At 50.7% G+C, this 55,333-nt stretch carries 35 protein-coding genes and 2 tRNA genes; 25 read left to right on the top strand and 12 right to left on the bottom strand.

From position 1 onward, the window contains the following. Nucleotides 1-122 precede the first annotated feature (122 nt). From H7U12_RS02760 to H7U12_RS02750, 3 genes are all read right to left on the bottom strand, one after another. Nucleotides 123-911 (bottom strand): mechanosensitive ion channel family protein, encoded by a 789-nt coding sequence (locus H7U12_RS02760; protein ID WP_186632534.1) that lies wholly within the window; start codon nucleotides 909-911, stop codon nucleotides 123-125. A gap of 38 nt (nucleotides 912-949) precedes the next feature. Continuing rightward, complete coding sequence (locus tag H7U12_RS02755; protein WP_186632531.1) at nucleotides 950-2,137, bottom strand: hypothetical protein; 1,188 nt, start codon at nucleotides 2,135-2,137, stop codon at nucleotides 950-952. Between the two features lie 87 nt (nucleotides 2,138-2,224). Continuing rightward, complete coding sequence (locus H7U12_RS02750; protein WP_186632528.1) at nucleotides 2,225-2,923, bottom strand: peptidoglycan DD-metalloendopeptidase family protein; 699 nt, start codon at nucleotides 2,921-2,923, stop codon at nucleotides 2,225-2,227. A 175-nt stretch (nucleotides 2,924-3,098) separates the two neighbouring features. Between H7U12_RS02750 and H7U12_RS02745 the strand changes: the two genes are divergently transcribed. Both H7U12_RS02745 and H7U12_RS02740 read left to right on the top strand, forming a co-directional pair. Continuing rightward, nucleotides 3,099-4,181, top strand: coding sequence for a ferredoxin--NADP reductase (locus H7U12_RS02745; protein WP_186632525.1), 1,083 nt, complete (start codon nucleotides 3,099-3,101; stop codon nucleotides 4,179-4,181). Between the two features lie 18 nt (nucleotides 4,182-4,199). Further along, entirely contained in the window at nucleotides 4,200-5,933 is a 1,734-nt protein-coding gene (locus tag H7U12_RS02740; protein WP_186632522.1) for a M3 family oligoendopeptidase, read from the top strand. 193 nt (nucleotides 5,934-6,126) lie between these two features. Here the strand turns inward: H7U12_RS02740 and H7U12_RS02735 are convergent, their stop codons facing one another. Next, the gene (locus tag H7U12_RS02735) at nucleotides 6,127-6,762 is read right to left on the bottom strand and encodes a hypothetical protein (RefSeq protein ID WP_186632519.1); all 636 of its coding nucleotides are present in this window, start codon (nucleotides 6,760-6,762) and stop codon (nucleotides 6,127-6,129) included. 229 nt (nucleotides 6,763-6,991) lie between these two features. Then, on the bottom strand, nucleotides 6,992-7,573 hold the full coding sequence (locus H7U12_RS02730; RefSeq protein ID WP_186632516.1) for a TetR/AcrR family transcriptional regulator: 582 nt from the start codon (nucleotides 7,571-7,573) through the stop codon (nucleotides 6,992-6,994). Nucleotides 7,574-7,776: 203 nt separating this feature from the next. Between H7U12_RS02730 and thiL the strand changes: the two genes are divergently transcribed. After that, on the top strand, nucleotides 7,777-8,805 hold the full coding sequence (gene thiL, locus H7U12_RS02725) for a thiamine-phosphate kinase (protein ID WP_186632513.1): 1,029 nt from the start codon (nucleotides 7,777-7,779) through the stop codon (nucleotides 8,803-8,805). A gap of 123 nt (nucleotides 8,806-8,928) precedes the next feature. On the opposite strand, the gene H7U12_RS02720 is transcribed toward thiL, so the two are convergent. The 3 genes from H7U12_RS02720 to rlmD all read right to left on the bottom strand — a co-directional run bounded on the left by H7U12_RS02720 (nucleotide 8,929) and on the right by rlmD (nucleotide 11,170). Further along, on the bottom strand, nucleotides 8,929-9,258 hold the full coding sequence (locus H7U12_RS02720) for a low molecular weight protein tyrosine phosphatase family protein (protein ID WP_186632510.1): 330 nt from the start codon (nucleotides 9,256-9,258) through the stop codon (nucleotides 8,929-8,931). A gap of 9 nt (nucleotides 9,259-9,267) precedes the next feature. Further along, complete coding sequence (locus tag H7U12_RS02715; RefSeq protein WP_186632507.1) at nucleotides 9,268-9,636, bottom strand: hypothetical protein; 369 nt, start codon at nucleotides 9,634-9,636, stop codon at nucleotides 9,268-9,270. A gap of 115 nt (nucleotides 9,637-9,751) precedes the next feature. Next, nucleotides 9,752-11,170 (bottom strand): 23S rRNA (uracil(1939)-C(5))-methyltransferase RlmD, encoded by a 1,419-nt coding sequence (gene rlmD / locus H7U12_RS02710; protein ID WP_255897496.1) that lies wholly within the window; start codon nucleotides 11,168-11,170, stop codon nucleotides 9,752-9,754. Nucleotides 11,171-11,461: 291 nt separating this feature from the next. Here rlmD and H7U12_RS02705 point away from each other — a divergent pair, with 291 nt between their 5' ends. Next, nucleotides 11,462-12,268: an SDR family oxidoreductase gene (locus tag H7U12_RS02705; RefSeq protein WP_186632504.1), complete on the top strand. Its 807-nt coding sequence runs from the start codon at nucleotides 11,462-11,464 to the stop codon at nucleotides 12,266-12,268. A 75-nt stretch (nucleotides 12,269-12,343) separates the two neighbouring features. Here H7U12_RS02705 and H7U12_RS02700 read toward each other — a convergent pair whose 3' ends face one another. Further along, a complete protein-coding gene (locus tag H7U12_RS02700) occupies nucleotides 12,344-13,030 on the bottom strand; it encodes an SH3 domain-containing protein (RefSeq protein WP_241749063.1) in 687 nt (228 codons plus the stop codon). 138 nt (nucleotides 13,031-13,168) lie between these two features. On the opposite strand from H7U12_RS02700, the gene H7U12_RS02695 reads away from it, so the two are divergent. Together H7U12_RS02695 and H7U12_RS02690 are read left to right on the top strand one after the other, a co-directional pair. Next, nucleotides 13,169-13,241: transfer RNA gene (locus tag H7U12_RS02695), tRNA-Lys, on the top strand. A gap of 67 nt (nucleotides 13,242-13,308) precedes the next feature. Beyond that, nucleotides 13,309-13,381 (top strand) — tRNA-Lys (locus tag H7U12_RS02690). Between the two features lie 330 nt (nucleotides 13,382-13,711). Here the strand turns inward: H7U12_RS02690 and H7U12_RS02685 are convergent. After that, the gene (locus tag H7U12_RS02685; RefSeq protein ID WP_206683856.1) at nucleotides 13,712-17,701 is read right to left on the bottom strand and encodes a hybrid sensor histidine kinase/response regulator transcription factor; all 3,990 of its coding nucleotides are present in this window, start codon (nucleotides 17,699-17,701) and stop codon (nucleotides 13,712-13,714) included. A gap of 681 nt (nucleotides 17,702-18,382) precedes the next feature. Between H7U12_RS02685 and H7U12_RS02680 the strand changes: the two genes are divergently transcribed. From H7U12_RS02680 to H7U12_RS02635, 10 genes are all read left to right on the top strand, one after another. Continuing rightward, on the top strand, nucleotides 18,383-19,243 hold the full coding sequence (locus H7U12_RS02680; protein WP_186632493.1) for an alpha/beta hydrolase: 861 nt from the start codon (nucleotides 18,383-18,385) through the stop codon (nucleotides 19,241-19,243). Between the two features lie 621 nt (nucleotides 19,244-19,864). Further along, nucleotides 19,865-21,007: an endo-1,4-beta-xylanase gene (locus tag H7U12_RS02675; RefSeq protein ID WP_206683855.1), complete on the top strand. Its 1,143-nt coding sequence runs from the start codon at nucleotides 19,865-19,867 to the stop codon at nucleotides 21,005-21,007. A gap of 73 nt (nucleotides 21,008-21,080) precedes the next feature. Beyond that, nucleotides 21,081-22,976 carry a glycoside hydrolase family 97 protein gene (locus H7U12_RS02670; protein ID WP_186632489.1) on the top strand — a complete coding sequence of 632 codons (1,896 nt, stop codon included), beginning with the start codon at nucleotides 21,081-21,083 and terminating at the stop codon, nucleotides 22,974-22,976. Between the two features lie 214 nt (nucleotides 22,977-23,190). Then, nucleotides 23,191-25,674: a glycoside hydrolase family 95 protein gene (locus H7U12_RS02665; RefSeq protein WP_186632486.1), complete on the top strand. Its 2,484-nt coding sequence runs from the start codon at nucleotides 23,191-23,193 to the stop codon at nucleotides 25,672-25,674. Nucleotides 25,675-25,807: 133 nt separating this feature from the next. After that, entirely contained in the window at nucleotides 25,808-26,659 is an 852-nt protein-coding gene (locus H7U12_RS02660) for a sialate O-acetylesterase (protein ID WP_186632483.1), read from the top strand. A 157-nt stretch (nucleotides 26,660-26,816) separates the two neighbouring features. Further along, a complete protein-coding gene (locus H7U12_RS02655; RefSeq protein ID WP_186632537.1) occupies nucleotides 26,817-28,388 on the top strand; it encodes a glycoside hydrolase family 43 protein in 1,572 nt (523 codons plus the stop codon). Between the two features lie 65 nt (nucleotides 28,389-28,453). Next, complete coding sequence (locus tag H7U12_RS02650) at nucleotides 28,454-29,815, top strand: glycoside hydrolase family 43 protein (protein ID WP_186632480.1); 1,362 nt, start codon at nucleotides 28,454-28,456, stop codon at nucleotides 29,813-29,815. Between the two features lie 159 nt (nucleotides 29,816-29,974). Then, nucleotides 29,975-31,675 (top strand): glycoside hydrolase family 43 protein, encoded by a 1,701-nt coding sequence (locus H7U12_RS02645; protein WP_241749065.1) that lies wholly within the window; start codon nucleotides 29,975-29,977, stop codon nucleotides 31,673-31,675. A 325-nt stretch (nucleotides 31,676-32,000) separates the two neighbouring features. Further along, complete coding sequence (locus tag H7U12_RS02640; RefSeq protein ID WP_186632476.1) at nucleotides 32,001-32,954, top strand: alpha/beta hydrolase; 954 nt, start codon at nucleotides 32,001-32,003, stop codon at nucleotides 32,952-32,954. 329 nt (nucleotides 32,955-33,283) lie between these two features. Then, a complete protein-coding gene (locus H7U12_RS02635; RefSeq protein ID WP_317170740.1) occupies nucleotides 33,284-33,973 on the top strand; it encodes an NUDIX hydrolase in 690 nt (229 codons plus the stop codon). 336 nt (nucleotides 33,974-34,309) lie between these two features. Here the strand turns inward: H7U12_RS02635 and H7U12_RS02630 are convergent, their stop codons facing one another. Continuing rightward, nucleotides 34,310-37,138, bottom strand: coding sequence for a TonB-dependent receptor (locus tag H7U12_RS02630; RefSeq protein ID WP_186632470.1), 2,829 nt, complete (start codon nucleotides 37,136-37,138; stop codon nucleotides 34,310-34,312). A gap of 471 nt (nucleotides 37,139-37,609) precedes the next feature. Between H7U12_RS02630 and H7U12_RS02625 the strand changes: the two genes are divergently transcribed. Then, complete coding sequence (locus tag H7U12_RS02625; RefSeq protein WP_186632467.1) at nucleotides 37,610-38,611, top strand: glycoside hydrolase family 43 protein; 1,002 nt, start codon at nucleotides 37,610-37,612, stop codon at nucleotides 38,609-38,611. A 409-nt stretch (nucleotides 38,612-39,020) separates the two neighbouring features. Here H7U12_RS02625 and H7U12_RS02620 read toward each other — a convergent pair whose 3' ends face one another. Then, entirely contained in the window at nucleotides 39,021-41,630 is a 2,610-nt protein-coding gene (locus H7U12_RS02620) for an alpha-L-arabinofuranosidase C-terminal domain-containing protein (protein WP_186632464.1), read from the bottom strand. Nucleotides 41,631-43,450: 1,820 nt separating this feature from the next. On the opposite strand from H7U12_RS02620, the gene H7U12_RS02615 reads away from it, so the two are divergent. The 8 genes from H7U12_RS02615 to H7U12_RS02580 form a co-directional block, all read left to right on the top strand. After that, a complete protein-coding gene (locus H7U12_RS02615) occupies nucleotides 43,451-45,064 on the top strand; it encodes an ATP-binding response regulator (protein WP_206683853.1) in 1,614 nt (537 codons plus the stop codon). A 589-nt stretch (nucleotides 45,065-45,653) separates the two neighbouring features. Then, entirely contained in the window at nucleotides 45,654-47,033 is a 1,380-nt protein-coding gene (locus H7U12_RS02610; RefSeq protein ID WP_186632458.1) for a sigma-54-dependent transcriptional regulator, read from the top strand. 232 nt (nucleotides 47,034-47,265) lie between these two features. Further along, entirely contained in the window at nucleotides 47,266-49,149 is a 1,884-nt protein-coding gene (locus H7U12_RS02605) for an ATP-binding response regulator (RefSeq protein ID WP_186632455.1), read from the top strand. Nucleotides 49,150-49,622: 473 nt separating this feature from the next. Continuing rightward, a complete protein-coding gene (locus H7U12_RS02600) occupies nucleotides 49,623-50,003 on the top strand; it encodes a response regulator transcription factor (RefSeq protein WP_186632452.1) in 381 nt (126 codons plus the stop codon). Between the two features lie 12 nt (nucleotides 50,004-50,015). Further along, entirely contained in the window at nucleotides 50,016-51,179 is a 1,164-nt protein-coding gene (locus H7U12_RS02595) for a sugar transferase (RefSeq protein ID WP_206683852.1), read from the top strand. A 12-nt stretch (nucleotides 51,180-51,191) separates the two neighbouring features. After that, a complete protein-coding gene (locus H7U12_RS02590; protein ID WP_186632446.1) occupies nucleotides 51,192-51,935 on the top strand; it encodes a TolC family protein in 744 nt (247 codons plus the stop codon). Continuing rightward, nucleotides 51,932-54,115, top strand: coding sequence for a GumC family protein (locus tag H7U12_RS02585; RefSeq protein WP_186632443.1), 2,184 nt, complete (start codon nucleotides 51,932-51,934; stop codon nucleotides 54,113-54,115). Before H7U12_RS02590 ends, H7U12_RS02585 begins: the two co-directional genes overlap by 4 nt. Before the next feature lie 141 nt (nucleotides 54,116-54,256). Further along, the coding region (locus H7U12_RS02580) for an O-antigen ligase domain-containing protein (RefSeq protein WP_186632440.1) at nucleotides 54,257-55,333 on the top strand (1,077 nt) is incomplete at its 3' end.

Raw genomic sequence — 55,333 nt, 5'->3', positions numbered from 1 at the left:
TGCTGTTTTGAGGGGCTTTTTTGGTAAAAGCCCCTCAAAACAGCACCCCTTCGTTTCTGGTTAAGGAATTAGGAACCGGAAGCTTCTTTTATCTGAATAGGAAGCTCAGAAAGGAGCGGTCTTTATTTCAACGTAATCTGTTCTTGCTCAAAAGCCTCTTTTACTTTCTCGTTCAAGGCCTCAGACACCTGCTGAAAGCGGTAATTGCCCCTTTGGACCCACACCTTCACGGAGATGGTCATGGATTGGGCCGCCAGTTTCTCCACGCCTACGCTAGGTTCCGGCTCGTTGAGAATCCGGTCATCGGTGGAAATCACGCGTTGGATCACCTCCCTAATCTTGGAAAGCGGCACCGCTGAGTCCACGGTGTACCCAATGTCCAGCCGCCGGTTGTTCTCCACGTCGTAATTCACGACTACTGCCGAGGCAAGCGGTCCGTTGGGAAGATAAATGGTTTTGTTGTCCTCCGTAGTGATCACCGTATTAAAGATATTGATCAGGGCCACGGTGCCTTTCTGCCCCTGCGCCTCAATAAAGTCTCCTACCCTAAACGGTTTGATGGCCAGAATCAGCACTCCTCCCGCGAAGTTGGAAAGACTACCCTGTAACGCCAGCCCTACCGCCAGCCCCGCCGATCCCAAAAGCGCGATAAACGACGTCACCTCCAGGCCCACCTGCGCAATCACCACCAGAATGAGCATGACCAGTAACACGATTTTGAGGATGTTTTTCAAAAACGGTCGCAAAGACGGGTCCACGTTCTTGCGGGTCATCACCTGAAAGGTGTATTCCGTGATGCGTCGGATAAACCAAAGGCCGACTATAAGGATGAAAATTGCTACCAGCAATTTGATGCCATATAACAGGGCGAAATCTTGGATTCTTATGAAGAGGCGTTCGGCGTTAAACATGGTGGGAGGGTGAGGAGTAAAAATAAGTTTTAGAAGTCTTAGCCATTGAGCAGGAGCAGCAATTGCTTTTTGTAGAGGCCATGCGCTAAAGCCAACAAGTAGAGCGCCGTAATTGGTTTTTGAATCCTCTGCAACAAGGGAGCCCTGTGCTCTGCCGCTAAGTACGCATGAAGTGCAATCAGACACAAAGCACTTGCTGGAGACAAGATCCTGAAATCAAAGGTATCAAATTTCATTATGAAGATCCTGAGTCCCACAACAAGTAGCCAATACGCCATTCCAACTAAAGCAATCGTGAGAGGAAGTGAATCAGAGGTATGAGGTTGAAGTTGCGTTTGCCAGTCTTGAACTTTGCGAGCTTGATAAAAAGCGTACAGCATTAGTAGTACTTGAAGCAAAAAAAAAGCTACAGCAACAGGATCAATGACCGGAAAAGGTATTTTTCTAATCAGAAGAAATTCATTTAGCTGAGCTTGCCCAAGGTTTATGAGTAAATAAGAGAAGGATTCATCCGGGTTTAATCGGGTTGCGCCGGAGTAATGTCCTGTCTGGGAATAGATAAACCAGAAATATAGGCTCATTCCCAAAGCCATACTTGCCGCGGCAACTATCAATTGTATCGCCTTTCTATGCTTTTTCTTAAGAAGCATTAAAATGGAGGCAGCTCCTACAACTCCTATTATAAAACCACCTACGTAACGGTATAAAAACATAGACAAGCCTGCCGCTACTAAGGTTATGGTTTTGAATAAAGTTTTGGCTTCCGTATTCATGATACAACGATGCAGCGCAATACTGCACCACAGGAGCGCCACTGTAAATCCTGCTTCTGACCAGGTGTATGAGAAGATATCCAGGAGTGAATTAGTGCAGAATGCCAATCCCAACCATACCGCGTTTTGAGGATGATTTCGGTAAAAGAACCAAAAAGCGACAGACAACCAAAGCAGGTTGACCAACTTAGAACTCCACAGGGAAGGCAAAGAGGTAAGTCCAGAAACAATTGCAATTGAGAAGGGGTAACCAGCAGGCCAAAGTGAAAAGTATCGTTCCTGGTCACCTGGCAGCGAGTATCGGAGATCGCCGTCTTCTATAATAGATTTGGCAGCCTCCATGTAATGGAAAGAATCTGGTGTTGTGAATCCATTTTCCTCCACCGCTACACGCAACAGAATCACCAATGAAATGGCTAGAAATAAAAGAATAGGCTTTGTTTTCGTGCCCATGGTGTGTCTTTACTTTGAACAGAGGTTTGTCTTAGTTGGATTCTGACTGCTGCTAACTGTTCCTATTCTACTGCCAAACTCTTAAAGCTACCACAAATGCCTCGACTGTAGAATCAGGTTAGGATCCAGGCAGATCTGGCGGTAGAAGGCTTCTTCAGAGGGGGCACAGACACCGGGGAAATCACCGGATTTTCCTAAAAGATCGGTCATGAGCTGGAAGTGCAGGTGCGGGGGCCAGTCGCCGTTCTCGGGGTAAGGGCCCATGGTGGCTACCTGCTGTCCGGCGGCGAAGGGTTTCCCAACAGATAAGCCGTCTAACGAGGTGCGGCTCAGGTGCCCGTACAAGGTGTAGAACGGAATGCCCTCCAGTTCATGCTGCAGCAGGATGGTAGGGCCGTAATCTCCAAAGTTGGCATTGTCCTGAAAGCTGTGCACGGAGCCGGCAACCGGGGCATAGATAGGAATACCGGCCGGTGCCCAGATGTCCACGCCCAGGTGAATGGATCTGGACTCCTGGGGGCCGGCAAAGTGCTCGCTGCGGCGGTAAATAACCCGGTTTTCAAAATAGCCGCCTACTCCCACCTGGGCATTTTTCTGGCGTAGCATCTCCAAAACAAACGTTTCAAAAGCGGCGGTGTCACGTAACTCGGTGTGGCGCAGGGCATCGTTTTGAGCCGTGAAATCGAGGCGGGTCACTTGGTCCCCGTTCAGGTCATAATCCAGAATGGGGGCGAAGGAGGCCGCGTGGGCCGCCAGGAGCGTGATCAGTTTGGAGGAGTTTTCCATAAAAAGCCGCTAAAACGGAATCTGGTGGAGAATTGATCGGGAAAGATAGTTGAAAAACAAACGTCCGGCCGCTTTTTTTAGACGAAGTTCAGGGCGGGAAAATGAAATGTTGTAACTTTCCCTCCATATTAAAAGTTAGTCAACCCGAAACACCTACGTTTTTCGTATAGAAACTATGAGCAACGCTTATTTCAACATGAAAGTGGCGGACATCACGCAAGAGACGTCAGATGCCATCACCCTTCATTTAGAACATCCAGATAAACAAAGTATCCCTTACCTTCCGGGCCAGTTCCTGACGCTCATTCTGCCGGTAAACGGACAGAAAGTGCGCCGTTCGTACTCGTTGTGCAGCATCCCCGAGGACCCGTATTTCTCGGTGACGGTGAAACGGGTAGAAGGCGGACTCGTCTCCAATTTCCTGGCCGAGAATGCCCAGGTGGGGCAGACCATTGAAGTGATGGCCCCCATCGGGAACTTCAATTTGAAGCCAGAACCGGCTCAGAAGCGCCACATCTTCCTGTTTGGCGGCGGCAGCGGCATCACGCCCCTCATGTCCATGCTGAGAAGCACCCTGAAGTACGAGCCGCAGAGTCGCATCACCCTCATCTACGGAAACCGCAACGTGGACTCGGTCATCTTCAAAGAACAGCTCCTGCAACTGGAGCAGCAGCACCCAGATCATCTGAAAGTGGTGCATGTGTTCAACGAGGCCCTGGTAGATGCCACCGAGAAGCAAGACCACATTGGTCTGCTGGACCGCAGCATGGTATTGCGCCTGCTGGATGACCTCCGGTTGCCCGGCTATCAGCAGGAAAGCTACTACATGTGCGGCCCTGAGGGCATGATGAACGAGGTGCGCGAGGCCCTTAACTTTAAGAGCGTGCCGGCGGGCCAGATCTACAAGGAAAGCTTCACCGCCCCCACCGGACCAGAAACGCACGGTGCCGATGTGAGCGCCGCTCCGGAGACAGACGAAATCATCACCCGCAACGTTACTATCATCTATGAAGGCCAGGAGTACCAGGTGGAGGTGAAACCCACCGAGACCATCCTGGAAGCCGGCCTGAAAGCCGATATCGATTTACCGTATTCCTGCCAGGCCGGGCTTTGTACTGCCTGCATGGGCAAGTGCGTGAGCGGCCGCGTGCATTTAGATGAGCGCGAAGGCTTGTCAGACGCGGAAATCGCCCAAGGCTACGTTTTGAATTGCGTAGGCCATCCGCTCACCGCCGACGTGGTGATTGAGATTGGCTAAGCGCTTTTAACCTGTTTTATGGAAAACACCCCCAAAACGCTCGCGTTACCGGAGCGCAAAACCCGCCAGTATCTGCCCCATGATTTTGAGGTGGGAGATTGGGCATCGTTGGAGTCTTATTTCGAGGAACTGAAAACCCGCGAGCTCCACTCGCTGGCCGACCTGGAGAAATGGATCGCGGACCGCAGTGAACTGGAGAGCGTGCTCTCTGAGAACCTGGCGTGGCGCTACATCAAGATGACCTGCGATACCCAGGACGAGGCCCTCACCCAGGCGTTTCAGTTCTTCGTGACCGAGATTGAGCCCCAAGCCTCGCCGTATGACGATGCCTTCAACCGCAAGTTGGTGGAGTCGCCGTACATTGACGGGCTGGATGAGCAGAAATACCGCATTTACCTACGGGGCGTTCGGCGGGCCATTGAGCTGTTCCGGGAGGAGAACATTCCGTTGCAGACCGAAATCAGCACGAAGCAGCAGCAGTACGGCGCCATTGCCGGGGCCATGATGGTGACCCTGGACGGCGAGGAAATGACGCTGCAACGCGCCGCCGACCGGCTGAAACAAACCGACCGCGCGGTGCGCGAGGAAGCCTATTTGGCTATTCAGAACCGCCGCCTGGAAGACAAAGAAAAGCTGGATGAACTCTACACCGAGCTGGTGCAGCTGCGCCACCAAGTGGCCCTGAACACCGGGTTTGAGAACTTCCGGGACTACATGTTCGCCGCCCTCGGCCGGTTTGACTATGGTCCTGAAGACACCTTTTCGTTTCACCAGGCCATCAAGGAGAAAGTGGTGCCCGTTACTCGCCAGATAGACCAGGAGCACAAAGTGCAACTGGGACTGGACACGCTGCGCCCCTGGGACATGGACGTGGACCCGAGCATGCTGCCGCCGCTGGAGCCGTTCCAGACCGGTGACGAGCTGCTGACCAAAACCATTGACTGTTTCTACCGGCTGGATTCTTTCTTAGGCGATTGCCTGGTGACCATGCGCGAGATGGGCCATCTGGACCTGGAATCCAGAAAAGGCAAGGCTCCGGGAGGCTACAATTATCCGCTGGACGAGATTGGCGTGCCGTTCATCTTCATGAATGCGACTTCCTCGCTCCGCGATGTGGTGACGTTGCTGCACGAAGGCGGCCACGCGGTCCATTCGTTCCTGACCCGTGACCTGCCGTTGAACGCGGCCAAACATCCACCGTCTGAGGTAGCCGAGCTGGCCTCCATGTCTATGGAACTGCTGACCATTGACCACTGGGATATCTTCTTCCCGAACCAGGAGGATCTGGTACGTGCCAAGCGCCAGCATCTGGAGGGCGTTCTGGAGACCTTCCCGTGGGTAGCTACCATTGACAAGTTCCAGCACTGGGTCTACGAAAATCCTAACCACACCGTAGAAGAGCGTCACCAGAACTGGGTGCGGATCTTTGAGGAGTTCAACCTGCAGGAAGTAGACTGGAGCGGGCTGGAGCACGTGAAGCCGTTCATCTGGCAAAAGCAGCTGCACCTGTACGAGGTTCCTTTCTACTACGTGGAGTACGCCATGGCGCAACTAGGTGCCGTAGCCGTCTGGAAACGCTACAAGTCTGAGCCGAAAGCTGCGCTGGAAGGTTATAAAAACGCCTTGAGCCTGGGCTACACCGCCACTATCGGGGAGATCTACGCCGCCGCCGGCATCAGATTTGATTTCTCCAGTGACTACATCCAATCGCTGGTAGATTTTGTGAAAGACGAATTAGAGCAACTAGGTTAAAAGAGCAAACCGGACCCAGTTGTATTCTAGGCCTGGTTTCTTGAAAACAGCCCCAAAGCAGGAAAGCCTCAGAGTTCATCTGAGGCTTTCCTGCTTTGGGGCTGTTTTGTAACTCGGGTGAAGGTTTACTCAGGACCCAAAAGAACTATGCTGTTTTAGGCCTTGATTTGTAAAAGTAAGCCCAAAACGGATTCTATTGCTCTACGTCTTCGTCTGTGGGTTTGGCGTTCTTGTCTACCCACTGGAACAGAGGGGCGGGTTGCAGGGTGTCAAACGGTTTCCCCAGTTTAGGCACTTGTTTCTTGTAGCGGCGCAGCAGCGTATTCAGTTCTTTGGCGGTCTGGTCATAGCTGCCACGGTAAAAAACTGTCTCGGTCTGGTGGGCGCTGATGGATTCATTCAGGGAGTCTACCCGGGCAACGCCGGTGGGGCCGCTTTCCGGCAGGAAAGCCCGGAGGGCATTCCAGACGGAGTCTTGGGCGGCGTCATAGGCATCTATCCGGTCAGAGTCGCGCACGCTGTTGCGGTCATAGCGTAAGTTGCGCAGCCGGCGGAGAGCCTGCTGTAAATCAGCACGCTTCTGGGCTTCCATGGCCCCGGGCGGAATAGCGGCCAGCATTTCCTCCATCTGCTGTGTTTTCAGGCTGTCGCTCCACATCATCACGCGCCAACGGCCGTTCAGGGTATCTGACAGCACGGTGAGTTCCTGCTTTAGCTGCTCATCGGAGATGGGGCGGGCCAGCGGGCCAGACCTGCCTGACTCTTTGGAGCAGCCGGCTAAACTGACCAGGACGGCCAGGGTTAATCCAAAGAAGATATTTTTTTTCATGTTTTCTTCTGTAAGGGGAAAAGACCCAAGCCGGTGATGTTCCTTTTAAGGAGCCTACAACTTAGATCAGACACCCTGCAAACGTAGGAGTACCCTTTCCCGTTGCATCATGACCAAATCAGCGCGAGGCTGGCGTAATGCGGGCAAGGAAAGCGGCAGAAACGGCCGCCTTCCCCAGGGAACGCCGGAGCGTGGGTGAAATTATCCGGGACAGCGAAAACAGGTCAGATTAGAAGTTCTTGAGACCGTTGAGTAGTAAATTGGATAGGAACTCGGCAATCTCGTCGGGGCTCATTTTGCCTTCGGGCTTGTACCACATGTGCAGCCAGTTCAGGCTGGAGAGGAGCGTCAATACCACAAATTTCTCGTCGTTCACCTTGAACTCGCCGCTGGCGATGCCTTCGCGCACAATGGCCCGCAGGCTTTCTTCGTAGCTGTAGCGCATGTCATGGAACTTGGTCAGGGACGGTTCGCTCAGGTGGCGCCACTCGTTCAGGAACACGCCCGCCGCCGGAGGATTCTTGGTTAATACGCGCACGTGCGCGGCCACGGCCAGCCGAAGTTTCTCGCCCGCAGGTACGTCCTTGTTCTTTACCTCGTCAAAAGCCGCGTTGAATTCATCGGCCATTTTAAAACAGACGCGCTGCAGAATGTCTTCCTTTGATTTGATGTGCGAGTACAGGCTGCCGGCTTCAATGCCCAGTTCCAGCGCGAGGTCGCGCATGGTGGTGGCGGCAAAGCCTCTGGACTTGAAAAGCGACGTGGCAACTTGGTCTATTTGTTCTTTACGCGACAATTGGGTGCTGGACATAGAGGTACTGTTTACTGTCAAAGCTACTAATGCGAACGCCCGTTAGCAAATTTTGTTTGCCCGCCGACGCCCGGGTATACAATGCAATGAAAGGTGCGGGGGAAAAGCTTATCTTTGCAGTTTAAGCAAGTTTTTCTAAAAATAAGACGAAAACAGATATCTCCTATCGCTTTAGGGGAAAAACTACGCAAAGAAGCCGCAATATGTCAGAATATACCTCTTTAGATACCTTGGGCGAGTTCGGGTTGATCCGCCGATTGCAGGAAAACATTGAAATCCACCAGACTTCCACCGTACTGGGCATTGGCGACGATGCCGCCGTGCTGGAGCCGGGTCAGAAGCAGATTGTGGTCTCCACCGATATGCTGGTGGAGAACGTGCATTTTGACCTCACTTTTTGCCCGCTCAAGCACCTGGGCTACAAAGCAGTGGCCGTGAACGTCTCAGACATTGCCGCCATGAACGCCGTACCTACCCAGATTGTGGTGAGTCTGGCCATTGGCGCGCGCTACACCGTGGAAGCCATTGAGGAACTCTACGCCGGCATGCGCCTGGCCTGCGAGAACTACAAAGTAGACCTGGTGGGCGGCGATACCACGGCCTCAAGAGGCGGATTGGTGATCAGTGTAACGGCATTGGGCGAAGTGGAGAAAGGGAAAGCCGTGCTGCGCAGCACCGCCCAACTGAACGACCTCATCTGCGTGACCGGCGACCTGGGCGGTGCTTACCTGGGCTTGCAGTTGCTGGAGCGCGAAAAACAAGCGTTCCTGGCTGATCCTGAGACCCAGCCCGAGCTGGAAGGCAAAGACTACGTGATCGGGCGGCAGTTGCGGCCCGAGGCGCGCATGGACGTGATCCACGAGCTGAAGGAGCTGGGCGTACATCCCACATCCATGATTGATATCTCTGACGGATTGGGTTCAGAACTGCTGCACATCTGCTCGCAAAGTAGAGTAGGAGCGGCCATTTACCAGGACAAACTCCCCGCCGATCAGCAGACGCTGGAAACCGCCGAGGAATTCAAGCTGGACCCGGTGACCTGCATCCTGAACGGCGGCGAAGACTACGAACTGCTCTTCACCGTGAAAATGGCCGATTACGACAAAATCAGAAACCACCCAGACATCACCATCATCGGCAACGTGACCGATGCCGGCGAAGGCGTACGGCTGATCACCCCCAGCGGAAACGCTTTCCCCATCAAGGCGCAAGGCTGGAACCACTTCGGATAAGCGTTACTATTTCTTAAAAACAGCATCGCCCGGTAGGTTATCTACCGGGCGATGCTGTTTTTAAGTTGGTTTTTAGAAAAGGAAGCTTAAAGCGTTGCCAGGCGAAGAATGGAAAACACCTTCTTAGGAGGCTGTTTCCAAAAACGGAGTCACCGCCGTTTCCAGCATCTCCACCAGCTCCGCATCCATGAACAGGTAATCATCCGGGATGTCCAGCACTATAATTTCTTTGTCTCTGGCCACGGCCCCGAATCTGGAAATCAGTACCTGTTTGTGCTTTTTCTCCATCACGAAGATGAGATCGGCCCAGTCCAGCAGTTTGCCTGAAACCTTGGTGCGGGCGCTGTCGGCCGTGCCCGCCGACCGGAAGTGGTGGTCTGGATTTGCCTGAAAGATCTTCTCAGCGGTGGGGCTGCGCCATTGGTTTCGGCTGCAAACGAAGAGGACGTTCATGCCGACAACTTAATCCTCAGGGTAGGGCACGAACACGAAATTCATGAAATCGCGGTCAATCACAAAGAGGCAGCAGTATTCATCGGCATCGCGGTAGGCTTGCTGGAAATCCTCAATTTTGTCTTCCAGCACCAGTTGGCGGCCCACGAAATCCTCTAGGTAAGAGGCGTTGATGTTCCACTCCAGGTCGCGTTCCTCGGCGGCGATGATGAGTCCGCCAATCTTGGTCACTTCCCGCGAGAACACGAAAATAGGGTATTGGGAGATCTCCCGTTTCCGGATGAGGTAAGAGGCTTCTTTCAACGTGTCAGACACCTGCACAAAATCTTTGGTGATGGTGCCCAGGTATTTACCGTTCAGTTCTGGATCGTTCTGCATAATAGTATCATGTAACGCGTATCAGGTAGCACGTATTATCTTCATAAAGAGATGCGTTTAGGGGCTGTTTTCAGAAAAACGGCCCCTAAACGCAAAGGGTTTTCAGGTTTGATGTTTAGCTCCGCAACGTGAGCAGGGCCACGCTTTCTACGTGGTAAGTCTGCGGGAACATGTCAACTGGCTGAATCTTCACCACATCATATAACTCAGCGAGCATCTCCAGGTCGCGCGCCTGGGTAGAAGGGTTGCAGCTCACGTACACTATGCGATTGGCTTTCACCTCCAGCAGCTTCTTGATCACGTCTGGGTGCATGCCGGCGCGGGGCGGATCAGTGATGATCACGTCGGGGCGGCCGTGCCGGGCGAAGAGTTCGTCGGTGAGCACGTCTTTCATGTCGCCGGCGTAGAAGTGCGTGTTGGTGACGTCGTTGATCTGCGAGTTGATCTTGGCGTCTTCAATGGCGCTGGCCACGTACTCAATGCCTACCACCTGCGCGGCAGAACGGGCCACGAAGTTGGCGATGGTGCCCGCCCCGGTATAGAGGTCATACACGGTCTCGGTGCCGTTGAGCAGGGCGAACTCCCGCGTCAGTTTGTAGAGGTTGTAGGCCTGCTCAGAGTTGGTCTGGTAAAAAGATTTGGGCCCCACTCTGAACCGAAGCCCTTCCATCTGCTCATGGATGTACGGCTCGCCGTGGTAGCACACCACCTCCAGATCATGGAAGGTCTCGTTGCCTTTGCTGTTGACCACGTACTGGAGCGAGGTAATCTGCGGAAATTGCTGCAGCAAGTAATCCAACAGCGGCTGCAGCCAGTCCATCCGGTCCTGGAACACCTGCACAATCACCATCAAATCACCCGTGTTGGCGGTCCGGATGATGAGGTTGCGCAGAAAGCCTTCCTGCTTCACCAGATCGAAGAACGGCAGGTTGTGTTCCAGCGCGTATTCCTTCACCGCCAGCCTGATCTCGTTGGACGGCGCGGGTTGCAGGTAGCAGTGCCGCAGGTCTACAATCTTATCGAACCGGAGCGGGATGTGGAAGCCCAGGGCCCGGCGCTCTAGTTCCTCGCCGCTGTCAATCTGCTCCTTGGTCAGCCAGGCGTTGTCTGAGAACGTGAACTCCAGTTTGTTCCGGTAGAAACTCACCCTGTCAGAGGGTAGGATAGGCAGCATCTCATGGCCCGTGATCTTGCCAATGCGCTCAATGTTGTCGTTGACCTGTTTCTGCTTGAAGAACAGTTGCGTGTCATACGGGATGTGCTGCCATTTGCAGCCGCCGCACACGCCAAAGTGCTCGCAGAACGGCTGGGTGCGCATCTCTGAATACGCATGGAAGTGCACGGGCACCGCCTCCAGGTAATTCTTCCGTTTTTTGGTCACGCGCACGTCCACCACATCGCCGGGGGCTACGTCTGAGATGAATACCACCAGGTTGTCATGGCGGGAAATGCACTTGCCTTCGGCGGCCATCTCCTCCACCCGCAGCTGCGGGATCACCTCGTATTTATGTTTCTTTTTCTTGAATTTTCTCACAATACCGCAAAATTAAGAATAAAACGCTGCATCAGGGCTTTTTCTGAGGAAATGCGTTTTGCGGGCGTTTTCAGGAAAACAGGCCCAAAATGGAGAAGCGGAAAAAGCCGTTGCGTTCGGGAAAGCGCCTATGAATCTCGGGTAGCGATTTTAGCTCCTTAGGTTTTCTGTTTTTGAGGCGATTTTCGGGAATCAGGCCTTGGGATCTGCCTGCGCAGGGGAGACGCAGATGGTGCAGAAACTTATTGTAGATTTGCAGAGGCCGTCATGCGGCAGAAGAAGTTTTAGAACATGAAAGATAAAGTTGTGATTATCACCGGCGGATCGTCCGGAATAGGGAGGGCCTGCGCCCTGGCGTTTGGCCGGGCGGGCGGAAAAATCGTGATCTCGGCCCGCAATACCCAGAAGTTGCAGGAAGTAGGGCAGGAGCTGGCCTCTGCCGGCGTAGACTACCTGGCCGTGACCGGCGATGTCAGCCAGGAGGAAGATTGCCGCCGCCTGATTGACGAGACGGTGGCGCGTTACGGGAAGATAGATGTGATGCTGAACAACGCAGGCATCTCTATGCGCGCGCTCTTCCAGGACGTAGACCTGGACGTGATCCGGCAACTGATGGACATCAACTTCTGGGGAACCGTGTACTGCACCAAATACGCCCTGCCGTACCTCCTGAAAAGCAAAGGCTCGGTGATCGGGGTTTCTTCCATTGCCGGGTACCAGGGCCTGCCGGGCCGCACCGGCTACTCGGCCTCTAAGTTCGCGATGCAGGGTTTCCTGGGGTCGCTGCGCACCGAGACGCTGCACCAGGGCCTGCATGTGATGATTGCCTGCCCGGGTTTTACCGCCTCCAACATCCGGAACACCGCCCTGGCCGCCGATGGCCGTCAGCAAGGCGAGTCGCCGCGCGATGAAGGCAAAATGATGAGCGCCGAGGAAGTGGCCGGTCTTATTCTGGAAGGCACCCGCAAGCGCCGCCGCGAGCTGGTGATGACAAGCCAGGGGAAACTGACGGTGTTCCTAAGCAAATGGCTGCCCGGCCTCACGGATAAGCTGGTGTACAACCACATGAAGAAAGAACCAGACTCGCCGTTTAAATAGAACCTGTTTCGGGGCCGTTTTTCCTAAAAACGCCCCGAAACAGCCCAGGCGCTCCGCAAAGGAAAGTGAAGAGAGTTACTGGGCGCCCAGCGGTTGGGGAAGCAGCAGCAGGTTGTTTTTCCGGATGTACGCCGTCTGGTTTTTCCACTCAATGCGGTACCAGATGTCTTCCTCGCCCAGGATGTCCACTTTATGCCCCAGACTCACCGTAGCCACCAGCCCGGCCCCAGCTGACGGCGCAGTCATGATAGGAACGTTGCTGTTCTGGATGATGCCCTGCTGGTCCAGGCTGAGGAAATTGGTGAAGTAGAACAGGAAGCCCAGGTACAGCAGAAAGCCGCCTTTGGCTTCGATGCTGATCGGCTGCTTTCTGGTCCAGTTGCGGAGCAGCAGGGTTATGGCAATCACCGCTCCCACCAGCAGCAGTTCCAGAATCTGGGTGTAGTATTTGTAAAACTGGGTTTTGAAGAAATTCCAGTCTGTGTACTCATAACCTGAGAGGTGCTGTTGCAGTCCTACCTCCTCCATTTTCCGGAGCACCGATCTGGTGGGATGCTTGCTGTAGAACAGCTGCAGGTAGTGCATGGAGTGGGTGTATTGTTGCAGCCCCTCCTGGATGTAGGCCATCTTCAAGAGCATCTGGGGCGAGTAGAGGCGCTTCTGCGAGAGCAGTCGCTCATAAATGGTGAGGGCCTGGGTATACTGGTGTTGGTTGAACAAAGAATCTGCCTCCTGTAGCGATTTGGTAGAAGATTGAGCCATAACGGGTTGCGCCCAGGAGAGGCTCATTGCACAAAAAAGCAGACATAATTTGCGGAAAATGTTTGGCATTTACAGAAAGTGATTATACTTTTGCATCGCAATACGGGGGAACGCCCTGGCAAGCAAAGGTAGTAAAAAGATTCTGTAGCTCAGCTGGTAGAGCAATACACTTTTAATGTATGGGTCCTGGGTTCGAATCCCAGCGGGATCACTTGATTTCCAAAAGCCTTTCCGGCTCACCGTCGGGAAGGCTTTTTTTACCACCTTCTTTAATACCTGATTCTGTAGCTCAGCTGGTAGAGCAATACACTTTTAATGTATGGGTCCTGGGTTCGAATCCCAGCGGGATCACAAATGAAAAGCTCCATCTTAACAGATGGGGCTTTTTTTATGCCTTGAATACTTGGAAAAAGTTGATTTGTTCAAGTAACTCTTATGTCAGTCTATGGCTCTAGGGGGAAAGCAGAAGACAACCACAGGGCTTGCATTTGGTCAATTGGCATCCATTCTATGAGGCAAGTGCATGGCTAAACCCACGTTAAGAAGAGTTTAGCCATGGCACTAATAGAGCTTAACAAGTCAGTGTTCTCCTATGAGGGCCCAACTGGCATTCGGCCCGTTTTGGGAGCCTCCCATCTCTCGTAATTACTGTTATAAGAGTATATGCTGGCGATCTGGTTTTTAAGATTTGGCATGCGCTTCCATATAAGCCGTTGGAGGCACGCCGTACAGTTCTTTGAAGGCCGTAGAAAAAGAGGTCAGGTTGGTGAACCCTACCGCAAAGGCAACCTCAGAGATATTGAGGTGTTTGCTGGCCAGGAGGTCTGCCGCCTGCTGAAGGCGAATATTTCTGATGAAATTACTGGTAGACTGGTTGGTCAGTTCTTTCATCTTACGGTGTAAGTGCACGCGGCTGATCCCAATCTCCCGGGTAATCAATTCTATGTTCAAGGCCGGGTTATCAATGTTCTGGTTGATGATGTCTATGAGTTTATTCAGCAGTTTTTCATCGGCTGACTTCATGGTCACTTTCTGGACTTTGTCATGCTGGTGCTGATTGCCACTGAAGTTGTTGCGCAGCATTTTGCGGTTCTTGATGATGTTGTGAACCGTTGTTCTCAGGATTTCAATGTTAAACGGTTTCACCAGGTAAGCATCGGCGCCGGTACCCAAACCCTCCAGTTTGTCTTCTTCTTCTGACCGGGCGGTCAGGAGGATGACAGGGATGTGGTTGATGTTTACATTCTGTTTGATTTTCCGGCACAGGGTAATCCCATCCATTTCGGGCATCATCACATCACTGATGATTAGATCAGGTGTTTTGTTCAACAAAATAGAGAGCGCTTCTTTGCCATTGACACTCTCCGTCACCTGGAACTCCGTGGAAAGTTCCTCACAGATGTACCTCCTGATTTCTTCATCGTCATCTACTACCAAAACTTGGCTTTTTGCTTTGGGTTTAAGCTTAACTTCTTCCATGTCTGGAACCACCTGAATGACGGGCTCAGGCTTGGGCGCAGGAAGTGGTGTTTGCAGAAGTACTTCGGTCTTCAGGTGGTCTTTCCCTAACGGGAACCGCATGACAAAGCGAGCTCCTGGGCCTTCCTGGTTGCGTTCCGCTCTGATGCTGCCGTGATGGAGCTCTACAATGGATTTCGTCAGATGGAGCCCAATGCCCGTGCCGCCCACGAAATGATTATGGGCCGACTGTACTTGGTAGAAGCACTCAAAGATTTTCTCCTCCTCGCTTGCCTCAATGCCGATTCCGTTATCTGAAATGACAATCTCAAAGTAGTAGCGCAGTTCATTGGTGGCGGTTTCATCTTCGCCAGCACGAAGGTAAAGGTTGATTTTCCCGTTTTCGGGGGTAAATTTAAAAGCGTTGGCCAGCACGTTGAGGATCACCTTGTCAAATTGATTCGGGTCTACCCATGCCGGTAGCTGTTCCATTCTGTGGTGGAAGTGGAAGCCGATGTTTTTGGCCAGCGCTTGCTCCTCAAAGATGGCGCAGAGTTCCTGCAGGAAGCCAATGATCTCTGTTTCCTGGAACCGTAACTGCAGCTGTCCTTTGTCTATCTTGCGGACGTCCATGAGCTGGTTGATCAGACGTAAGATGCGGTCAGAGTTGCGCTTCATGGTGGCGTAGGACTTCTGGCGCTCCCGGTCTTTGTCTATGGACATCAGCTTTTTCAATGGGCTAATGACCAGGGACATGGGAGTGCGGATCTCGTGGGAGATATTGATGAAGAACTGCAGCTTGGCATCGTTGATCTGTTTTGCTTGCAGGTGTTCCTGCATCTTTTGGCGGGTGCGTTGCCGCTGCCGGATCAGCAGCACTCCTAAGAAGAAAACCGCTGCCAGTACAAGGGCGTAGAGCACCTTTGCCACGGTAGAGAAATACCACGCCGGAGAAATGATAATCGAAATCTCTTTTACGTTTGAAAGAACACTATAGTCTTTCGCCCGGACTTTGAAACGATAAGTACCGGGGGCTAGGTCCGTAAAGTTCACGGTGTTGGTTCCTGGGCGCAGGCTAACCCAACTTCCATCCTGCAAAGAGTATTGGTAAATGATCCTCTCCGGATTGGCAAAGTCCAGCGTAGATAACTCTATGCTGAAGGAGTTGTCTTTGTGCGAGAGGTGGAATTGGTCTGCTTCCATCACGGCCCTATCAACAATAGAGTAGCTACCAGATTTCATTCCTTTCTTCACTGCCTGGTTGTGCAGGTAAAAGCCTGTGAGGCGAACTTCCAGCTTTTTCTCCGGAGAAGAAATTACGTCAGGAATTTCTCTGGGCTGGAAGTAGGTGATGCCATTGATCCCACCAAAGAAGATTTGCCCTTTTCTGTCTACATAGGCGGCTCCTTTGCTGAACTCATTTCCCTGTAAACCATCGTTGGCATAATAATTCACGAACCGCCCTTCTGCAGCGTTAAACTTTGAAATGCCATAGTTGGTGCTGATCCAAAGATTGCCGCTCTCGTCTCCTTTGACCGCCCCGATGACATTGCTGGGGAGCCCATCTTCCGTGGTGAAGGACTTTATCTCCTTTGTTTTGCTATCCAGATACTTCAGCCCCTGTGAAGTGCCAATCCAGATGTTGCCCTTGGGGTCTTCAAACATGGAGTAGACAATTGTGCCGTGCAGCAAGCGGTTTACCCCGTGCGTGGAGGTAAAGCTTCTGGTTTTTAAGTCCAGGCAGCCAATGCCGTCATACGTCCCGATGTAAAGTTTATCCTTGCTTGTGAGCAGCAGACAGTTGATCCAGCGGTTGTGGAGTTGATTTTCAGTACCCGTGTTTGCCGATCCGGCAACGGCGTCATAGTGCGTGACCTTCTGCGAGCGTAAGTCCATCGCGAACAGACCGGCTCCCATGCTGGCGATCCACAGGGTCTTTTGTGGGTCTTCTGTGATACTATAGATACGCTCCACCAAATTGGAGTTCTCATCCCTAATGGAAGAGATATACTCGCATTTTCCCGTCTTGCGGTTTAGTTTCGCTAACCCATGTTGGTAGGAGCCCAGCCAGAGGTCTCTGTTGGAGTCTTCAAAAATGCTCATGATGGAAGAAGGCACCGAGGTAGGGTCGCTTGTGCGGCTGAAATGGGCTATCTGTTTGCCGTTTGAACCTAACCCGTATAAGCCATCACTGTCAGTACCAACCCAAAGCGTGCCTTGGTGGTCTTCAAAAATAGTCAGAATGGCATTGGAGCCGATGGTGTTGTTATTGATGGACTTATAACCAAGATACTTGAAGTTGCTGGCACTGGCGGGGAGCAGCATGACGCCTTTCTGGTAAATTCCCAACCACAGGTTGCCGGCCTGGTCTTCCAGGATGGAATGGACCTTAGACTTTTTAAATTCAAAAGTGGCCACATTGAAATTCCCTTCAGTGATCCTTTTGCTTTTAAGGTCATAAATCTTGACGCCTGCACCATCGGTGCCTAGGTAAAGCAGGCCTTTCTTCCCCAGGTGCATCGTGCTGATGGGTAAAGAAGGAGAGGGAGGGTAAGGAATCTTGGCAAAGCTGTCGGTGGCCTTGCTATGGACAAAGAGGCCATTGCTTGCACTGCTCACATAGACATTCCCCTCCTCGTCCTGGCAAATCCCGGTAATGGTATTCCGGGGGGAGTTTTCGGTTCCGGGAAAATACTTTCTGCGGCCATCTTTGCTGATGCGGAAGAGACCTTTGTCTTGGCTGCCTACCCAAAGGCTTTGGTCCCGGTCTTCAAAGAGATAATCAATAAGATCGGCGGGGATTTTCTGTTTGATTGGCTGAATCTTAGGTTTTCCCTCATCAAACGTTAGTGAGAAGACCCCGAAGCCTGAGGTTCCAATTAAGATCTCGCCATTCTGCCGTGCGGTTATGTTGAGTACGTGGGCATCGTACTCCTCGCTCCCCTTGGGGAGCAGGGGGATTCTTGTGAATGAATCTGTGGCATGGTCATAGAGTTGCAGGCCATTGTAGTACCCGATGAGCAGATGGCCTTTACTGTCCTCAAACAGGTGGCGGACATAGTTATTTAAGATAGACTGGGGAGACTTCTTGTCATGTCTGTAGATCGTGAATTTAGAACCGTCGTACTTGTTCAATCCATCCTGGGTGGCCACCCAGATGATGCCCTTGCTGTCTTGAAATACCTGATGGATGAGGCTGTTGGAGAGTTCCATATCCACGGAAAACATCTTTCCTGACTGGGCAGTCGCAGTACAGTGTAGCCAGAGGAGTAGAAAAAGAAGCTTTAGACGGATCTTCACTTAGAATGAAAATGAGGTATGGTATAGTATCATCACAAGCCACCTGCGGGAAGCTTGGTTTTTGCCTGGGCGTAGAACTCTTCCTCGATCTGAGAATAGAAGGATTAGCTATTTACTGAAAAATAATGGGATGTTAAAAGGATACTTGTGAAAATGACAATAATAGTCACTGCAACTGCTTTCCCGTTGAGATTTCCGTATTAACGCTGTTTTCTGAAAATCGGTCTCTAAACACGATCCTATTTGTTGGTTGATCCTACAGGGAAACCAACTGGGCGTTTGAGCAGCTTGTCATGAGTAGGTGTCAAAGACAAAGTCATTTTAGTGCTGGTTCTTGGCTCCTTCTTCACGACAAGCAGCTTTACAATACCTTAGCTGCGCTTGGGTAAAATGTTTATTATCACTTTCTTGGGTGAGCAAGTAAACAAATGGTCAGCGCATCCATTGGTTTGGATACATTTTAAAAAAAACGGCCCATAAACTGACCGAAAGGCTGCTGCAATAATTTCAAGGAAACTAACTTTATGGCAACAGCCAACGAACACCTCTATTTTCATTCAATCATAACAAGTGTTGCTATTCTAAGAACAAACTATGAGAAAGCTTTTACTAACGATCCTCACCATCTCCCTTATTATTACAACTTCCTGGGCCCAGGAAAAGGTGGAGGTCGCCCCTTCAGGGTTTGATAAACTCCGTCCAGAAATCCCGCATGGGAAGCTGGATACGATTGCCTACACTGCCAAACAACTGGGCACCAGCCGCAAAGCGTTGGTGTACACGCCGCCGGGTTATACCAAGAAAAAGAAATACCCGGTCCTGTACCTGCTACACGGCATCGGCGGCGATGAATTTGAATGGCTGCGCAACGGCCAGCCCCACATCATCCTGGATAATCTCTACGCCGAAGGAAAACTGGAACCTATGATTGTCGTGCTGGCCAACGGACGGGCTATGAAAGACGACCGGCCCGTCGGCAATGTCTTTGATAGTGTCAAGGTGCAGGCCTTCGCCGCGTTTGAAAAAGATTTGCTGGAGAACCTGATTCCCTTCGTGGAGAAGACCTACGCCGTAGACAAAGACCGGAAGCGCCGGGCTCTGGCCGGTTTATCCATGGGCGGCGGACAGTCCCTGAATTTCGGATTGAAGAACCTGGACACCTTTGCCTGGGTTGGCGGGTTCTCGTCGGCTCCCAACACGAAGATGCCAGCGGAACTGTTCCCCAATCCGGCGCAGGACAAAGGAAAACTACAGTTGCTCTGGCTTTCCTGCGGCGTGGAGGACAACCTAATGAACATCACCCAGCGCACCCATGAGTATCTGGAGCAGCATGACGTACCGCACGTGTACTACCTGGAGCCGGGCGGCCATGACTTCAATGTCTGGAAAAACGACTTGTACATGTTCTCGCAGCTCTTGTTCAAACCTGCCAAGACCACAAAGAACGCTAAATAAACCCTCGGCTTTACTGATTTTCCCAAGGCAGAAGAGTGCTTTTTAGCCCACAGGAGTTAGAACTGAGACTCTTTGTTTCGGCGCTCATTTTCGGAAAACGTCCCTAAAACAAAGGGCATCTATTCTCATAAGTACCAGCGAAGAACAGGTACTTGCAAGATGACTTCTAGCCGACTTTAAATCGAATTCATCAGATAGTTTACGCTCTACTAAGGTTGTATGCAGGGGAAGTTCACCACGAGAAAGCTGTATCTGACGCGATTTCCGAGAAACAGGCAGGAAACGTACTGTGTTTCATTTGCTTTGGTCAGAGTATGAATTACTTGTGCTGAAATCTGAGATGCGTTTTGCGCGTTCTGGAGGAGTAAATGTAACATGAGAACAAGCTTTTGGTACAGCTGGCGGGTTGGATGTAACACAAGATGTAACATATGAATCGTGGTTATAGATGCCTTCCCCGGTCGCTTAGTTACATTTGACTCTTGTGCCGCCTTGTGGTTGAACACTACCGCCGAGGTTAAGTAAGTGGGTCCATGTGGGGCGAGGCAAGTGCTGTAAATGCCCGATGAAACATTCGTAAATCAATCGCCCGAAGGCAACTGAGTTAAACCACCAAAAGAAATGAATAAGAAACCGATGTATAGCTGGGCAAGGGCCGCAATTCTTGGAGTTGTGCTTTTGAGTACGGCCTGCAGAACTGCCCAGAAAGAGACAAGTGAACTGACGCTGAAGGATGCGTTCAAAGGCAAATTCCATATCGGGACGGCGCTCAATGCGCAGCAGATCACGGGGCAGGATGCCGCTTCGGTGCAGGTGGTGAAAACACACTTCAACGCCATTGTGGCCGAAAACTGCATGAAAAGTGGGTTAGTCCAACCCCGCGAAGGACAGTTCAACTTTGACCTACCCGATCAATTCGTCAAGTTCGGGGAAGAGAACAACATGCTCATCAACGGGCACACGCTCATCTGGCACTCCCAGGCACCCCGGTGGTTTTTCACCGATAGCCTGGGCCGTGACGTGTCACGGGAGGTGTTGATTCAGCGCATGAAAACCCATATTCATACCGTAGTGGGCCGCTACAAAGGCCGGGTGCATACCTGGGATGTGGTGAACGAAGCCATTCTGGACGACGGTACCTGGCGGAAAAGCAAGTTCTACCAAATCATAGGGAAAGACTTCATCAAGCTCGCCTTCCAGTTTGCCCAGGAAGCCGACCCCAAGGCAGAGTTGTACTATAATGACTATTCCATGTCCATGCCTAAGAAAAGAGCGGGCGTAGTGGAAATGGTGAAAGAACTGCAGCAACAGGGCGTTAAGATTGACGGAATTGGCATGCAGGGGCACATCGGGTTGGATTACCCCACCTTAGAAGATTTTGAGAACAGCATCCTAGCTTTTTCTGGTCTGGGCATCAAAGTGATGATTACGGAACTGGACCTGACGGTGCTTCCCATGCCCAGCGGCAACATAGGCGCCGAGGTATCGGCTAATTTTGAGTACGACCAGAAGATGAACCCTTACGCCAAGGGATTGCCAGATTCTGTGAACCAGCGCTTTCAGCAGCGGTACCTTGATTTCTTCAAACTCTTTCTGAAGCACCAGGATAAAATCTCCCGCGTGACCCTGTGGGGCGTGAGCGACAAAGACTCCTGGCGCAACGGCTGGCCAGTACGCGGCCGAACCGATTATCCGTTGCTTTTTGACCGAGAAAACAAACCCAAGGCAGTGGTGAACGCCATCATTCAGGCTGCCCAACAATAAGCTCCGTATGCAGTTTCCAAAATTGAAAAGAACAGTTTCGCTATTTCTTTATTTATTAGTCAGCATTTCCTTCATGGCGCAGGCGCAAAATACTACCGTAAAGAGCCCTGACGGTCGGCTTCAGGTAGAGGTGCTTTTGCAGAACGGCCAGCCGCAGTACCGGGTAACCTACGCGGGGGAAACCATTCTGGAGAATTCGCCGCTGGGCCTGAAAACCAACCTGATTGATTATTCCAGTAACCTGACCCTGGAAGGCACGAAGCAAAACAAGATTGACCAGACCTACCAGCAGGAAAAATCCAAACGGTCGCAGGTGCATTACCTGGCTAATGAGCTGGAGTGCACGTTTGTGAACAAAGACAAGAAGGTGTTACAGGTGGTGTTCAGGGTAAGCAACAACGACATCGCTTTTCGGTACCAACTCCCTGAGCAAGGAGACCCGCGGGCGCTGGTGGTGGAGCAGGAAATGACTGGTTTCAATTTCCCAGCACAGGCCAAAGGCTTCCTGACGCCGCAATCTAAGTCCATGGTGGGTTTTGCCAGAACCAAACCCAGCTATGAGGAGGGCTATCAGGTGGAGCAGGACATCGCGGCCAAATCTGCGCATGGGTTAGGCTATACGTTTCCGGGGCTTTTCAGGGTAGGAACCCACTGGGCGCTTATCTCGGAGACTGGCGTGAGAGGTCTGTACTGCGGTTCTCACCTCAGCGACCCTACGCCAGACGGCACGTACACCATTGCTTTCCCAGACATCACGGAGAACAATGGGTTCGGGAGTACCGGGGCTGCCATCGGAGTGCCGGGCACTACGCCATGGCGCACCATCACGGTAGGCAAGGGTTTGAAGCCGATAGTGGAGACCACCGTCGCTAATGACGTGGTGGAGCCGCTGTACGAGCCTTCCATTAAATACACTTACGGCAAAGGAACCTGGAGCTGGATTATGTGGCAGGACCAAAGCATGAAGTACGAGGACCAGGTGACGTATATTGACTTAGCGGCGCAGTTGGGTTACCAGTTTATTCTCATTGACGCCCTATGGGACAAGAATATTGGGTACCCGCGCATTGAAGAACTCATCAAGTATGCGGCCTCCAAAAATGTAGGCGTCTTTCTGTGGTACAACTCCAACGGAACCGTCAATGACGCCCCCCAGACGCCCTTAAATAAAATGAATACCGCCATCGCCCGCAAAAAGGAGATGCAGTGGATGAAAAAGAACGGGGTAAAAGGCATTAAAGTCGATTTCTTTGGCGGCGACAAGCAGGAAACTATGCGCCTCTACGAAGACATCCTCTCGGATGCCAACGATTACGGACTGATGGTGGTGTTCCATGGGACTACCCTGCCCCGAGGATGGGAGCGTATGTTCCCCAATTACGTAGGCAGCGAAGCGGTGCTGGCCTCCGAGAACCTGATGTTCAGTCAGCACGCCAATGACCGGGAAGCCTTCAGTGCCACCTTGCACCCCTTCATCCGGAACGCCGTGGGCAGCATGGAGTTTGGTGGCGTGGTGTTGAACAAGCGCTACAACCGCACCAACAACGGCGGAAACCACCGCAAAACCACCGATGTGTTCCAGTTGGCGACCTCGGTGCTGTTCCAGAACCCGGTGCAGTTCTTCGCCCTCGCACCCAATAACCTGCAAGACGCCCCCGCCTTCGCGATTGATTTCATGAAGCAGGTGCCCACCACCTGGGACGATACCCGGTTCCTGGACGGCTACCCCGGTAAGTACAGCGTGCTGGCCCGGCAAAACGGCGCCAACTGGTACGTGGCCGGCGTGAACGCCCAGGCTGAGCCCATGAACCTGAAACTCAGTTTACCCATGTTTTCCGGAAAAGAGGTCGTTTTCTACGGCGATAACAAAGACGGCAGCAGCTACACCAAAAAAGTAAAAGTAGCCAAGAACGGAGAACTCAAAGTCACCATTCAGCCGCAGGGTGGTATTGTAGTGGTGGGCCAGTAATGGAAAACCAGCTTTGCGTTTGGGGCCTGCTTTTCTGAAAACGACCCCAAATCACGGAGTAATTACCTGTATTGAAAAGTTCTCAAAGAGTAGGAGAGTGTTCTATTTTATCGCTGTTTCGGACCTGTTTTTAGAAAATTAGGCCCGAAACAGCGCATGAGCCAAGCGCATTACCTGCTGTAAGCAACTTACCCCAAAAGGAGAGATTCGCACCATGCACAGATTGCAAAAGAAGGCTTTACGGATTCTTATCGGTTGTCTGACCATCCGTCTGGCTTTTCTGTGCAATGTGGTCACTGCTCAAACTTCGGCTCCCCTCAAGCTTTGGTACACGCAACCCGCCAAACAGTGGGTGGAAGCCTTGCCGGTGGGCAATGGGCGCTTGGGCGCCATGGTGTTCGGGAATCCGGTGCAGGAAACTATTCAGCTGAATGAGAACACGGTTTGGGCCGGCCAACCCAACCGCAACGATAACCCGCAAGCGAAAGAAGCCTTGCCCGAAGTCCGGAAACTGATTTTTGCGGGGAAGTATGCCGGGGCCCAGGAACTGGTGAACCAAAAGTTCATCAGCAAAACCTCCCACGGCATGCCGTATGAAACGGTGGGTAACCTGAAGCTTTCGTTTGAGGGGCATGAAAACTACACCCACTATTACCGGGAACTGGACCTAGAGAAAGCAGTGGTGACCTCCCGTTACCGCGTCAATGGGGTGAACTACCAAACGGAGGTCTTTTCCTCGTTCCCAGACCAGGTAATGGTGGTCAGGCTAACAGCCAATAAACCCGGTTCTATCACTTTCTCCGCCACTATGGACCGGCCCAAAAATGCCCAGGTTTCCACCCAAGGCAAGGATATGTTGCTCCTCTCAGGCAAAACCGGTACGGTGGATGGCGTAGAGGGCAAGGTTCAGTTTCAGGCCAAAGCCAAGGTGCAGGCCACCGGCGGAACGGTCCAAACCACCGGAACCAGTGTACAAGTGGAGCGGGCGAATGAGGTGACCATTTATATCTCCATCGCCTCCAACTTCAGGAACTACCAAGACATCAGTGGCAACGCCGGGGAACAGGCCGAAGCCTATCTTCAGAAAGCTTTGAACAAGAAGGTCAGCGCCCTCTACCAGGACCATGTGGCCGACTACAAGAAGTACTTCGACCGGGTAAGTCTTAATCTAGGGAAAACAGAGGCCGCTAACCTGCCCACTAATCAGAGAATAGAGAAGTTCAGGAATGGGAATGACCCTGATTTGGTTGCGCTGTATTTTCAGTTTGGCCGCTATTTGTTGATTTCGGCCTCCAGGCCCGGCGGACAACCCGCCAATCTGCAGGGCATCTGGAACGATCAGCTCACCCCGCCCTGGGACAGCAAATACACCGTGAACATCAACACGGAGATGAATTACTGGCCCTCGGAAATCACGAACCTCACGGAGTTGAACGAGCCGCTGGTGCAGATGGTGCGGGAAGTGGCAGAGTCGGGTCGGCAGACGGCCCAGGATATGTACGGTGCCCGAGGTTGGGTCCTGCACCACAACACCGATATCTGGCGCATCAACGGTCCCGTGGACGGGGCTTTCTGGGGCATGTGGCCCATGGGCGGCGCCTGGCTCTTACAGCACCTGTATGACAAATATTCGTTCTCCGGAGACAAAGCCTATCTGGCATCGGTGTACCCGGTTTTGAAAGAAGCATCGCGGTTTTTCCTGGATTTCCTGGTGACAGAACCCGTGAATCAATGGCTGGTGGTGGCTCCCTCTATTTCGCCGGAGAATGCGCCCGGCTTGCATCACCAGGCCTCCATCGCGGCGGGCACCACCATGGACAACCAACTGGTGTTTGACCTGTTCAGCAAAACCATCAAGGCGGCGGAAGTGCTGCAAACCGATGGGGCTTTCGCGGCGGAACTGAAGGCAAGTCTGCAAAAGCTGCCGCCCATGCAGGTAGGCAAGTGGGGCCAACTACAGGAGTGGATGGCTGACTGGGACAACCCGAAGGACAATCATCGGCACGTTTCCCATTTGTATGGACTTTACCCGTCTAACCAGATATCTCCGTACCGTATGCCGCAGTTGTTTGCGGCGGCCCGAATGTCACTTCAAGCCCGGGGAGATGAGTCTACCGGTTGGTCGATGGGCTGGAAAGTGAACCTGTGGGCTCGCCTACTGGACGGAAACCACGCCCTCAAACTGATTCAGGACCAACTCACGCCCTCCATCCAACCAGACGGCGAGCAGAAGGGTGGCACTTACCCGAACTTGTTTGATGCGCATCCGCCGTTTCAGATTGACGGAAATTTTGGGTGTACCGCCGGGATTGCCGAGATGCTCCTGCAAAGCCAGGACGGGGCCATTCACCTGTTGCCCGCTTTGCCAGACGCTTGGCAGAAAGGCAGCATCAAAGGACTCCGGGCTCCGGGCGGGTTTGAGGCGGATTTAAAATGGGCCGATAATAAGCCGAGTGAAGTGATGGTCCGGTCGGCTTTGGGCGGTACCTGTCGAGTGAGGTCGTATTACCCGCTCACGGGCAAAGGCCTGCAAAAAGCAAAGGGAACCAATACGAATCCTTTTTACCAGGTCCCGGCCACCAAAGAACCGCTTATAGCCTCGGGCGCTAACCTGAAAAGTACGCCCGCCAGAACTGTCTATGAATATGACCTTGCCACCAAAGCCGGTAAGAGTTACACGCTGCGTCTGGCCAAATAAAGGATGCCTGGTTTGGGCCTGTTTTACAGAAAATGGCCTTAAAACAGATTCAAAGCAGGATTTCCCCGAAATTGTATAAAGGCTTCTAAACCGAAGCGACAAAGTATTTAATTAAAACCTAACGAGTACTAACATGAAATATAAAAGAAGCTTTTCCGTGCTGGCCGTCCTGTTTCTGATGCACACGGCGGCCTTTGCCCAAGACCCAAATTTCTACATCTTTCTGTGCTTCGGGCAATCCAACATGGAGGGCCACGCCAAATTTGAACCGCAGGACACCACCGCCAACAACCGGTTTAAAGTTTTGGAAGCGGTGGATTGCCCCGAACTGGGAAGGAAAAAAGGCGAATGGTACCCGGCTACCCCACCGCTGGCCCGATGCAACACCGGTCTTACTCCCGCCGATTACTTCGGCCGCACCTTGCTCGCTACCCTTCCGGAAAACATCAAAGTAGGGGTCATCAATGTGGCGGTGGGAGGCTGCAAAATAGAGCTGTTTGAAAAAGGCACCTATCAATCTTATGTGGCTACGGCACCTGACTGGATGACGGCGGCGCTGGTACCCTATGACAAGAACCCCTACGGCCGTCTGGTGGAAATGGCAAAGCTGGCCCAGAAAGATGGCGTTATTAAAGGCATTTTGATGCACCAGGGAGAGTCCAACACCGGTGATGAAACCTGGCCAAGTAAAGTAAAAGGCGTGTACGACAACCTGATAAAAGACCTAAACCTCAATCCAAAAAAAGTGCCTTTGCTGGCCGGCGAAATGGTGAGCAAGGAGCAGGGAGGCAAATGCGCGAGCATGAACACCATCATCGCCAAACTGCCTCAGGTAATACCCAACGCCCATATCATTTCTTCGGAAGATTGCCCGGCCGTGGCCGACCAACTGCATTTCAGCGCTGAAGGATACCGAAAGCTGGGCAGAAGATACGGAGCTAAGATGCTGTCTTTACTGGGCTATAAAAACGTCAAGGCTGAGTAACAAAATAGCGTTATAAGGAAGGTGATAATTCCTATTTAACCTGCGCGGGTTTGCAGAATAGCAGCAGGATTTAGTGAAAACGAAGAAGCGTCTGAACCTCTCGGTGTAAGCTACTGGCCGCGGCGCTATCTTCTTAAAAGAGAATATGGATTTTATGATGAAGAACCTTTTCCAACTAGGCTTCCTGGCCTTGGTCTATCTCTGTCTGGCGTTGCCTGCAGTAGGACAAGGGGCCAAGAACCCTATCATCCACGCCGATGTGCCGGATATTGCCATCATTCGGGTAAAAGACACCTATTACATGAGCAGCACCACCATGCACATGAGCCCGGGCGTGCCCATCATGAAGTCAAAAGACCTGGTGAACTGGAACCTGGTCGGCTACGCTTATGATACCTTGGCAAATGTGGATGAACTGACGTTCACGAACGGGAAAAGCACCTACGGAAGAGGCTCTTGGGCCAGCAGCTTGCGGCACCACAACGGCACCTACTACGTGACCACCTTTGCGCAAACCACCGGCAAAACGCACGTGTACACCACCAAAGACATTGAGAAAGGCCCCTGGAAAGCGATTTCCTTTAGCCCATCTTACCATGACCATACGCTTTTCTTTGAGGAAGACGGGCGAGTGTTCCTGATTTACGGCGCCGGCAAGCTGAGAATGGTAGAGCTCCAGGCCGACCTTTCCGGCCCGAAACCAGGCACGGACCGGGTGCTGATTGAGAACGCGAGTGCACCTGCTGGTTCTAATATCAACCTCCAAGCCGAGGGGTCGCAGCTTTTCAAGGTCAATGGCAAGTACTACCTCTTCAACATCACCTGGCCCAAGGACGGCGTGCGGACGGTCATCGTGCATCGGGCAGATAAAATCACCGGACCCTATGAGGGCCGCCTGGCTTTACAGGATAAAGGCGTGGCCCAGGGCGGATTGATTGACACGCCAAATGGCGATTGGTACGCGTACCTGTTCCGGGACTATGGCGCGGTAGGGCGCATTCCGTATCTGGTGCCAGTGAAATGGGAAAACGGCTGGCCCGTTTTAGGGATTGACGGCAAAGTGCCCGATGCCCTGAACTTGCCCGCCAGCAAAGGCCTTATGCCGGGCATTGTGGCGTCGGATGAGTTCACCCGCAAGAAAGGCGGGGCGGCCTTGCCGTTGGTGTGGCAGTGGAACCACAACCCAGACAACAAACTTTGGTCCGTCACCAAACGGAAAGGCTACCTGCGGCTGAGCACCGGCCGGGTAGATACGTCCTTCCTGCTGGCCCGGAACACGCTGACCCAACGCACCATCGGGCCGGAGAGCACCGGCGCTACGCTCCTTGACGTGTCCAAGATGAAGGACGGCGATTTTGCCGGATTGGCGCTCTTGCAGCAGCGGTACGGGTTAATCGGGGTGAAATTCGAAAACGGGGCCAAATCCATCGTGGCAATCAACGTCCAGTCGGGGAGGCCGGTGGAGGTAGGGCGGGTTCCGCTGCAACAAAATAAGGTGTATTTGAAGGCCGAATGTGATTTCAAAGAGCGGAAGGACGAGGCGAATTTCTTTTATAGCCTGGACGGAAAGACCTGGACAAAAATCGGCTCGCCGCTGAAAATGGCCTACACGCTTCCGCACTTTATGGGCTACCGTTTCGGGCTGTTCAACTACGCCACCAAAGCACCGGGTGGGCAGGTAGATTTTGATTATTTCCGGATAAACGGGCAAATAACACAAGCAGAATAATTACCCGTTTCAGCAATACAGATAAGGTCACCAGAGAGTGACTTTCAGAAATTTGAGTGTTAAACATGACGAATCCTTTCAAGACAATCAGCTGGCTTGGGACGCTTTGCCTGGTGTCGGGTTTTGCCCAAGCGCAGAATCCCATCGTCCAGACCACCTATACCGCCGATCCGGCCCCCATGGTGTATAACAACAGACTGTACCTGTATACCAGCCACGATGAAGACGAATCTACCTGGTTTACCATGAACGACTGGAAGTTGTATACCACAGACGACATGGTAAACTGGACGGACCACGGCACCATTCTGTCCTACTCAGATTTCAGCTGGGCGAAAATAAATGCGTGGGCCCCGCAGTGCATTGAGCGCGGAGGTAAGTTCTACCTATATGTTCCCGTCACCACCAAGGACAACAAAGGAGCCATTGGGGTAGCGGTGGCGAATAGTCCGTACGGGCCATTTACAGATCCTTTGGATAAGCCATTGGTTCAAAGCGGCGTGGGTGACATTGATCCTAATGTGTTCATAGATGACGATGGGCAGGCCTATCTGTATTGGGGCAACCCCAATTGTTACTACGTCAAGCTGAACGAGGACATGATTTCTTACCAGGGAGAAGTAGTGAAGGTGCCTAACACGGTAGAATCGTTCGGCAAGCGCGAGGGCAACCCCGAAAGGCCCACCACCTACGAGGAAGGCCCGTGGCTCTACAAGCGCAAAGGATTGTATTACCTGCTGTTCGCCGCAGGCCCCATTCCAGAGCATATCGGCTACTCCACCAGCTCCAGCCCAACAGGCCCTTGGAAATACCAGGGTGTTTTGATGCCTACCGAAGGCGGCAGTTTTACCAATCACCCGGGCATCATTGACTTTAAAGGGAAGACTTATTTCTTCTATCACAACGGTGCCTTGCCGGGCGGCGGCGGTTTTACCCGCTCGGTGGCGGTGGAGGAAGTGGCCTTCAAAAAAGACGGCACCATACAACCACTGAAAATGACGGAGGGCATTACCAGAGGCTTGGCCCCTTTGAATCCATTTGTAAAGAACGAGGCAGAGACCATGGCCTGGTCTGAAGGGCTTAAATCCAAACAGAATGCCAACGTTGGCGTATTTGTGACCGCCCTGCGGAACGGCGCTTACACCAAAGTAAAAGACGTTGATTTTAGAAAAACTGGAGCCTCCAAATTGACGGCCCGGCTTGGCACCACCCATAACGGCAATGTGACCATGGAAGTCCGGTTGGGAAGTGTGGAAGGCGAGTTGATAGGTACCGTGAACGTGCCGCTCACCGGCGGAAATGACAGATGGGCCCTGGTTTCAACGGATGTTAAAAAAGTCACTGGCGTCCACGATGTCTATTTTGTCTTCAAAGGCAAAGCAGCTAGCAATATCCTGTTTTTCGACTACTGGAGATTTTCAGAATAATCCTTAACAGGTAATCCCATCAACCTTGTCTGACGCTCCTGTTTTAAGGGGGATTTCAGAAAAATAGGCTCAAAACAAAACAGCTAATATTTTAAGATGAAGAGAATGAAATTTGAATTTGCTCCTTTTAGAAGTCGCCGGGCAGGTTTGCTCTGTGCTATGGTGGTCCTCCTGTGCTTTTCAATCGGATTTAACGCTAACAGCCAGAATTCGAAGAAACAGGCCCAAAACGCCCCGGTGTTTTCCAATTCTGTCTATGAAGGAAACGATCCTGTATACAATAACTATCCTTTGAAGGAGGGTGAATTCTACAACCCTATTTTGCAGGGAGCTTATCCGGACCCGGCCATCACCCGTAAGGGCGACGATTACTACTTGGTGGCTTCAACTTTCGCTATTTTCCCCGGGGTTCCCGTTTTCCATTCAAAAGATCTGGTAAACTGGACGCAGATTGGGCACGCATTGGACCGCGTTTCACAGCTAGATGTGCATGATACGCCCATCAGTGCCGGTGTTTATGCGCCAGACATAGAGTACAACCCCAACAATGACACGTTCTACATGATTGTGACAGCCTTCGCCGGAGGAGCAGGGAACATTGTGGTGAAATCAAAAGACCCCGCCAAAGGCTGGAGTGAGCCCTACAAGCTGAAATTCGGCGGAATAGATCCTTCTATGTTCTTTGATGATAACGGGAAAGCTTATGTAGTACATAACGATGCTCCAGACAAAGGCCAAGAACTGTACGAAGGGCACCGCGTGATCAAGGTGTGGGAATATGATCTTGCCAAAGACCAGGTCATTGCCGGAACCGACAAGATCATTGTAAACGGTGGGGTAGACCTCGCGAAAAAACCCATCTGGATCGAAGCCCCGCATATCTATAAGAAAAATGGACGCTATTACCTGATGTGTGCCGAGGGCGGTACGGGTGGCAACCACAGCGAAGTGGTTTTCGTGAGCGATTCCCCTATGGGTCCCTTTATCCCGGCTCCTAACAACCCAATCTTGTCGCAGAGAAGTTTGAATCCCAACAGACCAAACAAAGTAGACTGGGCCGGCCACGCCGATTTAGTGCTAGGACCGGATAACAAATATTATGGTGTGTTTCTGGGTATCCGCCCGAACGAGAAGAACCGCGTAAACATCGGGCGTGAGACGTTTATCCTGCCGGTAGACTGGTCAGGTGAGTTCCCCATTTTCGTGAATGGACTGGTGCCTATGGAACCAAAGTTGCAAATGCCCAAAGGCGTGGTAAACAAAACCGGAAAAGAGGGCTTTTTCCCTAATGGCAATTTCACCTTCAAAGACGACTTCACTTCCAAGAAGCTGGATTACCGCTGGGTTGGGTTAAGAGGCCCGCGTGAGGCGTTTATTTCTTCATCCAAGAAAGGTTTACAGATCACCCCGTTCGCTACCAACATCAAAGAGCTGAAGCCTACGTCAACGCTCTTCCACCGCCAACAGCACAACACTTTTTCTTACACCACCACCCTTGATTACAAGCCGGCCTCAGAAAAGGATTTGGCAGGTATTACGTTGCTGCAAAGCGAGAAATTCAACTACGTTTTCGGGCTGACCAGAAAAGGCAAAGACTATTATTTAGTGCTGGAAAGAACAGAGAAAGGTGCCTCTAAAATTATCGCCAGCCAGAAGATAGACGTCAAGAAACCGATACAACTGCAGGTGAAAGCCGCCGGAGATGCTTACCAGTTTAGCTACTCAACTAACGGAAAGGACTTTGTGAATGTGGGCGGCTCTGTTTCAGGAGATATCCTATCCACCAATGTGGCGGGAGGTTTCACGGGTACGTTGATTGGTTTGTACGCCACTTCTGCCAACGATGCACTTCCTCAGTAGAAGTGCCTAATTGCCATAGAATCAAGTACACGGTGACAAGGGAGATCTGTCTACTGCTTGGGTAGACGGAACTCTTTTGTTCGCCTTTCAGAAATTGCATACTCATATTAAATAAGAAGCTGTTCAACGTTTTTTTTTCAGGTTATGGCGCAAGCGTCCGCTTGTGCCTTTAGGATATCCTAAGCTTCTGTTTCGGGGCCATTTTTGGAAAAGTAGCCCCGAAACGGAGACACAAGCGGACATTTGCGCCAGATCAAAGCGTTCTTCCTTCAGAAATTGCATAACCTTATTACATAGTTTAAACCTTTATCTATCCATCATCTTTATGACTTATAAACCGATAAACGTAGCGAAAGCGTGGCTTTTTGCCTCCTTCCTGATTTTTGCCGCCCCAGCCATAGCGCAGGATGGCACCATCTATCCGCTCAAAGCTCCTGCTGAGCCCAAAGCCATTCCGCTCGGCACCGGCGGGGTGGATGGCCAGAAATCTCCCGAGACCTGGTTCCGGCAGTGGGGTGATCCTATGGCGCGGAATATCTCTACTGCCACGCTCACCCCATTCCTGCCTGCACCAGGTAAGGCGAATGGAACGGCTGTGATTGTGGCTCCCGGTGGTGGTTTCCGGTGGCTGTCCCTGGACAACGAGGGCTGGGAAGTCGCCAAGGCCCTTGCCGATAAGGGAATTGCGGCTTTCGTCCTGAAATACCGGCTCCACCCCACGCCAGAATCACTTGATGACTTCAAGGCCTGGATGGATAGACCCCGTACGCCGGCCCCAGCTGCGTCTTCCACTACTGCGGGAGGTGCAACTCCGCCCAGCCCGCCGCAGATGGATCTGTCTAACCAGTTGGAAGACGCCGAGGCCGCGTATGCCATGATCCTCAAAAGATCCAAGGAGTGGGGCGTGGATACGGGCAGAATAGGTATGATCGGTTTCTCAGCCGGCGCCGGACTCACGATGCACTCAACCCTTCATTCTAAAACCATGAAGTTAGCGTTCATTGGTCCTATCTATGGCGGTATGGGGCCAGTGGAAGTACCCAAGAATGCTCCGCCCATGTTCAATGTGATCGCCACCGATGACTTTCTCTTTAAAGGGCAGTTCGGGGTAATTGATTCCTGGTTTAAAGCGGGTATACCTGTGGAGTTCCACCTTTACCAAAATGGTGGCCACGGCTTCGGCCTTGGTAATCCAGACAGAACCAGCAACCGTTGGTTCGACGCTTTCATGCACTGGTTGAACGTAAACAAATTTCTCACGGCCAAGTCTGGGAAGTAAGGAGGCTGATGCATTCTTAAAAGAATAAAGGATGGGCATTCAGTGGTGCCTTGAAAGAATAAGTTTCAAAAGCCAGGTAGGTGTAAGTAAAAAGGTGCTTAACCCCATGTATGCTGTACCTACCTGGCCATCCTTTCCCCAAGTATGTTCTGAGACATCATGCCTTTTCTGCGGGAACCTCTACGGCAAGTTCCCCTTTGACAAGTAATTTAAATGACCAGCCAGCTGTGGAAAAGGTTGATTCAACCCTATGACATCAGCAATATGGAATGCAGCAAATGACAGCTAGTAGCGGTAGGATTAGGTATTCAGGGCAGACAAGGGTCCACGTGGCGGTTGATTGTATCGTCTTCGGATTCGATGGGGAAAACTTTAGGCTGCTCTTAATCCAGCGGGGCTTTACCCCGCACCGGCAGGAGTGGAGCCTCATGGGCGGTTTTATCCAACCCAATGAGAGCCTGGAAGCCGCCGCCCATCGTGTACTGAAAGAACTTACCGGGTTAGAAGACGTGTATCTGGAGCAATTACCCGCGTTCAGTGATCCCAAACGTGACTCGGTAGACCGCACCATCTCAGTCCCGTATTTTGCCTTGATCGATATCCAAAAGTGTAAGGCGCAACTAAGCTCAGATTTCCACGCCGAGTGGTTCATCCTCAGCGAAACGCCCGACCTTATATTTGACCATAACTTAATGGTAGAGGTGGCCAAGATGCGGTTACGCTACAAGGCCGCGCTGCATCCCATCTTGTTTGAGCTTTTGCCGGCGAAATTTACCCTTCAGCAACTGCGAACCCTCTACGAGAAGCTATACGAATCTACCTTTGACAAAGGCAATTTCGCCCGGAAAGCACTTTCCACAGGATTGCTGATTCAACAGAAGGAAAAGAACAAAGAGCACTCCAGAAAAGGAGCCTTCTATTTCAAGCTGGATCGAGAGAAGTACTATGATAACTTTGAAGCTTTCCTGAAATTCATTCCAAACATGGAAAAACTCCTAGGGATGGATAAGAACTGGTAATTAGGGCGAGGTGCCGAGCAGATCCTCCTATAATGAGGTACGTTAGAAAGAGGCTGTAGTAAAATCACACTACATAGAATGAGAAAAGCTAAGGATGGCCGTTTACGCAATGTGGACGGCCATCCTTAGCTTTGTAGTTTCCCATTTGAAGACAATCTTAACTTGTCTAATAGATGTTCTCCTTAGGAGGTAAAGAGAATCTAACCACCCACAAACCTACTTTCATCACCGCGCTTTAACAAGCAAGTCTTGCCAGAATAGCTTCATGGGCTTGACAAGTAGATAGCCGTCTGATTACTGGATTGGGTAAAGGGCAGAGCAGGACCTCCGGTAAATCTATCCGCCGTTCCTGCCGCCGCCCTGGCGCATGTTGCCTCTGCCGCCCGGACCTCGTTGGCCGGGGCCTCTCTCGCCTGGCACTGGTCCGTTGAACGTGCGGATGTTGTACGAAAACGTCAGCATGAAGAAGCGCTGCAGGACGGATGTCTGCGTATCCTGCACGAAGGCATCCGTTTGGGTGCGCTGCACGCTGATGTTTTGCCGGAGTAGGTCATTCACGCTTAGGCTAACTTCTCCTTTCTGGCTTTTGAACACTTTCTTGCTGAGGCTCATGTTCAGGAGCGTGTAATTGGTGCTGCGCAAGTTGCTGGACAAACCCGCGTTCAATTGATGACTCAGCTCGGTACGGTAGACCAGGCCTTTCCAGAACCGCAGGTTCGCCCGCAGGTTCGTGGATTGGTTGAAGAAGTTATTGTTGTTATTGTTCTGCGAGCGCCGCAGGGTGGTGGAGAGCACGTTGTAGTTGGCGTTCGTAGAAAAGTTAAAGTCTACGTTCTCGCTGATATTGCTGCTGAGGGAAGCGCCTAGCCCGTAGTTGGTGGTAGTGGAGAAGAACATCTCGTTGTTGAACAGCCCCGGGGTTTTGTTATACCCTACAGAACCGTTGAAGTTGATGTTGGACTTGAGGAGGTTCAGCGGCTGGCCATAGCTTACAAAAGACCGGGCACTCCAATTACCGTCCAGGTTGACCGGTCTTATATACTGGGCCCCCAGGCTGGGTGCAATGCCCAGCCAAGCCGCATCCTCCTCTCTGAGTTCTAAAGTGCTGTTGGTGATAAAACTGTTTGTCTGGGCGGCGGTTACAAAAAACGAGAACACCTTGTTGGTCTCCGTGTCAAAGGATCTGTAGCGAACGTTCACTGAATTCTGGTACGCCTGCACCAGCCCTGCATTCCCCGTCCTGAACCGCAGCGGATTGGTGTTGTCCAGTACTTCCTGCAGCTGCGTAACAGAAGGCGCGTTGGTGTTGGTGCGGTAATCAATCTGAAGGTTCTTCGTTTTGGTGAACTTGTACTCAAACTGAGCATTGGGCAGCAGGTTATGGAACGTGCGGTTCACCCGGTACGTGGTAGGGAATTCCTGCTCGTTCTGCAGGTTGGCCATCTGGTACTGCGCCTGTACCTGCACGCGCACTTTGTCAGAGTTGTACTGATAACTGGTTTTTGCCTGTTGTGTGAGGTAATCACTTTCAAAGGAATTGCTGAGACGCGCATTTAAGTCGGTGTAGTCTACTTCGCCCATGTCATAGGCCAGACGCTCAGAATCTTCAACCCGGTTGCTGATGCTGTACTCGGCCTGCACTTGGGCTTTTTCGCCCACCTTCTCGCCCAGCGCAATGTTTGCCCGCCAATTAAACCCACCTCTTTCGGCTTTGATCAATTGGTTGAGGTAGATGCTTCGGTCTGGCCGATCAAAATCCTCCACGTTGGTGATGCGGTAGGTGTCTCCGTTGTTGAGATTGTACCCCGTGTTCAGGTTCACCGTAAACGTGCGCCCCGGCTTGTTGAACCGATGGCTGAAGTTAATGTCATTACCTAGGTTATAAGAGTAATTGTCGGCGTTAGAAAGGTCGTCGGTGGAGGTTAGGGTGGTGGCGTCATAAGTTTGATTCGTGGAATCAGCATCAAAGATAGAACGGCCTATGGTGTTGGCGCTGGAGTTGCTTTTCTGAATAGAGAACCTGGGGGTGATCAAAAGCCGGTTTCGGTCATTGATTTTGTAATCGAGCCTGAAATTGAATTGATGGTTTTCGTTTCGGTTGGTGGTATAGCTTTCGTCTGAGTTTTGCTGGTCATAGAACCTGGAGATCTGGTAGTCACGGAATACTAGTCGGTTGTTCTCGTTTCTGGTGTTGCTGTAGTTATAGTTTCCGCTTACCTCCATCTTCTTGCCCCAGAAATCAGAATAATTCAGCCCGAAGTTGTTGGTGGTGGAGATGCCAGCGCCGCCGCCTCGGCGCCCTCTCATGCCGCCGCCGGGCGCTTCGCCCACCGAGAAGTCCTGCATGTTGATGTTGTTGGAAAGCCCGTTGATGGTAAAGCGCCGGTCGCCTTTGAAGATGTTCAGGCTGGTGCCCGCCATGTACTTCTTGTCCGGTCCCATGCCCACCGACACTTTCCCGAACTTGCCTTGGCGGCGGTTGGGCTTGGTCACAATGTTGAGGGTTTTGGCGCGGTTGCCGTCATCAAAACCGCTGAACTCCGCCTGGTCACTCTTCTTGTCAAAAATCTCGATGTTCTCAATCACCTCGGCTGGTAAGTTCCGGAGCGCGGTGGCGGCATCTTCCCCGAAGAACCGCTTTCCGTCCACCAATATCTGCCGTATCTCTTCGCCTTGGGCCTGAATCTTTCCGTCTACGGTCGTGACCCCGGGCAATTTGGTGACCAGATCCTCCGCGCTGGCATCTGCGGCCACTTTGAAGGCACCGGCATTGAACACGGTGGTATCACCTTTCTGGCTCCCCAGCGGTATTTTGCCCACTATTTTGATCTCATTCAACGTGTTGGTGGCCTCCTCCAGGAGTAAAGGTCCCAAAAGCACGGCCGCGTTCTGGACCTGTACCGTTCGGGTGAAAGTTTTAAAGCCCAGGTAGTTCATCTGCAACGCGTATTGCCCCGGCTTTACCGCCTGAAACCCGAAGTTCCCGTCCTTGTCAGTAGCGGTGGCTGTCCGCACTGAATCGGGTAACCGGATCAACTGGACGGTGGCCCCGGGCAAGGTTTCCTTGTTCTGCGCACTTTGAACAGCACCATTCACTGCGTAGCCCTGGGCCTGCGCGTATAAGGTGGTGGCTAGTAAGAACAGGAGAAGGAAGGGTGCTTTCATAAGGGGGATGACAGTTTCTCGGGTTAGACCAGGAAAGCCATCCAGGGTTTATTGGCTTTATAGCAAATCAGAATATTTATTTTCTCCTATTCTTACTGAGGACAAACGGGTGCGATTCATGGCTAAGGCTCTGTGCCAAGATCATTGACCTTGCTCGCCAATCCCGTTTCGGGGATGATTTCGCCAAAACGGGCCTAAACCAGTTTTCATGGGGTTTATGTTTCAGGCTTGTTTTTGGAAAAAGAAGCTTAAAACGGGAGATCACAGAATGGTGATAGTCATTTTAGTTGCTCTGAACGGAGCAATGACTGCTGTCATGTTATAAGGTGCAGAGTAGAGGCAAGCCTTTCGGATTTTGATTCCTGATAAGATACATGTATGTTAAACACGAATTAGTTATCGCATAATAGCTTCCCGCATCTCACGCTTTTGTCAAATCCAAACAAGCTCGAACCTCTAAACAAGTGCAATATGAAACGTAATTGGTGGATGATGGTGTGTGCGGTGTTGTTCCCGCTGGTGCTTTCGGCGCAGCAGAAAGGAGCCGTCCAGGTTAAAAAGAATGTCCCGATGGATTCCATTGTGCTAAGCGACCCGTTCATTCTAGCCGATCAGAAAACCAGAACCTACTACATGACCGGAACCGGCGGCATGTTGTGGAAAAGCAAGAATATGAAAACCTGGGAAGGGCCTTATAAGGTTGCCCAGACAGATCCGAACTCTTGGATGGGCCCCAAGCCGATGATCTGGGCCGCCGAGATCCATCCGTATAAAAACAAGTACTACTACTTCGCCACCTTCACCAACCAGGCCGTCAAGATTGATACGGTGCAGGGAAACGTCATTGAGCGCCGCGCCAGCCACGTGCTGGTCAGCGACAAACCCGATGGTCCTTACGTGCCAATGCAGGATCCTACCTATCTGCCCGCCGATCAGCCCACGTTGGACGGGACTTTCTGGGTGGACAAAGATGGAAAACCCTACATGGTGTATTGCTACGAGTGGCTGCAGAACCTGAACGGCACCATGGAGAAGATAGAACTGAAGCCCGACTTAAGCGGCTCCAAGGGAAAAGGGAAAGTATTGTTCAGGGCCAGTGATTCTCCGTGGAGCCGCGAGAAAGACGCAAACGGCAAAGATAGGCCTAACAAAGTGACCGATGGCCCTTATCTGTTTAAAACCGGAACCGGCCGACTTGGCATGATCTGGACCAGCTGGATTTACGACGTGTATACCCAAGGGGTGGCCTACTCCCAAAGCGGAACCCTGGACGGCCCCTGGATTCAGGAGAAAGACCCCATTACGCCGCCCAACTACGGCCATGGCATGCTGTTCTCCACACTGGAGGGCAAACTGTTGATGTCCGTCCATAGCCACAAAGACATCAATGGCCGGTATGTCCGTATTCCGCATTTGTTTGAGGTAAGCTTATCCGGAGACAAGCTCGTGATAGGCAAGCCTTACAAGCCGTAGTTGGAGGAGGATAGCTCTAAAAGCGCTGGAAGTTCGCTACGGTCAAATCTTCCGAGTCAGAAATTATTCCAGTTAGAAATACTTCGGGTTTCCTCTAGCTGTCGTGCAGAGGTTTCGTTTGCCAACGGCATAATAGCTGTTTTAGGCCTCGTTTTACAAAAGTAGCCTGAAAGCAGTCGCGGATGCGCTTGTCCAAGACACGGCAAAAAGCGACGGATGTTGGTAGATACGTTTCATTTGCCGCAAGTTTATCCCTGATCTCAAGCCAGACAGCACGCCTGTTTTAGGGCCAAATTTCTGAAAAGAGGCCAGAAACAGCTTTGCTTCCCGGGCCAGTTAAATACGTTTTGGGGCTGCTTTTCTAAATCCGCACTTAAAACAGGAGGAGCCTCCGCCTTTTACAAGTTGTCTATTTGCTCGATTTATTTTTTATCCGGAGGACCGTGCAGGAATAAGCCGGTAACTCTGTGTTGGTGGAGTCAGCGAGGGTCAGCGTGGTTGCCGAAGGCTTCAGATTTTTATCGGTTGGGTTGCCTTGCAAAACTGTTTTCACCGCTTTGGCGCCAGCCATATTGAATCCCGCCAAATCCAGTGACGTAGCCACGGGCACCGGCAAGAGGTTCACCATTTTCACAATCAGGTCTTTGCTTTTGACGTCTCGCACCACCGATACCGCAATGCGTTTGCGGACGGCCTCCTGGTTGTTGGACAGCTGGACGGTGCTGGGCAGATAATCTGTGCCGGCGTTTTGCCCGAACAGTTTCTGCACTTCGTAGCCCACAGTAGGTTTCACTTCGGTGTTGTTGAAGTAGATCAGGTCTGGGTTCCATTGCGTGTGTCCTTCTTTGGCCAGCAGCGGCGCGTAGGAGGCCATGCTCACAATGTCGCCGTTGCGCTCTACGCTGGTGAGGTAAAGGGCTTCGGCCAGGGCCGTTTCCAGGTTGTTGGGGCGGCCGGGCAAGTGCGCGGCGTATTCTCCCAGGTACACTTTGGACTTGGATCGATCATACCGGTCATAGTAGTCCTGGTTATGGATAAACCAGCCCGGCGGCTGATAGTAATGCTCATCTACGATGGGAATGTTCAGTTTAGACGCAATCTGCCAGCCTTCTACATAATCGGTGCCCTCGGAAAAAGGACCTACGGTACCTATGACCGTGATTTCGGGGTGTTTATCCTGCAAGGCCTTGTAGATCATGGTGAAGCGCTCCTCGAACACATCAGTGATGAGGTCCTCATTGCCCACGCCTATGTATTTCAGATTGAAAGGCTCGGGGTGGCCGGCCTCAGCACGCTTCTTGCCCCATTTGGTGTGCACACTGCCGTTGGCATACTCCACCAAGTCAAGGATGTCCTGCACGTAGGCGCCCATCTCACTCATCGGGATGCCGCCCTGCTGACCGCCGCCGCCCACGCCTGAATTCTGGCAGGGAACTCCCGCAGCCACTACCGGCACCGGAATGGCACCTACGTCTTCGCAGAACTGAAAGTACTCAAAATAGCCTAACCCGGCGGTTTGGTGGTAGCCCCACAGATTGCGCTGGGGCTTGCGGGCTTCCAGCGGCCCGATGGTGTTTTTCCAGTGGTAGATGTTGCCCAATCCGTCGCCGTGCGCCACGCAGCCTCCCGGGAAACGGACGAAGCGGGGGTGAAGATCGGCGATGGTCTGGGCTAAATCGGCCCGCAGGCCATTCTTCCGGCCTTTGAAGGTCTTCTGCGGAAACAAGGAAAACATGTCTAAAGCCACGCGCCCGGCGCTGAGGGGCTGCACCTCCAGACGCGCATCGGCGGCCTGGGCCGAAGGAGTGAGCACGGCGGTGGCGGTTTTCCAACCCTTGGCGGAGGTGTTCACCGTGGTTTGGGCCAGTACGCCCAGCTTGTCACTCACCAGACGCACCTGTAACTTGCCGGCTTTGCCTTGCAGTTGTTTGGTGAAGAGGGAGAAAGTGTAGCGTTCTCCTTTCTTCACGGCGATTCCGTCAAAGCCAGTGTTTGCTAGGGCTGCCCCCGGTACTTTGGTGTCCAGTACGGCGTAGTGCGGGTTGTTGGGGTGCACCGGAGCGGCCGTTTCAATGGCCAGGGTGGTGTTATCTCCTTTCAGAGACCAGGAATGGGTGCTGGTCCAGTTTTTGTCATGGCCTTCTTTGTCACTGGGGTCATATTCAAAATCCCGGTTCTGGATCAGTTCGGCATACAGCCCGCCGTCAGCCGCGTAGTTGAGGTCTTCAAAGAAAACCCCCACCAGCAGGTCACTGATGGGTTTGGAATTCGCTGCTTGCAACGAGATTTTGGCTTCCACGGGTTTTAATCCGGCAAAGCGCTGGGCATCTTGCGCGGTAGTCTCGCCGTATTGGCTGCTCTTGTATTGTTTCAGCTCATAGGTTTTAATCAGCTGGTCAACCTCAGGCCAGGCTACTCGGTGCACTTGGCCGGCCACCTCGCCGCCTGGCAAAGCAACCGTCTGGTTCGCGCTCTTGTATTCCGCTGCCGATACCTCGGTAACCGGGCTGTACGTCTTGAATTCTTTGGTGGTGACGCGGTAGTACTTGCCGGCGGCATCGGTGTAGGTGATCGTGTACTGAGCCGATTTGGCGTCATACTGCACCACCGGCCGAAGCACGTTGGTGCCTTTTTTCACCTCGGGGTAGCTTTGCCGGCCCCAGTACACCAAATCCTTGGAGGACGCGTGGGCAAAGAGTTTTTCCCGCTCATTCAGGCCCCAGACACATTGCCATTGGCCGTCCGGCCCCCGGAAGACCACCGGCGTCATCATCCGCTTTTCAGAACCCCAGCGGCCGTAGTCTGATTTCAGGTAGCTGAACTCGTTCCCAATGCTGCTCCAATTCTTCTTGTCACGGCTCCAGGCGAAATGCAGGCCGTTGTGGCTGTTGTTTTTGGCTGTGCCATACGACAGAAGATTGACAGAATCTGGCTCATTAAGAACCGTTGCCGCTCCAGCTACGGTAGCCTGCGACAATATGCCCCAGATGAAACCTGACAGAATTATTTTTTTCCCCATGTTAAAACTCAACATACGTTTATATTTTACTCATCTACTAGAAAGCAGAGCACGCCAGAATGTATTCCCCGTCTCTTTGCCTTGCCACTCTGCTACATCTGCAGAAGCGATCTCCTGAAACCTCTGCCATTATACCTTTTCAAATAGAACCGATGTCCAGTACTGTTTTAGGGGTGTTTTTCTAAAAACAGGCTAAAAGAACCCGGCCCTTGATTTCGCATGACTTTTGAAAAAGCAGCTCTAAAACAGAGGAACCCCGTTGCCGGATCTTACTGCCTTCCTTTCTTCCTCCTGCCTTCCTTTCTTCCTCCTGCCTTCCTTTCTTCCTCCTGTTAACTAGTTCCATCGGTTTTTACATGTGCTCTAAACCGCTGCACGGAGTGGGTGCTCAGGTTTGAACGATATGGTGCTACTGACTTTTTCTGCTAAATCGCTTCTTTGGAGTAGAGACAGCGGGCTGCAACATCGGACAGTTTGCCGGACTTGAATTCAGCGCAATTTCATTTTCTCTGATCAAAGCTGTCTTTCCGGAGCTGATCCGGGAAACAGTAAGTCCCAATGGTTTGACATCACAACTGATTAGTGATATAAGTGTATTTTATACATTTAAATTCTAAGATGGAAATTGTTCCGGTGAAAAGCAAATCAGCGGCTTGCTTTGAGCAGGGGGGATGTAGAAGACGAAGGAACGAGCTATCTGCTGAAGCCTGATCTCATCTAGTAATGGTATAGACCGGATGCTCTATTAGTATGGTCGCAGTACAGCTGATGGATTGAGGCATATTCATAGGCTATGTTTCCTTCCCTAACCAATCACGATCCTTCTAGGCATCGTGCGTCTGGGTTCGTGTACTGGTTTGGCTAATAATATAATCGGCCGTTTACGAAACCTTTTACACCCGCTTCGTTTATATTGATCTGCCTTGTAAGTAGCTTCGGCAGAAGATAGTCTCTGCAATGGGATGGTGAGGGGGGCTGTCATTCTGGTGCAAACTCTCCTGGTGTTCCCGTGAATGCCTAAGTCCTTAAAAATCAAATTGTTTTTAATTAAGCTTTTACCGGTCTTCAAATGAATCAGTTGATGTAACACTTTAACTGAGCTTTAGAGATTTGATAATTGGAGACAGATAACAGGATTGATAAGCACAAAATTGCAAAGTGATAGGCTTTATCTTAAGGAATATATTAATTTTTAATATAAACTTTATTATTTTATAGAGCCGTAAAGAATTGTATTCTACTAATGAAATGATCTATAAATAGAACAAAAATCATAATTATTCTGTAATAAATTTTAAAATATATGGCGGTTAATTAACTTAACTAATATTTTATTGTATATTTGACCAAGGGAATAAATAAAGGCATTATTTATGAAGTCTGCTCCGATCTCCGTAAATGAATCACAAGATTTGAATGAGTGGCAGTCCTTGCAATTCCCAAGAACTGCTAAAGATTCTTATTATACTAAGCATTTAGAGGGATTAGACACCATTTTCCAAATCCCTTCTCCTTCTTTATCGCTCAGCAGTTTTAACCAAGTAATCAAGTCTGTAGTTGCTATCGTTGGAGAGCAATGGTTTGCCTTTTTGGCCTATTCAACAGATAAATCCTGGAAAAGAAAGTGGTTAGGGGTGAGTGAGCGATTAGAACTAGGGGCGCCGTTTCAGCATGGTTCGCCTACGCAGTCAGGGTTTTACGTTTTCAGAGATAATTCAGTCAGGGGGAATTTCACGGAAGGAGTAGCTGGCGGCCAAGCAGCGTTGAACGTTCCGCCGCAGTATGGCACCTACCGGTTCCAAGGAGCTAAATCTTACCCATTGGGAGCATCCCTGACTAGCTATGACCAGGTTCAGGTGCTTCCCGCCACAAACCAGCATCTAAGTTTGCCTCAGATCAGTGCTCTGAGCGGAGAGGTCAATTCCTTATTGGAAGCAGGTTTCTGGGAGTATTCGCTAGAAACCAATGATTTCTTTTGTTCAGAGTATATCTATGATTTGCTCCATATTCCTTCTTCCTTCACCCTGAAAGATTTTACATCGCTTGTGCCGTTCGTGGCAGAGGAAGGAAGGGGCTTTCTGGTGGATGGCTGGCAAGGGTTGTTGAACAATGGTCTGGAACTGAATTGCCTGGTGGAGGTGCCGGGGGAGGCAGAATCAACCTGGATTCGGATCCGGGGCAAATCAGTGACCAGAAACTCCAAAGTTTCCAGAATGGTAGGTACCATTCAGAACGTGACCGAATTTGTGGTGAAAGAAAGGGCCTTAGTAAGTGAAAAGATCGCAGCTGAGCATACTGCCCAGATCAAGTCTGAGTTCGTCTCCTATCTGAGCCACGAGATCAGGACTCCCCTTAATGCCATCATGGGCTTGACCTATCTTCTTTTGCAGGAGGAGGGGATGAAAGAAGAATACCGCGAGAACCTGAACTCCATTCATTTCTCTTCCCAGAGCCTGCTTGCCTTGATCAACAATACGCTTGACTATTCCAAAATGGAGGCGGGTAAAGTTGAATTGGAGAAGGTCAACTTCCATTTGAAGGATCTCCTGAAGAACACGCATCAGGCGCTCTGCTTGCGGTCCATGGAGAAGAAAATCAACTTCGATCTTTCCATCGACCCGCGCACCCCCGCCGAAGTTGCCGGAGACCCGGTTAGATTGATGCAGATTTTAAACAACCTGCTGAGTAACGCCATTAAATTCACGGAGCACGGTTCTGTTAAGTTGGGAGTAGAGGTCATCTACCAGACAAACCAGGAGTGGGTGCTTGAGTTCTCTGTGTCAGACACTGGCATCGGGATACCGGCCGATAAGCAAATGAGCATTTTTGAGAGTTTTACGCAAGTAAGCTCGTCCACGCACCGGGAATACGGTGGTACCGGGCTTGGTCTTTCCATCACCAAAAACCTGGTGGAACTCCACAAAGGGAGTATTCAGGTGAAAAGTGTGGAGGGCGAAGGATCGGTCTTCAGTGTGCGGTTACGATTTGTAAAGCCGCAAGCCTCATTGGTGACCCTCGCTAAAACTTCCGGGAGTAAACTTCCCTACACTAAACTGAGAGGAGTGAAGATATTGGTGGTAGATGATAACCTCATGAACAAGACCGTTGCCACCAAGTTGCTCACCAACTGGCACGCAGAGGTTGCTACCGCAGAAGATGGAATGGCGGCCCTGACCAAGATTTACTCTGATGAGTATGACCTTGTGTTGATGGATCTCTACATGCCCAATTTAGACGGTTTCCAGACCGTTTCTACGTTGCGAAAAGCCGGATGTCAGATACCAGTGATTGCCCTGACGGCAAATGCAAACGAGAAAGAACGCAAACGGATTGTAGAGGCCGGCGTGAATGACTACTTGACCAAGCCTTTTGTTCCACAAGACCTTTTTAATAAAGTGCTGCAACACATTGACTCCAATAAGATCCTTTGCTAAGAACCTGTTGGTTCAGAGTACAAACTGACAGGGGGCAAAATGGAAATCAAGCACGTTTTTGTAGGTTGCTGTGGCTCTTGGCTGAACTGCCGACCCTCTACATCACTTGTTACGTTCAACGTTTAGGAAGTCAGTGCCTACCATCAAACCAGACCAGCATGTTGCTAAAGTGAGTGAGCCCTCAGAATGGATGGGGAATGGTTTGCTTGTGCTTTGTGATCCGCCAAACGGCGAAATTAGCTTTGGACATGCTCCTGTAAAACCTTCAACTAAGCCTTCAAAGCAGCCAATGATAATGCACCCTCATCCTACAGCTAAACCAATCTTATAAAACTAGTCTTTCATATGTCTATAGCTCATCGTGCCTTGTAGAATACCTAGGGTGTGTTGCCCTGAATCCAGACCCAAAGTGAAGTCTTAAACCATTCAGCGTCTTTCATTTGAAAATAAATGTTTACCAAACTTTCTCCTGCTGATAAATAGATGCAGCCCTGGAGAGGTGCGATTAACTTTTGTCCAAATTCTTTCTTAAATTGGCAATAAAGGAAAGTTAATTGTTTTTATTAGATATTTTATTTTTTTGATCCCCATGTCTAGTCTACAGAATGACGCTTCTGAAAAAATCTTTGTGCTGGAAGATGACCTCTGGTACTCACAGTTCCTGAGCTATCATCTCTCAACCAATCCAGACCATCAGGTTGAGGTGTTCAATTCTGTAGATGAATTTTTGGGCCGTTTACCAGAAACTCCCACTATTATAACGCTTGACTATCATTTGCCTTCTGTTACCGGAGAAGCCGTTTTGCAGAAGATTCTGGAAAAGAGCCCTAATTCGTACATTATAATTATTTCTGGACAGGAAGATATCAGAAAGGCCGTCAGCCTGATGAAGATGGGGGCGTATGATTACATCGTCAAGAATGAAGAAACCAAGGAGCGTCTCTGGAGCATTGTAGAGAAGATCAAACACAATAGATCTCTGAAACAGGAACTGGAGGTGCTTCGGAAAGAGGTAAAGCAGAAGTATTCCTTAGGCAGTGAACTGGTGGGTTCTTCAGAGCCCATAAAGAAAGTGTATCAACTGGTGGAGAAAGCGGCCGTCAATAACATCAACGTGACCGTTACCGGAGAAACCGGCACGGGAAAAGAGCTCATCGCAAAAGCCATCCATCAGAATTCGCGCCGATCTAAGATGCCGTTTGTGGCGGTGAATATTGCGGCTTTGCCTTCAGAACTGCTGGAAAGTGAACTTTTTGGCCATGAGAAGGGGGCGTTCACGGGTGCCACCTCCCGGAGGGTAGGGAAATTTGAGGAAGCAAACGGTGGAACGCTCTTTCTGGACGAGATTGGGGAAATGAGCTTCAACCTGCAGGCCAAGCTGTTGCGCGTTTTGCAGGAGCGGGAGGTCACCCCGGTTGGGTCCAACAAGAGTATTCCGGTTGAGGTGCGCATTATCACCGCCACCCACCGGAACCTTCTGGATGAGGTGAAAAAAGGCAACTTTAGAGAAGACTTGTTTTACCGCTTGCTCGGGATCCAAATCCATTTACCGCCTTTACGGGAAAGGGGGCATGATATTCTGTTGATTGCCCATAAAGTCCTGAAAGATTTCTGCAAGCAGAACGATTTGGAGGAGAAATCCTTTACCTCAGATGCGCAGAAAAAGCTGTTGAGTCATCTCTACCCTGGTAACGTGCGCGAACTGAAGGCCGTGGTAGAATTAGCCGCCGTACTCTCAGACTCAAATCTGGTAACGGACAGTGATATACAGCTTCAGAAGACCGTTTCCTCATCTGCTTCAGAAGAAAAGACCCTGGACCAGTATATCCATGAAATGGTCCAAAGCTATCTGGATAAATACAACTACAATGTCGTGTATGTGGCAGACAAACTCAAAGTTGGCAAGTCTACCATCTATAGAATGATCCAAAAAGGAGATGTGCTTATTCCTGAACAGAAGAAGTACTAAGAAATTGGAGTGATTTAGCTGGCGAGGCTAGGTGCAGTAAGAGGCAGGATTACCCAAGCTTTAGGTTGTTGAAAGACGGAGCCAACCAGAGAAAATATAAAGGAAAGATCCCTTTGGAGGGAATTGTGGCAAGATAGGCGGCTTATTATACATATCAGAGGAAATCAAATAGCGGAAGATTGTATTCAGAAACTACAATGGTGGAGTTGGACGGAACTGTAGTTAAGAGATTATGCAATTTATTCAACAAATTTTTGAGGAAAGCCCCAATCCCACCTATATCAAGGATGCGCAAGGGAAGATAGTTTGGGCTAATTCTGCCTATGCGGTGCTGCATAGGGCTACGTTGTCGCAAGTACTTGAAAAAGGGGCTGTAGATTTCGATTTTTCATTTGAGAGGGATATGGAGGTTTTCCGGGCCGATGAAGTGAACGAGCTGGAGGAGTTCTACAAGCTGGAAGACGGGCGAGGAACCTGGTACCTCACCGTCAAGAAGCCGATCCGGCAGCAAGACGGGGAGCGCTTTCTGTTTTCCACCTCGGCAGAGATCACCAACCTAAAAGAAACGATCCAGGTGGCCGAAGATTCCTTTGCCTCCAAAGAGAAGTTTCTGACGGAAGTAAGCGGTGGACTGGAGGCTCCTATCAATGCCATCAGCAGTCTGGTCCGGCTTCTGAAGCAAACGTACATCAGCAAAGACCAGAAAAGATACCTGAACTCTATCCTGTCCATCTCAGACTACATTCTGGATGTGCCCAAAGATGTATTGGAGTACGCTCGGGTAGAAGCGGGTATTCTGGATCTGGCCACCGAGGTGGTGGACATCACTTCCTTTATCCGGGGAATTGTGGAATCCTTGATTTCCAAAGCTGCTGAACAAGACGTGACCATCCAGTTCACTGAGCCCGCGTTTCAGTTGCCTCGCGTGGAAATCAATCCCGTTTACCTGAACCAGGTTTTGGTGAAAGTAATCAGATGTGCCATCAGGTACACCAAGAGCAAAGAGGTAGTGTTCTCCTTTTCCCAAAAAGAGAAGGTGGGCAATATGCTGTTTCTCCAGTTCTCCATCCGCAATCTCGGCCTTGACCAAGACTATGAGGTGTTGGCGAAGGTGTTTGAGTCGGATAATAGTCTGCATACCAATGAAAAGTATAAGCGGAGTAGAATTGACTTAGGGGTGTATACCAGTAAGAAATTGATTGAACTGCAGGGCGGAAAAGTTTGGCTGGAGGAGAATAAAGAAGAAGGAACCAGTATAGAGTTCATCCTCTCATTTCCAGTCATGCAACAACATGCTACCACGCCTGACGGAGATGCCGGGCAAAAGCAGTTGAGCCCTTCTCCCGGACAGGCCACGGATTTAAGGCTGCTTCTGGTGGATAAGAATGAGAGCATCCAGACGCTGGTAAAGCACCAGATCCAAAACTGGAACACGCAACTAGACATCGCCACCAATGCAGAAGACGCTCTTCATCTTGCCACGAGAGAAAACTACAGCTTGATTTTGATGGACGTGGAACTGACCGGCACCAACGGTTTTGAGGCTGCTTCTGCCATTCGTGCCTCAAAGGGGCCCAACCAGTTTACCCCTATCGTGGCCTTTACGTCAAATGCGGAACACACCCCCGTTGAGAAATTCATGTCGGCTGGTTTCACTGATTTTCTCCGGAAACCTTATCACGCCTTTGACCTTTATCTGTGTATCACCAAGAACACCGGGCACTTCTCCAGGGAGCCGCTTACGCATGAGAACGTTGTAAATGAGCAGGAACAGCGGTTGTTTGACTTCTCCGGTCTCGGGAACATGGCCGAAGACAGCGTTTTCATCCGGAAAATGCAGCAGTTGTTTATTGACCTGGTTCCCGGGCAACTAGCTAAGCTGTCCGCCGCCATGCAGCAGCAGGAATGGGAAACGGTGGCGCTTCTGGCCCATAGCCTGAAATCTACCTACGGGAACATCAAAATAGTGAGAGCCGCTGAAGCCATGAAGCGGATTGAAGAGATCGCGGGCACAAAATCAAATCTCTCCGAAATGAATAAACTGCTGTTGGTGGTGAAAGAAACAACCCAGAAAGTGATTAACGTCTTTTCTGATGAACTTGGAAACACCCCTTAAGGCGTTTCGGGCCTGGATTTTGGAAAATGGCCCTAAAACGTACCTATCTTTCTATTGTAGAACAGTCTAAGGTAGCCTGTTGCTGCCTTCACTTTTAGCTGTAAAAGAGTAGCTGCCCTCTTACCATCTTTCCCTGGTGAGTGGCCAGATGGAATCAGAGATGCTATTCAGCAGCTAATTAGAACAAACCAGACCATTTCTGAAAATAGCCTGTTTTTGTAAAAACACCCCCAAAACAGGAAATCACCAATTCCGCCTTCCTCCAGAGGACTTGAGCCTCGTTCTAGTATTTGCATCCAATTATTTCTGTGATTTTTGCTAAGGAGAATGCCGATGTCCCAGAATGGAATCTGTATTCCCAAAATGGGAAGTGTAATAAAGAGAAAGCTGGTTAATTATACTCTAATTATATTTTTTAATACAAAAACTATAATGGCACGGTAATTTCATAGTATTTATAAAAATGATAAAATATGAAACAGTGTATATTAATTGTAGACGATGAGCCTACCATCGGATTGATACTGGAACATTACTTCTCCAAAGCTTATCAGGTGGTGGTCAAGTCAAACGGCAAAGAAGCAATGGCTTGGTTGGAAGAGGGACATCATATCGATGCTATTGTGGCTGATTTCGAAATGCCTTACATGAATGGGCTGGATTTTATCAAGCAGTTAAGAGCCAGTACCTTATTCAAGGACATCCCCTTGATCATGTTGTCTGGCAAAGAAGAGTCCAGAAACAAAATCCTTTGCCTGAAAAGCGGCGCAGACGATTACATGATCAAACCCTTCAACCCAGAGGAGCTGGAGATAAGAATCAAGAATGTTCTTAGAAGAGTGAAAATTTCTTAAAGTACAACGGGTATGAGGGTTGCTTTTCTATCACCGGATATTCAGGAAGCGGATGAATTTAAATCTGAGTTTGGCCAAAACATAGAGGTAAAGCATTTTGACAACCCTAAGTTCTTTTTAAAGTCATTAGAAAACGGTGATCTCTATGATATCATCATCAATGCTGCTTCACTGGGTTCGCCCTTGGGGATCAATTTGTTAAGAGAGGTAAAACAGAAATTCTCCCTCTCAACCCCAGTGATTTGGTTGGCCAGTAGCCCGGTTCCTTCCTCAATTCAGCGAATGTTAATGGAGACCGGCGTTTCTGACATCTTTCACAAACAGCCAGACGACCGGGAAAAGCTAAGTACCAGAATTGATTACTTAGCCAAAGCCAAGAAAATGGAGACAAATTCCAGAATTGAAAGCTTGTATGCATACAAATACCCTTTAGGGAAAAGAGTATTTGATATAGTAGTCGCTTCCACTGCGCTTTTTTGTCTCGCACCCATTTTATTGGTCATTACCATCCTCATCAAACTGGAATCAAAAGGCCCGGCCTTTTACTATTCTTACAGAGTAGGCACCGGGTTCAAGATCTTCAAATTCTGGAAGTTTAGATCCATGCGGCAAGACGCCGATCAGCTGCTTGATTCCATCAAGGATTTAAACCAGTACCAGACGCGGGTCATTGAGAAAAAAGAGGAAGGGTATACCCTCTGCACCGATTGCTCTGGAATGGGTTCAGAATGCGCGAATAAGCTGATCGATGAGTCGGGGAAGATCATCTGTGAACGGCACTACATAGAATCAAAGAAAACCAAGACCGGGGCAGCCTTCATCAAGATTGCGAATGACCCAAGAATCACCCGGTTGGGGCTGTTTCTGCGCAATACCAGCATTGATGAATTGCCTCAGTTATACAATGTTCTAAGGGGCGATATGTCCATTGTAGGAAACCGGCCCCTTCCCATCTATGAGGCGGAGAAAATCACCACAGATGAATACGCGGCGCGTTTTATCGCTCCGGCCGGCATCACTGGTCTCTGGCAGGTAAGTAAACGCGGCAAAGGGAATATGTCAGAATCTGAAAGAAAGGCCCTGGATATTGAATATGCCCAGAAGTTCTCTCTGAAGAAAGACCTCTACATCCTGCTCAAAACGGTGCCGGCTATGTTCCAAAAAGAAAATGTCTAACAAAAAATGAATATGAAAAAACTTTCGCTTGCCCTCTTGATGGCCTTCTATGGTCTGGTGGCCTCAGCCCAGACTGCTCCTGCAAAGGAAGCTGAATGGGAAAAGAAGCTCTTTAACTCAGAATACGCGCTTCCAATCCTTATTGAAACAGCTATTACCAATTCAATAGAATTGGAGAATGCAGAAGCCGCTAAGTTGGCCGCCATTGAACAAAGAAAGATTGTTCGTAAAAACTTCTACAGTGGTTTCTCCATCAACTCCTCCTATACCTACGGGAGTATGAATAACTGGAGCACCAACGGCGAGCCAGTAAATTCTTTCAACGCCTTTGACGCACCGTTGCGCGCCAGATATAATGCGGGTTTCTCCATGTCGCTGCCGCTGGGACAGCTCCTGAGCCGGCATAACACCATCAAGAACCAGGATCTGGCCATCGCACAGGTGGAGGGGAGCAAAAAGCTGGCAGAAAGAGCGGTAAGAATGCGGGTCATCACCTTATACCAGAACCTGGTACTGGCCAAATCACAATTAGAGCTGCAACAGGAAGCCTACCAGACAGCAGTCGTTAGCCTGCAGTTGGCCAAGCGGCAATTCAAGAGCGGCGAAATACTGATTGATGCCATGAGCAATGTGCAACAAGCTTACACCAGTACTGCCACTGCCCTGCAAACAGCCAAGGTGAACTATGAAACGCAACTGTTAATGATGGAAGAAACAATTGGAACTAGACTAATCGACTTAATACAAAGCAAATGAAACTTACAGACATCTTTAGACTCATAAATCGGAACTGGTTCTTATTGGTAGCCATTACCACGGTCACGGCGGCTTCTATCTTTTTCTTCACACAAGACCAGGTAGATGAATACAAATCAGGAACCACGATCTATACGGGTATCGCCTCTGGTTACAACATCAGTGATGTGACCGAAAGCAGCACCCAGTACAAGGCTGCCAAAGACGGTTTTGCGAACTTAATCTCCATTCTTGATTCAAGAGACCTCAGAGACGAACTGGGTTTCCGGTTGCTAGCTTCCCATCTCATGTTAAAGGCGCATGACCCTAACATCATCGGAGAAGAGGCATATACCACTTTGAAGGAAATGATCCCGGCGTCCTTGAGAAGCAAACTGGTAGGAGCTACTCTAGAAGAAACATCTAAGAACCTTGCTGCCTATTTCAACGCTTCGCAGGATAACGTGATCCGGGATGTGATTTACTCCAGCGAATTGGGCTACTCCGGGGACGCACTCGCCTCATTGGAGTCCAAAAGAATGGGTGACAGTGACCTGTTGCAGATCACCTATACCTTTAGAGATCCGGCGCAGACGAAACACACGCTTGACATGCTCACGCAGCTGCTGTTTGAAAAACACAGAACCTTGTTTACCGCCCAATCTGAGTCAGTGGTGAACCACTTCGTGAAAACGACTGAAAAAGCGCAGGAGCGGTTGAAAAACGCCGAAGAGAGCTTGCTCCGTTTCCAGCAGACGAACGGCATCATTGATTACAACACCCAGGTGGGCAACACCACCACTGAGAAGAACACGTTGGCCGCCAAGGCGAATGACCTGGATATTGAGTATGCCGGCGCCTCTTCCACCTTGCGCTCACTGGAGCAAAGCCTGAAGAAAAGAGGTATTCCCAACCTGTACAGCCAGGAAGTGCTTCAGTTGAAAAACAGACTCTCCCGGGTAACCACTGAGATTGTTGAGCTGGAGCTGTTGAACAGAGGCAATGCCAACGGTCCTCAATCCGGCAGATTGGCGGCCTTGAAGAAGGAAGCCGATGAGCTTTCCGAGAAGATGAAGGGCTCTGTGGACATGCACTATGCCAATACCCATTCTGTGGAGGGACTGCCTACCACCAACCTGCTGAACGATTGGGTGAGAACCACCTACACTATGGAGGAACTCAAGAGCAAACGCAACCTGCTGAACCAACAGCGATCTGCCTACAGCCAGGAGTATGAGAAACTGATGCCGCTGGGAGATGAGAACAGAAAACTGACCCGGGAAGTAACCATGGCCGAGCAGGAGTATCTGGCTCAGTTAGACGGTCTGAACCAAAGTAAACTGAACCAGCAGAACATTGAAATGGCGTCTCAGTTGAAAGTGATTGACGCGCCGTACATGCCCGGCAGCCCTACCAAGCTGACTCGTATCCTGCTCATCCTGTTCGGGGCGATTGGGGTGTTCCTGGTAACTCTGGGGGTTCTCTTGACCCGCGAACTGTTAGACGATTCGTTGCGCAAGCCTTCTGTGGCGGTGAAAAAGATGGAGTATCCCATCTTCGGGGTTCTTCCGGCCACCATCAGCTCAAGTTCAAAGCAGCTGCAGCTGGCCCAGAATGCCGAGGACCAATTGGCCCGCCAGCTCATCCTGAAAATGAAGCAGAAAGATTCTTCGTATCCTTTTGTGGTAGGGGTGTTGAGCAGCATGTCTGGCGAAGGGAAAACAGCCCTCTGCCGAGCCCTGGCCAATAACCTGATCTCCATGGGAATTGAAACCCAGGTGCTGCACCCAGAGAATCACAAAGGTACAGTGAGCCCAGATGCCCATAACACGTTCTATTCTCCAATCCAGGGCGTGTTGACCGATGCCACCATCGGCGACCTGGCCGGACTTGACTACCTGAACAATGCGGTGGTACTGGTAGAATTCCCGGCGGTGCTGGAAGAAACCTATCCGGTGTCCCTGTTCAAGCACCTGGATCTGGTACTCTTAACGGTAAGATCAAACAGGGTATGGCAGCAGTCTGACAAAACAATGTTTGAGAACATCCAGAAAGTGACCAATGCCCCAATTGAAACCGTCTTGAGTTCTGTGCGCCCAGACGATGCCAAAGAAATGGTGGTGGTGAAACCGAAGCAAGTGCTGCAAGATCAGAAAGTGCTCCCTTCGCCTAAAGGTTTACCCGCTTTAGAGACCGTTTAATCAAAACGCATCAAAAACAATTTCCAATGATCTTATCAAAGAACCTTTCTCTTGCTCTTGAAGCATCAAAAAAGAGCGAGAGAAGGGTTCAACTGATCCCACGGGGTTAATGATAACTGATCAGAGCAAACGTGAACAACCATGAGGCAACTTGAAATCTCTTCAGATAAAAAGGTATTCAGTTTACTGGTTCCTGTCCTTGCGTTAACCGCAGTAGGTATAGGATGGTTAACCGCCCAGTTAGGTTTTCTGGTGCCAGGGGTATTGGTGAGTCTTTTACTGGTTCTCCCTTTCCTGTATTCCATCTTCAAAGAACCGAAGGTAGGCATCATCTCCTTGATCGTGTACGGGTTCATCTTCAACCTGCTGGCCCGGGAGATCGGTCATTTTCCGTACATCTATGTGGTAGAAGGCTTTCTGGCGCTTACCTGGTTAGGAGCCATTTTCCATACCACCAAGCAGTATGACTGGAGCTATCTGAACAAGGAGATTTGTGTGCTGGGCTTTGTCTGGACGCTGGTGTATATTCTGGAACTGTTTAACCCTGCCCGCTCCAATATTTTCGGATGGATGCTGGATTTCAGATATCCCATGTTGTGGGTGCTTCTGGTGCCGCTTTGCCTGATGATCTTCAACACCAAAAAGGATCTCAACCTTTTCCTGATCCTGATCATCGCCATGTCTTTGTTGGCGACCCTGAATGGGGTGAAGCAGATCAAGTTCGGGCTGTCACAGGCAGAGCAAACCTGGCTGTCCACCTCGGGGTACATGACTCACGTGATCTTCGGGGAGCTGCGGGCCTTCTCTTTCTATACCGATGCCAGCCAGTTTGGCGCCTCGCAAGCGCACTTGTTTGTGGTGGCTCTGGTACTGGCTTTCGGGCCGTTCAAGCTCTGGAAGAGGGTTCTCTGCGGATTAGCCGCCCTGGCCTTCCTCTACGGTGAATCTATCTCCGGAACCAGAGGGGCTTTGTTTACGATCTTCATCGGGTTGGGCGTGGTGGTGTTTATCACCAAGAACTTCAAAATCACCGTCATTGCGTTAACCGTAGTGGTGATGGGATTCTGTTTCCTGAAGTTCACTTCCATTGGGCAGAGCCACTTTGAAATCAGACGGATGCGCTCTGCGCTTAGACCCCACGATGCCTCTTTCAACTTGCGGCTTACCAACCAGATCAGAATAGAGAAATACCTAAGCAGCCATCCGTTTGGGGGGGGG

The sequence above is a fragment of the Rufibacter sediminis genome, assembly GCF_014269285.1.
Lineage (GTDB): Bacteria > Bacteroidota > Bacteroidia > Cytophagales > Hymenobacteraceae > Nibribacter > Nibribacter sediminis.
The sequence above is the reverse complement of the archived record's forward strand: the minus strand, read 5'-3'. Positions and strand labels throughout refer to the sequence as shown.

Bases quoted from the DNA above. Each gene is read 5' to 3' on its own strand.
- H7U12_RS02760 (WP_186632534.1), bottom strand. From the start codon at position 911: ATGTTTAACGCCGAACGCCTCTTCATAAGAATCCAAGATTTCGCCCTG.
- H7U12_RS02755 (WP_186632531.1), bottom strand. From the start codon at position 2,137: ATGGGCACGAAAACAAAGCCTATTCTTTTATTTCTAGCCATTTCATTG.
- H7U12_RS02750 (WP_186632528.1), bottom strand. From the start codon at position 2,923: ATGGAAAACTCCTCCAAACTGATCACGCTCCTGGCGGCCCACGCGGCC.
- H7U12_RS02745 (WP_186632525.1), top strand. From the start codon at position 3,099: ATGAGCAACGCTTATTTCAACATGAAAGTGGCGGACATCACGCAAGAG.
- H7U12_RS02740 (WP_186632522.1), top strand. From the start codon at position 4,200: ATGGAAAACACCCCCAAAACGCTCGCGTTACCGGAGCGCAAAACCCGC.
- H7U12_RS02735 (WP_186632519.1), bottom strand. From the start codon at position 6,762: ATGAAAAAAAATATCTTCTTTGGATTAACCCTGGCCGTCCTGGTCAGT.
- H7U12_RS02730 (WP_186632516.1), bottom strand. From the start codon at position 7,573: ATGTCCAGCACCCAATTGTCGCGTAAAGAACAAATAGACCAAGTTGCC.
- thiL (WP_186632513.1), top strand. From the start codon at position 7,777: ATGTCAGAATATACCTCTTTAGATACCTTGGGCGAGTTCGGGTTGATC.
- H7U12_RS02720 (WP_186632510.1), bottom strand. From the start codon at position 9,258: ATGAACGTCCTCTTCGTTTGCAGCCGAAACCAATGGCGCAGCCCCACC.
- H7U12_RS02715 (WP_186632507.1), bottom strand. From the start codon at position 9,636: ATGCAGAACGATCCAGAACTGAACGGTAAATACCTGGGCACCATCACC.
- H7U12_RS02705 (WP_186632504.1), top strand. From the start codon at position 11,462: ATGAAAGATAAAGTTGTGATTATCACCGGCGGATCGTCCGGAATAGGG.
- H7U12_RS02700 (WP_241749063.1), bottom strand. From the start codon at position 13,030: ATGGCTCAATCTTCTACCAAATCGCTACAGGAGGCAGATTCTTTGTTC.
- H7U12_RS02685 (WP_206683856.1), bottom strand. From the start codon at position 17,701: ATGGAACTCTCCAACAGCCTCATCCATCAGGTATTTCAAGACAGCAAG.
- H7U12_RS02680 (WP_186632493.1), top strand. From the start codon at position 18,383: ATGAGAAAGCTTTTACTAACGATCCTCACCATCTCCCTTATTATTACA.
- H7U12_RS02675 (WP_206683855.1), top strand. From the start codon at position 19,865: ATGAATAAGAAACCGATGTATAGCTGGGCAAGGGCCGCAATTCTTGGA.
- H7U12_RS02670 (WP_186632489.1), top strand. From the start codon at position 21,081: ATGGCGCAGGCGCAAAATACTACCGTAAAGAGCCCTGACGGTCGGCTT.
- H7U12_RS02665 (WP_186632486.1), top strand. From the start codon at position 23,191: ATGCACAGATTGCAAAAGAAGGCTTTACGGATTCTTATCGGTTGTCTG.
- H7U12_RS02660 (WP_186632483.1), top strand. From the start codon at position 25,808: ATGAAATATAAAAGAAGCTTTTCCGTGCTGGCCGTCCTGTTTCTGATG.
- H7U12_RS02655 (WP_186632537.1), top strand. From the start codon at position 26,817: ATGAAGAACCTTTTCCAACTAGGCTTCCTGGCCTTGGTCTATCTCTGT.
- H7U12_RS02650 (WP_186632480.1), top strand. From the start codon at position 28,454: ATGACGAATCCTTTCAAGACAATCAGCTGGCTTGGGACGCTTTGCCTG.
- H7U12_RS02645 (WP_241749065.1), top strand. From the start codon at position 29,975: ATGGTGGTCCTCCTGTGCTTTTCAATCGGATTTAACGCTAACAGCCAG.
- H7U12_RS02640 (WP_186632476.1), top strand. From the start codon at position 32,001: ATGACTTATAAACCGATAAACGTAGCGAAAGCGTGGCTTTTTGCCTCC.
- H7U12_RS02630 (WP_186632470.1), bottom strand. From the start codon at position 37,138: ATGAAAGCACCCTTCCTTCTCCTGTTCTTACTAGCCACCACCTTATAC.
- H7U12_RS02625 (WP_186632467.1), top strand. From the start codon at position 37,610: ATGAAACGTAATTGGTGGATGATGGTGTGTGCGGTGTTGTTCCCGCTG.
- H7U12_RS02620 (WP_186632464.1), bottom strand. From the start codon at position 41,630: ATGGGGAAAAAAATAATTCTGTCAGGTTTCATCTGGGGCATATTGTCG.
- H7U12_RS02610 (WP_186632458.1), top strand. From the start codon at position 45,654: ATGTCTAGTCTACAGAATGACGCTTCTGAAAAAATCTTTGTGCTGGAA.
- H7U12_RS02605 (WP_186632455.1), top strand. From the start codon at position 47,266: ATGCAATTTATTCAACAAATTTTTGAGGAAAGCCCCAATCCCACCTAT.
- H7U12_RS02600 (WP_186632452.1), top strand. From the start codon at position 49,623: ATGAAACAGTGTATATTAATTGTAGACGATGAGCCTACCATCGGATTG.
- H7U12_RS02595 (WP_206683852.1), top strand. From the start codon at position 50,016: ATGAGGGTTGCTTTTCTATCACCGGATATTCAGGAAGCGGATGAATTT.
- H7U12_RS02590 (WP_186632446.1), top strand. From the start codon at position 51,192: ATGAAAAAACTTTCGCTTGCCCTCTTGATGGCCTTCTATGGTCTGGTG.
- H7U12_RS02585 (WP_186632443.1), top strand. From the start codon at position 51,932: ATGAAACTTACAGACATCTTTAGACTCATAAATCGGAACTGGTTCTTA.